Source organism: Hydrocarboniphaga effusa AP103, assembly GCF_000271305.1.
Classification (GTDB): domain Bacteria; phylum Pseudomonadota; class Gammaproteobacteria; order Nevskiales; family Nevskiaceae; genus Hydrocarboniphaga; species Hydrocarboniphaga effusa.
Window position 1 is genome coordinate 1,141,202 of sequence record NZ_AKGD01000002.1, and the last position, 40,664, is coordinate 1,181,865.

At 66.3% G+C, this 40,664-nt stretch carries 34 protein-coding genes (1 of these 34 cut by a window edge); 16 read left to right on the top strand and 18 right to left on the bottom strand.

Annotated elements, in window-relative coordinates; genetic code table 11:
- The 3 genes from WQQ_RS16370 to WQQ_RS16380 all read right to left on the bottom strand — a co-directional run.
- Nucleotides 1-483: the 5' portion of a phosphoadenylyl-sulfate reductase gene (locus WQQ_RS16370; RefSeq protein WP_007186346.1), read on the bottom strand. 240 nt of this gene lie to the left of the window's left edge; the window shows 483 of its 723 coding nt (coding positions 1-483); its start codon is at nucleotides 481-483; the stop codon falls past the left edge of the window.
- 352 nt (nucleotides 484-835) lie between these two features.
- On the bottom strand, nucleotides 836-1,264 hold the full coding sequence (locus WQQ_RS16375; RefSeq protein WP_007186347.1) for an RNA-binding S4 domain-containing protein: 429 nt from the start codon (nucleotides 1,262-1,264) through the stop codon (nucleotides 836-838).
- Between the two features lie 30 nt (nucleotides 1,265-1,294).
- On the bottom strand, nucleotides 1,295-2,566 hold the full coding sequence (locus tag WQQ_RS16380; protein ID WP_007186348.1) for a TCR/Tet family MFS transporter: 1,272 nt from the start codon (nucleotides 2,564-2,566) through the stop codon (nucleotides 1,295-1,297).
- 108 nt (nucleotides 2,567-2,674) lie between these two features.
- Here WQQ_RS16380 and WQQ_RS16385 point away from each other — a divergent pair, with 108 nt between their 5' ends.
- Nucleotides 2,675-3,115 (top strand): group II truncated hemoglobin, encoded by a 441-nt coding sequence (locus WQQ_RS16385; RefSeq protein ID WP_007186349.1) that lies wholly within the window; start codon nucleotides 2,675-2,677, stop codon nucleotides 3,113-3,115.
- Nucleotides 3,116-3,121: 6 nt separating this feature from the next.
- Here WQQ_RS16385 and dacB read toward each other — a convergent pair whose 3' ends face one another.
- Nucleotides 3,122-4,531, bottom strand: coding sequence for a D-alanyl-D-alanine carboxypeptidase/D-alanyl-D-alanine endopeptidase (dacB, locus tag WQQ_RS16390; RefSeq protein ID WP_007186351.1), 1,410 nt, complete (start codon nucleotides 4,529-4,531; stop codon nucleotides 3,122-3,124).
- 220 nt (nucleotides 4,532-4,751) lie between these two features.
- Between dacB and WQQ_RS23835 the strand changes: the two genes are divergently transcribed.
- From WQQ_RS23835 to WQQ_RS16425, 7 genes are all read left to right on the top strand, one after another.
- Entirely contained in the window at nucleotides 4,752-5,429 is a 678-nt protein-coding gene (locus WQQ_RS23835) for a phosphoglycolate phosphatase (protein ID WP_007186352.1), read from the top strand.
- Nucleotides 5,399-6,064 (top strand): paraquat-inducible protein A, encoded by a 666-nt coding sequence (locus WQQ_RS16400; RefSeq protein ID WP_007186353.1) that lies wholly within the window; start codon nucleotides 5,399-5,401, stop codon nucleotides 6,062-6,064. The genes WQQ_RS23835 and WQQ_RS16400 overlap by 31 nt, the downstream gene beginning before the upstream one ends.
- Nucleotides 6,061-6,702, top strand: coding sequence for a paraquat-inducible protein A (locus tag WQQ_RS16405; protein WP_007186354.1), 642 nt, complete (start codon nucleotides 6,061-6,063; stop codon nucleotides 6,700-6,702). Before WQQ_RS16400 ends, WQQ_RS16405 begins: the two co-directional genes overlap by 4 nt.
- A complete protein-coding gene (locus tag WQQ_RS16410) occupies nucleotides 6,699-8,399 on the top strand; it encodes a PqiB family protein (RefSeq protein ID WP_007186355.1) in 1,701 nt (566 codons plus the stop codon). The genes WQQ_RS16405 and WQQ_RS16410 overlap by 4 nt, the downstream gene beginning before the upstream one ends.
- Nucleotides 8,396-8,971, top strand: coding sequence for a PqiC family protein (locus WQQ_RS16415; RefSeq protein ID WP_007186356.1), 576 nt, complete (start codon nucleotides 8,396-8,398; stop codon nucleotides 8,969-8,971). The genes WQQ_RS16410 and WQQ_RS16415 overlap by 4 nt, the downstream gene beginning before the upstream one ends.
- Nucleotides 8,972-9,176: 205 nt before the next feature.
- Entirely contained in the window at nucleotides 9,177-11,357 is a 2,181-nt protein-coding gene (locus WQQ_RS16420) for a M3 family metallopeptidase (RefSeq protein ID WP_040454271.1), read from the top strand.
- Between the two features lie 193 nt (nucleotides 11,358-11,550).
- Nucleotides 11,551-16,275, top strand: a complete 4,725-nt coding sequence (locus tag WQQ_RS16425) for a M36 family metallopeptidase (RefSeq protein ID WP_007186358.1) — start codon at nucleotides 11,551-11,553, stop codon at nucleotides 16,273-16,275.
- Nucleotides 16,276-16,346: 71 nt separating this feature from the next.
- On the opposite strand, the gene WQQ_RS16430 is transcribed toward WQQ_RS16425, so the two are convergent.
- Complete coding sequence (locus WQQ_RS16430; RefSeq protein ID WP_007186359.1) at nucleotides 16,347-17,801, bottom strand: UdgX family uracil-DNA binding protein; 1,455 nt, start codon at nucleotides 17,799-17,801, stop codon at nucleotides 16,347-16,349.
- A 2-nt stretch (nucleotides 17,802-17,803) separates the two neighbouring features.
- Nucleotides 17,804-19,042 carry a putative DNA modification/repair radical SAM protein gene (locus tag WQQ_RS16435; RefSeq protein ID WP_007186360.1) on the bottom strand — a complete coding sequence of 413 codons (1,239 nt, stop codon included), beginning with the start codon at nucleotides 19,040-19,042 and terminating at the stop codon, nucleotides 17,804-17,806.
- Nucleotides 19,043-19,178: 136 nt separating this feature from the next.
- Here WQQ_RS16435 and WQQ_RS16440 point away from each other — a divergent pair, with 136 nt between their 5' ends.
- Nucleotides 19,179-19,403: a hypothetical protein gene (locus WQQ_RS16440; protein WP_007186361.1), complete on the top strand. Its 225-nt coding sequence runs from the start codon at nucleotides 19,179-19,181 to the stop codon at nucleotides 19,401-19,403.
- Here WQQ_RS16440 and WQQ_RS16445 read toward each other — a convergent pair whose 3' ends face one another.
- Nucleotides 19,404-21,005, bottom strand: coding sequence for a ShlB/FhaC/HecB family hemolysin secretion/activation protein (locus WQQ_RS16445; RefSeq protein ID WP_007186362.1), 1,602 nt, complete (start codon nucleotides 21,003-21,005; stop codon nucleotides 19,404-19,406). It abuts the gene before it with no gap.
- A 150-nt stretch (nucleotides 21,006-21,155) separates the two neighbouring features.
- Here WQQ_RS16445 and WQQ_RS16450 point away from each other — a divergent pair, with 150 nt between their 5' ends.
- Together WQQ_RS16450 and WQQ_RS16455 are read left to right on the top strand one after the other, a co-directional pair.
- Entirely contained in the window at nucleotides 21,156-21,638 is a 483-nt protein-coding gene (locus WQQ_RS16450; protein ID WP_007186363.1) for a YajQ family cyclic di-GMP-binding protein, read from the top strand.
- Between the two features lie 210 nt (nucleotides 21,639-21,848).
- Nucleotides 21,849-23,330, top strand: a complete 1,482-nt coding sequence (locus WQQ_RS16455; RefSeq protein WP_157534722.1) for a DUF6880 family protein — start codon at nucleotides 21,849-21,851, stop codon at nucleotides 23,328-23,330.
- Nucleotides 23,331-23,381: 51 nt separating this feature from the next.
- Here WQQ_RS16455 and WQQ_RS16460 read toward each other — a convergent pair whose 3' ends face one another.
- The 6 genes from WQQ_RS16460 to bufA2 form a co-directional block, all read right to left on the bottom strand.
- Complete coding sequence (locus WQQ_RS16460) at nucleotides 23,382-24,455, bottom strand: hypothetical protein (protein WP_007186365.1); 1,074 nt, start codon at nucleotides 24,453-24,455, stop codon at nucleotides 23,382-23,384.
- 7 nt (nucleotides 24,456-24,462) lie between these two features.
- Nucleotides 24,463-26,364 (bottom strand): phosphomethylpyrimidine synthase ThiC, encoded by a 1,902-nt coding sequence (thiC, locus tag WQQ_RS16465; RefSeq protein WP_007186366.1) that lies wholly within the window; start codon nucleotides 26,362-26,364, stop codon nucleotides 24,463-24,465.
- A gap of 193 nt (nucleotides 26,365-26,557) precedes the next feature.
- On the bottom strand, nucleotides 26,558-27,043 hold the full coding sequence (locus WQQ_RS16470) for a DoxX family protein (protein ID WP_007186368.1): 486 nt from the start codon (nucleotides 27,041-27,043) through the stop codon (nucleotides 26,558-26,560).
- A 33-nt stretch (nucleotides 27,044-27,076) separates the two neighbouring features.
- Nucleotides 27,077-27,874 carry an HvfC/BufC N-terminal domain-containing protein gene (locus WQQ_RS16475; RefSeq protein WP_040454273.1) on the bottom strand — a complete coding sequence of 266 codons (798 nt, stop codon included), beginning with the start codon at nucleotides 27,872-27,874 and terminating at the stop codon, nucleotides 27,077-27,079.
- Nucleotides 27,871-28,713, bottom strand: a complete 843-nt coding sequence (gene bufB, locus WQQ_RS16480; RefSeq protein WP_040454275.1) for an MNIO family bufferin maturase — start codon at nucleotides 28,711-28,713, stop codon at nucleotides 27,871-27,873. The genes WQQ_RS16475 and bufB overlap by 4 nt, the downstream gene beginning before the upstream one ends.
- 85 nt (nucleotides 28,714-28,798) lie before the next feature.
- Nucleotides 28,799-29,086: a BufA2 family periplasmic bufferin-type metallophore gene (bufA2, locus tag WQQ_RS16485; protein ID WP_007186371.1), complete on the bottom strand. Its 288-nt coding sequence runs from the start codon at nucleotides 29,084-29,086 to the stop codon at nucleotides 28,799-28,801.
- 208 nt (nucleotides 29,087-29,294) lie between these two features.
- Here bufA2 and WQQ_RS16490 point away from each other — a divergent pair, with 208 nt between their 5' ends.
- Complete coding sequence (locus WQQ_RS16490) at nucleotides 29,295-30,179, top strand: AraC family transcriptional regulator (RefSeq protein ID WP_007186372.1); 885 nt, start codon at nucleotides 29,295-29,297, stop codon at nucleotides 30,177-30,179.
- A 27-nt stretch (nucleotides 30,180-30,206) separates the two neighbouring features.
- Here the strand turns inward: WQQ_RS16490 and WQQ_RS16495 are convergent, their stop codons facing one another.
- The 4 genes from WQQ_RS16495 to WQQ_RS16510 all read right to left on the bottom strand — a co-directional run bounded on the left by WQQ_RS16495 (nucleotide 30,207) and on the right by WQQ_RS16510 (nucleotide 35,414).
- The gene (locus WQQ_RS16495; protein WP_007186373.1) at nucleotides 30,207-32,354 is read right to left on the bottom strand and encodes a DUF1302 domain-containing protein; all 2,148 of its coding nucleotides are present in this window, start codon (nucleotides 32,352-32,354) and stop codon (nucleotides 30,207-30,209) included.
- 75 nt (nucleotides 32,355-32,429) lie between these two features.
- Complete coding sequence (locus tag WQQ_RS16500; RefSeq protein ID WP_007186374.1) at nucleotides 32,430-33,875, bottom strand: DUF1329 domain-containing protein; 1,446 nt, start codon at nucleotides 33,873-33,875, stop codon at nucleotides 32,430-32,432.
- Between the two features lie 157 nt (nucleotides 33,876-34,032).
- A complete protein-coding gene (locus tag WQQ_RS16505; protein WP_007186375.1) occupies nucleotides 34,033-34,575 on the bottom strand; it encodes an NUDIX hydrolase in 543 nt (180 codons plus the stop codon).
- Nucleotides 34,560-35,414, bottom strand: coding sequence for a 23S rRNA (adenine(2030)-N(6))-methyltransferase RlmJ (locus WQQ_RS16510; protein ID WP_007186376.1), 855 nt, complete (start codon nucleotides 35,412-35,414; stop codon nucleotides 34,560-34,562). Before WQQ_RS16510 ends, WQQ_RS16505 begins: the two co-directional genes overlap by 16 nt.
- A gap of 170 nt (nucleotides 35,415-35,584) precedes the next feature.
- Between WQQ_RS16510 and WQQ_RS16515 the strand changes: the two genes are divergently transcribed.
- From WQQ_RS16515 to WQQ_RS16525, 3 genes are read left to right on the top strand one after another with little or no spacing between them, the layout of a single operon-like run.
- Nucleotides 35,585-36,433, top strand: coding sequence for a DUF2306 domain-containing protein (locus WQQ_RS16515; protein WP_007186377.1), 849 nt, complete (start codon nucleotides 35,585-35,587; stop codon nucleotides 36,431-36,433).
- Nucleotides 36,434-36,470: 37 nt separating this feature from the next.
- Nucleotides 36,471-37,553 (top strand): sensor histidine kinase, encoded by a 1,083-nt coding sequence (locus WQQ_RS16520; RefSeq protein ID WP_157534724.1) that lies wholly within the window; start codon nucleotides 36,471-36,473, stop codon nucleotides 37,551-37,553.
- On the top strand, nucleotides 37,550-38,335 hold the full coding sequence (locus WQQ_RS16525; RefSeq protein WP_007186381.1) for a LytR/AlgR family response regulator transcription factor: 786 nt from the start codon (nucleotides 37,550-37,552) through the stop codon (nucleotides 38,333-38,335). The genes WQQ_RS16520 and WQQ_RS16525 overlap by 4 nt, the downstream gene beginning before the upstream one ends.
- Before the next feature lie 18 nt (nucleotides 38,336-38,353).
- Here WQQ_RS16525 and WQQ_RS16530 read toward each other — a convergent pair whose 3' ends face one another.
- Entirely contained in the window at nucleotides 38,354-39,562 is a 1,209-nt protein-coding gene (locus WQQ_RS16530) for a DcaP family trimeric outer membrane transporter (RefSeq protein ID WP_007186383.1), read from the bottom strand.
- A 160-nt stretch (nucleotides 39,563-39,722) separates the two neighbouring features.
- On the opposite strand from WQQ_RS16530, the gene WQQ_RS16535 reads away from it, so the two are divergent.
- On the top strand, nucleotides 39,723-40,418 hold the full coding sequence (locus WQQ_RS16535) for a response regulator (RefSeq protein WP_007186384.1): 696 nt from the start codon (nucleotides 39,723-39,725) through the stop codon (nucleotides 40,416-40,418).
- The last annotated feature ends 246 nt before the right edge of the window (nucleotides 40,419-40,664 follow it).

Consider the following 40,664-nt stretch of genomic DNA (forward strand, 5'->3'; position numbering starts at 1 on the left):
GCTCTGCCAGCGCATCAGACTCGATACCCAGACCTGATACTGACCCTTGATGGTCTCGAGCGGCTCGACCTTGTTGACCGAGCAGCAGAAATCCGGATCACGCTTCCAGGTCTGTTCTTCGACCGTGAACTGGTGCTGCCAGTCTTCGGCGCGCACGTCGGACACCTGCAGGCCGAGGCGCTCGACGAGATGGTCGCGATACTTCAGCGTTTCCTCGAAGTGATAGCCGGTGTCGATGAAGTGCACGCGCTGTTCGGGGCGAATGCGCGAGACGATGTGCAGAAAATAGGCCGAGGTCGCGGCGAAGGAAGACGTCAGCAGGATCTTGTCGGCCGGAAAATCGCGGTACAGCCGACGCAGCCGCTCTTCGAAAGCGAGAGTCCGGTACTCCGCATTGAGCCGGACGATGGCCTGATCGTCGATGATCGGGTTCGGCGCGGCAGGGTGGCCGAGGACTGAAGCGGCGGAGATCGTGGCGTTCAAGGGCAAAGAGGCGGCGGAGACCGGCGCGGCGCGAGGCTCCGATGCCGAGACTGGTGCGTTTAGGGATGACATAAGTTTATAACTTTCAGCAATTGTCAGCATCCACTGATAATCGCGTAGGCGAATCGTTTGGGAGAATAAGATTCATACTCAATTCAGTTCGCTTCTCTAGTCTGGACTCACGATCAATCGCGCCAAGTTCTGCGCATGGATGCGCAGCGAGGAATCGGCAGAGCAGGCAGGGAAGGCCCGGCTCTCCCACTTCCAGGTTGGTATGGATGATCGTCGCAGAAGCCGTCGTCTCCCCCCAGACGACGGCTTCTGTCGTTATGGGGCCCAAATCCAGCGAAGCTCAGTGGTCGTGGCCGGTATCGATCAGGGTCCGTCGCAGTTTTTCGAGCAGACGGCGCTGGCGCTTGTCGGGCCTGACCGAATCGAACGAGGCGGCTTCTATGCGCTTCTGCTCGGCCATCGCCTCGCGCTTTCTGCGGCTGGCCTCGGTTTCCTCATAGAGCGTCCGCGCCAGCGTGGCGTTGCCGCGGTGCTCCGACAAGGCTTTCACCACCACTTCCAGATCGTCGTAACCCTGGCGCAGCTCGATGCGCGCTCCGACCTGCACGGTTTTCGAGGCCTTGGCGCGCTCGCCTTCGTAGCGCACCTTGCCGCCGTCGATGGCCTCCTGCGAGATCGTTCGCGTGCGGTAGAACCGCGCGGCCCACAGCCATTTGTCGAGGCGGACCGGCTCGTGTCCGGCTTGCCCTGAATTGCTTTTGTTGCCCATGCGAAAAGCTTGGGGGCTAATGGGTCCGACTCAAGCGACCGACTGCCGAGCCGGCGCGGCGCTGCGGCGGGTGACCTGCAGCGCTATGAGCAACCCGACCAGCACCAGGCAGCAAGACAGCCAGAACGGCGCGCCCGGCCAGACCGCGCGCAGCGGGTTCGGTGCAATGAAGTAGGCGAAAGTCAGGTTGAACAGGCTGGGTCCGACCACGCCGGTGATGCCCATGATGCTCGCGTTGGCCCCCTGCAGCCGGCCTTGCTCGCTGGCGCCGACATGGCGCGTCATGAGCCCCTGGGCCGATGGGCCGAACAGGCCCATCAGCGAGATCAGCGGCAGCCCGATCCAGAACAGCGTCGGGGTCGTGGCCGAAGCCCAGAGCGCGAGTCCGACGGTTCCGAACGAGAGCCCGAGCAGCAAGGTCGGACGTTCGCCGAGGCGCTTGACCGCCTGCCGCACCAGCCCGCCCTGGACGACGATTCCGCAGACGCCCACGGCGGTGAGCGCCCAGCCGACCTGGCGGATGTCCCAGCCGAAGCGGTAGCTCGCGTAGAGCACGAAGGTGTTCATGAACACCTGGTGGGCCAGGTGGAACAAGAAATACACGGCGGCGAGCCCGGTCAGTTCCGAATGCGAGCGCAGCAGCTTGAGTGCCCCGATCGGGTTCGCACGCGACCAGACCAGTTTCGCGGTGCGCTGCGCGCGCGGCAGCGATTCGGGCAATACCAGCAGGCCGTAGGCGAAGTTCGCGAGTGCGAGCGCGGCCGCGACCCAGAACGGCAGGCGCGGATCGACGGCGCCGAGCAGGCCGCCGACCGCCGGCCCGATGACGAAGCCGACGCCGAAGCCGGCGCCGATCACGCCATAGCCGGCCGCGCGTTTGGACGGCGGCGTGCTGTCGGCGATGTAGGCGCCGGCGGTCGCGAAATTGGCCGCGGTGATGCCCGAGATGAGCCGGCCGACGAACAGCCAGCTCAGGTTCGGCGCGAGTGCCATGAGCACGTAATCGAGCCCGAGGCCAAGGCAGGAAACGAGGATCACCGGCCGCCGGCCGAAGCGATCCGACAACATGCCGAGCAGCGGCGAGAACAGGAACTGCATGAGCGCCCAGGCGGTGCCGAACAGGGCCAGCATGCGCGCCGCCTGCGAGGTATCGCCGCCGCTGAAGGCTTCGACCAGCTTGGGCAGCACCGGAATGACCATGCCCAGACCGAGCACGTCGATGACCACGGTGATGAAGATGAAAATCAGAGCGTGGCGTTTGGGGCCTGTGCTCGTCGGTGCGGTCGAATCCATCGAATCCATGTCGCTCAGCTTACCATTCGGGTCCAGAGGCACCTGGGCTCAGGTGCGCTCATCATCAATCCATCGGCTCCGGCATGCCGGAGCCGATTCGCATGCAAGTTTTGCTCAATGACCGACTCGTCCGATACCCAATCCACTGCCCAAGCCGCTTCCGAAACGACGAATTCCGCGCCGCGGCTGTTCGACCTGCTCGGTGGCGAACCCGGTGTGCGCCGGCTCGTCGACGCCTTCTACGACCGCATGGACCACGAGCCGGCCTATGCCGGTATCCGTGCCCTGCATCCGCCGACGACGGAAGGCTCGCGCAACAAGTTCTTCTGGTTCCTGTGCGGCTGGTCGGGCGGGCCGGATCATTTCGTTGCGCGCTTCGGTCATCCGCGCCTGCGTGCCCGGCACCTGCCGTTCGCGATCGGCAGCGCCGAGCGCGATCAGTGGCTGCACTGCATGCAGCAGGCGCTCGTCGACATCGATTTCGATCCGGTGCTGGCGGATCGCCTGCTTGCCTCGTTTTTCCAGACCGCGGACTGGATGCGCAACAAGCCCGACTGAAGCTCCTCAGTATCTGGCGAGCACCGCCTCGATGTCGTTGCGCGCCGCCTCCATCGATTTGTAGAGCGGAATGCGCTTGACCTTCGGCCCGCCGTTGACGATCACCGCGAACGCCATCCAGCCGCCGTTCTTCTTGCGCAGGTAGCCGGCGATTCCGCAGACCGAGCGCGGGTCGTTCATGGTGCCGGTCTTGAGCGTGACGCGATCGAGCCAGTCCGCATTGCCCTGGCGCACGAACGCGAACGGCGCCTGCCTCGGCACCACGAACTGGCCGTAGAACACCGGGAAGGTCTGCGTGCGCCGGTACTGGTTGGCGAGCAGGCCGATCAGGTCGTCGGCCGACAGCTCGTTCTCGGGCGTCAGCCCGCTGCCGCTGAGCAGCCGTGGCTTGGCCTTGGCGCTCGCCCCGGCGAGGCTGTTGCTGGCGACGAAGCTGGCGAGCGCGTCGCCGGCCTCGGCGAGCTGCGACGGCGGCTTCGGCAAGCGCGCGGCACCGAGATTGAGCGTCAGCAGGTCGGCGATGTAGTTGTTCGAGTAGCGCATCATGCGGCCGAGCTGCTCGCGCAGGGCCAAGCCCTCGACCTCGGCGATGACGTGCGTGCTCGCGGCCGGCTGGCCGTATTGCAGGCGTACCGGGCCCGCGAAGTTCACGCCGAGTTCGCCGATCATCTCCTTGAGCAACAGGCCCACGCCGAGGGCCGGGCTCGACATGGCGCGGTAGACGCGCTGGTCTTCGCCCATCGGGATGTTGCCGCCGACGCGCAGGGTATCCATGCCGTCGCGGGTCACGCGCTCGACCCAGAAGGTGTTCTTCTGCTTGGCGGCGACGGTCTTGATGCTGCCTTCGACCGCGATCGGCAGCCGGGCGACGCCGCAGCCGCGCACGTTGGCCGGATCGCCGACCGCCGAGGCGCGCACGTTGACGCACCAGGTGCCGTAGTCGACGCCGATGGCGGCCAGCGGCACGTTGTAGGCGGTGTCGCTGCGCTCGGTGGCCTCGCAGCGATCCTGATTGTCGCAGGTCAGCGGGCCGTAAGCCGGGTTCACCATCATCCCGCCCGTTACGGTGTCGATGCCTTCGCCCTTGAGCTGAGCGGCCAGCAGCCAGAGCGATTCGTGATCGAGCGTGGCATCGCCTTCGCTTTGCAGGATCAGGTCGCCTTCGAGCACGTTCTGTCGCGGTGCGCCCAGGCCCAGCAGGCGGGTCTTGAACGATTTGTCGGCCGGCCAGGCGTCGAGCGAGGCGGCGGTGATCGCGATCTTGGTCACCGAAGCCGGCGCCAGGCGCTGGGCCGGGTTGAGCGTCTGGATGAGCTTGTTGTCGTCGAGGTCGTAGACCGCCGCGGTGATTTCGGCACCCTGCGATTGCAGCTTCCGCAGATGTTCGAACTCGGCGCGAGCCGGGCTCGCGGTCACAAGGGAGAACGCCGCCAGGACGAGCGCGCAGGCGCGGCGTCGCGAGGCTATGAAACAATGGGATGCCGAAAGCTGGTGTCGAGCCAACTCGATGGTCCTCCTGAGGAACGATGCGAAAAGGGATGCCGCAGACGCCATTGGCGATAAGACGCCGCGACGGCCGGCGAGTTTCAGACGAATCTCAAAACCGAGCGTGGCCGGGCACGGCATAGAATCTTCAATGGCACTGATTATCTTCGATCTCGATGGAACGCTGGTCGATTCGCGGCCCGACCTCGTGCGCACGGTCAACGCGGCGATGTCCGAGCATGGGTTCGCCAGCGTCGGCCCCGAACTCGTCACGCCCTGGGTCGGCCGCGGCTCGCGCGTGCTGCTCGCCGCGGCGCTGCGTCATCACGGTGTCGATCCGCAGGCTCCGGGCTTCGACTTCGAAGCGGCCTTCGAGCGCTTCCTGTATCACTACGGACAGAATCTCACGATCGACACCACGCTCTATCCCGACGTGAGCGAAACGCTCGCGCAGCTCGGCGAGCAGGGCTACGAGCTCGCGGTCTGCACCAACAAGCCCGAGCGCTTCGTTGCGCCGCTGCTGCAGCATTTCGGCATCCGCGATCGCTTCGGCGCGCTGCTCGGCGGCGATTCGCTGCCGCAGCGCAAGCCCGATCCGGAGCCGCTGCTGCATCTGGCGCGGCACTTCGGCGAGCGCCCCGAGCGCTGCGCGATGGTCGGCGATTCGCGTCACGACGTCGAAGCCGCGCGCGGAGCCGGCATGCCGGTGGCCGGACTGCGCGGCGGCTACGGCAGTGCCGAGGAATTCGAGCTGCACCCACCCGATGTTCTCATCGACACGCTGGCCGAACTGCCCGCATGGCTCTCACGCATCACCATAGCCGCCTGAGCGTCGCCCGCATCGGCGTCGTCGTCTGCGAGCATTGCGACGCCGCGTATCAGCGGCGCCGGCTGCTGCGCGGCGAGATCGCGTACTGCGAGCGCTGCGGCGGCGAGATCTATCGGCGTCGCAAGCTCGACGTCGATGCCATGCTCGCGCTCACGGTGACCGCGCTGCTCGTGCTGATCGTCGCCAATGTCTATCCGATCGTGACGATGCAGATTCAAGGGACGGTGCGCGATGCGACGCTGCTCGACGCGGTGCTCGTGACCTACGACACCGGCGTCGCGCTGGTGGCTTTGCTGGCGGCGCTGACCGTGTTCTTGTTTCCGCTGATTCAATTGCTGATGCTGCTGCACGTGCTGATCGCGGTGCGCATGAGCGAGCCGGTGGCCCTGTTCGTGCCGGTCATGCACACACTGCGTGCGATGCAGCCCTGGAGCATGGTCGAAGTGTTCATGCTCGGCGTGCTGGTCTCGGTGGTGAAACTCACGAGCCTGGCCGCGATCAAGCCCGGTGTCGGAATGTGGGGCTTCGCGCTGCTGACGGTCCTGCTGACCGTGCTCAACAACTTCGATCTCGATCAGCTGTGGGACTGGGGCGTCGGCGACAACGAAAGCGAGTTCGAGGAAGACAGCACTTGAGCGAGCCGACCGTCATCACCGCCGCGCAACTCGGCCTGATCCGCTGCTCGGCCTGCAGTCTCGTCGTGCAGGCGCCCGAGGCCGGCCGCCATGCGATCTGCCCGCGCTGCGAAGCACCGTTGCATCGGCGCCTGCCGCATTCGCTCGCGCGCACCTGGGCACTGCTGCTGTCGGCCGCGCTGCTCTACATCCCGGCCAACCTGTTGCCGATCATGCGCACCGCGAGCCTCGGCGAAGTGCCGCAGAGCGATACGATCCTGTCGGGCGTGGTCGAGCTCTGGGTGCGTGGATCGTGGGATCTGGCGATCATCGTGTTCGTCGCGAGCATCGTGGTTCCGCTGCTCAAGATCGCCATCCTGATGACGCTGCTGATCACCGCCGGCCGGCATTCGAGCTGGCGCCGCAAGGAGCGCGGCAAGCTTTATCGGTTCGTCGAGTTCATCGGACACTGGTCCATGCTCGACATTTTCGTCGTCGCGCTGATGGCGGCGCTGGTGCGTTTCCAGAGCCTGGCCGACGTCACGCCGGGGCCCGGAGCGGTGGCCTTCGGCGCCGTCGTCGTGCTCACCATGCTCGCCTCCAAGAGTTTCGACGAACGCCTGATTTGGGACCCGCCCGAAGGATCTGACGCCCCATGAGCGACAACGAAGAAAATCCATCATCCGGGCCGCAGGGCGAGTTGCCCACGCCGCGCTACGAGAGACCGCGCCGCTGGACGATCTCGGTGATCTGGGTCGTTCCGCTGATCGCCGCGCTCGCAGCCGCCGTGCTCGGCGTGCGCAGCTATCTCGGCTCGGGCCCGAACATCACCATCACCTTCAAGACCGCCGAAGGCATGGAAGCCGGCAAAACCGAGGTCCGCTACAAGGAAGTGCCGATCGGCAAGGTCGAGCGCGTGGAGCTCTCCGACGACAAGCAATCGGTGCGCGTGCGCATCGCGCTGATCCACGACGCCGAGCACGTCGCGGTCGAGGATTCGCGCTTCTGGGTCGTGCGTCCGCGCATCGGCCTGGGCGGCGTTTCCGGTCTCGGCACCTTGATCTCGGGCGCTTACATCGGCGTCGATGTCGGTGAGTCGAAAATCGAGCGCCTGCAGTTCGAGGGCCTCGAAAAGGCGCCGACGGTGACCAACGATCAGCAGGGCCGCCGCTTCGTTCTGCATGCGGCGGACGGCGGTTCGCTCGACCTTGGCTCGCCGATCTATTTCCGCCGCATTCCGGTCGGCCGCGTCGTCGGTCGCGAACTCGATGCGGAGGGCAAGCGCGTCAATTTCGAGCTGTTCGTCGACGCGCCGTACGACAAGCTCGTCACGCGCAACACGCGCTTCTGGAACGCGAGCGGCGTCGATGTCGAAGTCGGGGCCGCGGGCTTCAAGGTCGACACGCAGTCGGTGGCCAGCATCGTCGCCGGAGGCATGGCCTTCCAGGCGTTTCCCGAAGACGAGCCCGGCGAGATCGCACCCGAGAATACCGACTTCGAGCTGTTCGACGACCGGCTTGCCGCCGCTGCGCCGTCGGCGGAGGAGTCGATGCGCCTGCGGCTGCGCTTCTTCCAGAGCACGCGCGGACTCGGTGCCGGCGGACCGGTGGTGTTCCAGGGCATCGAGATCGGCCGCGTGAAATCGGTCGAGCTCGCCTACGATCGCGATCGCCGCGATTTCTGGTCCGACGTCGAGATCGACGTCTATCCACGCAACATGGGCCGTGCCTACAAGGGCTGGCAGCAGAACACCGAACGCGAGCCGAAGAATGCCGACACCTTCTTCCGCATGCTGATCGAACGCGGGCTGCGTGCGCAGATGCGCACCGGCAACCTGCTCACGGGCCAGCTCTACATCTCGCTCGACTTCGATCCCAAGGCGCACAAGTACGCACCGCCGGCCGGCCAGCAGCCGCTCGAGATTCCAACCTCGCGTGGCGAGTTCGACCAGATCCAGGAGCAGATCAGCAACATCGTCACCAAGATCGAGGCGATGCCGCTCGACGAGATCGGCCGCAACCTCAACAGCACGATCAAGTCCACCGACGAGCTGCTCAAGCGCTTCGACGGGCAGGTTGTCCCCGAACTGACCAAGGCCGTGCAGGAGGTGCAGCGCACGCTGCAATCGGTCAGCGAGCAGCTGTCAGACGACGGCCGCCTGCAGCGCGACGCGCGCGGCACGCTGGGCGAAGTGGAACGCGCGGCGCGCTCGCTGCGCTCGCTCGGCGACTACCTGCAACGGCATCCGGAATCGCTGCTGCGCGGCCGCCCCGAGATCAAGGGCGACCCAGAAACCACGCAACTTCCCGATCCCACCACCGCGGCGCCGCAACCGGCGGCACCGGAGACGCCATGAACGCCGCCAAGCTGCTGCTGTCCCTCGTGCTGCTCGCCGTGCTCGCCGCCTGCGCGAGCAACCCGAAGCTGCGCTACTACACGCTGGTCCCGCCGGTCGATGCGAACACGCCCAAGCCACGGCTGCCGTCCTCGGTCGACCTGCTGCCCGTCAAGGTGGCCGCGCAGGCCGATTATCCGCAGCTGGTGCTGCGCGAGGGCGCGGAGCGCTTCACCCTGGTCGAGAACCGGCTCTGGGTTGCGCCGCTGCCCGAAGAATTTCGCGCCGCCTTGCTCGCGCGCCTCGCGACCGCATTGCAGGCGCCGATCGGCGACGAGCGCGTGCGCATCGCCGTCGAGGTTTCGCGCATGGACGCGGTGTTCGGTCGCTATGCCCTGCTCGAAGCCAACTGGGAGCTCAAGAGCAAGAAGACGACGCTCGTCTGCTCCACGCGCTCGACGCAGACGGTCGGCGAGGGATTCGATGCGCTCGTCGCCGGGCATCAGCGCACCGCGCAGGCGCTGGCCGACGACATCGGTCGCGGATTGTTGAGCCTGAGCGGCCCGCAGCCGAGCTGTCCCGCGTCGCTCTGAGCAGCCGTAGGGCGGGTCGTGACCGCCATTGCGTTTTCGCAGGTACTAGGGGCGGATCATGGCCCGCCCAGCGGTCTTCGCGAACTGGTGGAAATCAGCGCGTCGCACTGAGGAATCTCCCCGCGAACCCTCGGTGCATGATGCGGTCTGCAAACGATCGCAGCTCGAACTGCGCCGATCAGAAAACCGAGAGTTCACCAAAACCATGAAAAAAGCCCTGATGGCCGTTGCCGTCGCCGGCTGCTTTGGCCTCGTCGCCTGCGCCGCGAAATCGCCTTCCGCCTCCACAGCCGAGAAGCCCATGCCCGCCAGCCCAGCCGAAACGGCGAACCCGCTGCTGCAGCTCAGCGAGCTGCCGTATCACTATCCGCAGTTCGACAAGATCAAGGACGAGCACTTCGCTCCGGCCTTCGAGATCGGCATGAAGCAGGGCAAGGCCGAAGTCGAGGCGATCGCCGACAGCAAGGAGGCGCCGAGCTTCGACAACACCATCGTCGCGCTCGAAAAGAGTGGCCTCGCGTTGAACCGCGTGAACTACATCTTCTTCAACCTCACCGCGACGAACACCAACGACACGCTGCAGAAGATCGAGGCCGACGTATCGCCGAAGCTGTCGGCCTACAGCGACTCGATCCTGCTCAACGAAAAGCTCTTCGCCCGCGTGAAGACGCTGCACGACAACGTCGCGCAGCTGGGCCTGGACGCCGAAAGCGCGCGCCTGCTCGACCGCTATTACACCAACTTCGTGCGCGCCGGCGCGCAGCTGTCGGATGCCGACAAGGACAAGCTGCGCGATTACAACGAGCAGCTCGCCAAGCTCAACACGCAGTTCCAGCAGAACGTGCTCAAGGACACCAACGAATCGGCCGTCGTCGTCGACAGCGAAGCCGAGCTCGACGGCCTGGATGCGAACGAGATCGCCGGCGCCCGCGATGCGGCCAATGCGCGTGGCCTGAGCGGAAAATTCCTCATCACGCTGCAGAACACCACCGGCCAGCCGCCGCTGACCAGCCTCAAGAACCGCGCGCTGCGCGAGCGCATCTACAAGGCCTCGCTCGCGCGCGGCAGCCACGGCGGCGATGCGGACAACACCCGAATCGTCGCGCAGATCGTCGAGCTGCGTGCCAAGCGCGCGGCGCTGCTCGGCTATCCGAATCACGCGGCGTATCAGCTCGAAGACGGCACGGCCAAGACCACCGACGCGGTCAACCAGCTGCTCGCCCAGATCGCACCGGCGGCCGTGGCCAACGCGAAGAAAGAAGCCGCCGACATGCAGAAGCTGCTCGACAAGCAGAAGGCCGGCTACAAGCTGCAGGCCTGGGATTGGGCCTACGTCGCCGAGCAGGTGCGCAAGCAGCGCTACGATTTCGACGAATCGCAGATGCGTCCGTATTTCGAGATGAACAACGTGCTCGAAAACGGCGTGTTCTTCATGGCCGAGAAGCTCTACGGGCTCACGTTCAAGGAGCGTAGCGACTTGCCCAAGTACCACCCGGACACACGCGTGTTCGAAGTGTTCAAGGACGGCGTGGCGTTCGGCATCTTCATCTTCGATCCGTTCAAGCGCGACTCCAAGCAGGGCGGCGCCTGGATGAACTCGTATGTCGATCAATCCGACCTGCTCGGCTACAAGCCGGTGGTGGCGAACCATCTCAACATTCCGAAGCCGCCCGCGGGCGAGCCGGTGCTGATGACGGCCGACGAGGTCAACACCGCTTTCCACGAGTTCGGCCACGCCATCCACGGCCTGCTGTCGAACGTGAAGTACCCGATGTTCTCGGGCACCAATGTTCCGCGTGATTTCGTCGAGTTTCCGTCGCAGGTGCACGAGATGTGGGCCACCTGGCCCGAAGTGCTCGCGCATTACGCCAAGCATTACAAGACCGGCGAGCCGATGCCGCAGGTACTCGTCGACAAGATGAAAGCCACCGAGAAGTTCAACCAGGGCTTCGCGACCACCGAGTATCTGGCCGCGACCCTGCTCGACCAGGCCTGGCATCAGTTGCCGGTCGACAAGGCCAAGGTCGACGACGTGCTCGCGTTCGAGGCGGCCGCGCTCAAGCAGGCCGGCGTCGATTACGTGCTGGTTCCGCCGCGCTATCGCACGACCTACTTCTCGCACGTGTTTTCGGGCGGTTACTCGGCCGGCTACTACGCCTACATCTGGAGCGAGGTGCTCGACGCCGACACCGTCGAATGGTTCAAGGAGAAGGGCGGCCTGTCGCGCGAGAACGGCCAGTGGTTCGCCGATCACCTGCTGTCGCGTGGCGGCGCGGTCGATGCGATGCAGCTGTATCGCGAGTTCCGCGGTCGCGACGCCAGGATCGAACCGCTGCTCGAACGCCGCGGCCTCGCGGCGCCGGCCAAGGGCAAGGCCGGCAAGTAAGAAAATCCAGCTGGTAACAGGGCCCCGGTAGCAATGCGCTACCGGGGCCCTTTCGTATGTAAGGGTTTTCTTTCAGCCGAAAGCTGGGCAGTTGTCAGGATTGCCTGAAATCTGACTGGTGAGTCATAAATAAAGGTAGGAAATGTCCTACGCCGCGCAGGGATGCGCATCACCAAACTGCTCAAGGCTCTCAATGAAGGCCCGTGTCTTTGCGTTGTCGCTCGTCCTCGCCGCCGCCAGTGCCAGTGCGGCGCAGTCGGCTTCCGCTCCCGCCAATTTCGACGCGCTCAGCGCGACCGGTGGCTTGCGCTCCAGCAGCTTCGCTTCGCTGCAAAAGCGCGCCGAGGCGCTGCGCAGCCCGCTCGGCTACACCTCGCACGTCGATGCGCTGCGCGGAGGCTCGGGCTTCCTGTGGGCGCCCGCCTCGATCCCGGTGCCGAGTGTCGGCGCGCGCAAGGCCGCGGCGATTCCGGCGGCACTGGGGCGTGCCTACCTGAGCGCGCAGTCTTCCTTGCTCGGGCTCGATCGCCAGGCGATCGAACAGGCCAAGGTCACCGATGCGCAGCAGACACGCTCGGGCAGTATGGTCGCGCGCTTTTCCCAGCGCGTGGACGGCATCGAAGTGTTCAATCGCAGCCTCAACGTGCTGACCGATCGCGAAGGCAGGCTCGTCGCGATCTCGGGTGGTTTCGAGCGCTCGCGTCAGATCGACGGCAGCTTCGCGCGCACCAAGGCCGATGCGATCAGCGCCGCCATCGGCAATCTCGGCGGCCATCTCGCGGCGGCCCTGTTCAGCAGCTTCAAGAGCAGCGGCGACTACGAGTGGTTCGTGTCGTCGAGCAATCGCAGCGACTATCGCCTGGGCCGCGCGGTGCGCGTGAAGCCGGTTTATTACCCGGGCGCCGACGGTCTGGTGCCGGCCTACTACGTCGAGCTGTTCGGGGCTCCGGCGAACGCGGACGGTCGTCGCGATGCCTACGCCTACGTGATCTCGGCGAGCAGCGGCGAGCTGCTGTTCCGCAAGAACCTGGTCGCCCACGAAGGCGGCAACACCGCGTTCTCGTATCGCGTGTTCGCCGACAACAGCGGCACGCATCAACCGATGGATTCTCCGCTCGGCAACGGCTATCTGCCGTTTCCGGGCAGCACGCCGGACGACGAGCTGCCGCGCACGAGCGCGGTGGCGAATCTGGTTTCGCTCGTCAGCGGCCCGATCAGCACCGGCGACGCCTGGCTGCCGGATGGCGCGACGACCACCACCGGCAACCACGTCGATGCCTTCCTCGACAGCAGCCTGCAATTGTCGCTGCCGATCAACCTGCCGGTCGGTGGTGAACTCACGGGCGACGGCTATCTGCCCGGAACCGGCGACGTGCGCGCCGCGCTGAGCGGGCCGAACAGCTTCGATTATCCGATTCACGGCGACGACGATCCGTCGACCGCGAACGCGCAGCAGGCTGCGGTCGTCAACCTGTTCTACATGAACAACTGGCTGCACGACTGGTGGTACGACCATGGCTTCAACGAAGCCGCGGGCAACGCGCAGACCCTCAACTACGGGCGTGGAGGCGAAGAGGGCGATGCGGTTTCGGCACAAGGCCAGGACGGCTCGGGCCGCAACAACGCCAACATGGCGACGCCGGCGGACGGCTCGTCGCCGACGATGCAGATGTACTTGTTCGATGGCGCGTTGCGCGGCGAAACCTGCCAGCGCTCGCCGGACGGCAACTGCGCCGATAGCGGTGGCAGCGGTTATCGCTTCGCGGGTGCGAGCTTCGGCCCGCAGACCTTCGACGTCACCGGCGATCTGGTCCTGGCCAACGACGGCAGCGCTCCGACCAGCAATGGCTGCAACGATGCCGTGCCGGCCGATCCGACCGGGCTGCTTCCGGAAGTGCCGGCGCTTCCCGATCCGCGCCTGATCGGCAAGATCGCACTGATCGATCGCGGCACTTGCAGCTTCACCACCAAGGAGAAGTTCGCGATGCTGTCGGGCGCCAAGGCGATGGTCGTCGTCAACAACGGCGAGGGCAATCCGGGCTCGATGGGCAACGCCGACATTCCGATCAACATCGGCATCACCACCGATGCGCTCTACACCGCGCCCGCGGTGATGATCCGCAAGGACGTCGGCGAAATGCTCAAGGCGCAGCTCGCCGCGGGCCAGACCGTGAGCCTGCACGTGAAGCGTGAAGCCTCGATCGACTACGACGGCACCTTCGACAATCTGGTGATCGCGCACGAATACTTTCACTACGTCAGCAACCGCCTGGTCGGCAACGGCTCGGGCCTGTCGAACAACCAGGGCGGCGGCATGGGCGAGGGCTGGGGCGACATCGATTCGATGATGCTCGCGGTGCGCGAGGAAGATCGCCTGGTGTCCGGCAACGAGCGGTATCAGGGCGCTTATGGCACCGGCTACTACGTGGTTCCGGCTTACTACTACGGCATTCGTCGCATGCCGTACTCCTACGACTTCGCCAAGAACTCGCTGACCTTCAAGCACATCCAGGACGGCGTCGCGCTGACCGACGTCGAAGCTTCGCAAGGCCAGGTCGCGGCTCCGGCTGCGTTCGGTGTCGACGGCGCCGGCAACTCCGAGGTGCACAACACCGGCGAAGTCTGGGCCAACATGCTGTTCAACGTGTACGTGGGCCTGCTCAACGTGCCGGGCCGCAGCTTCGCCGACGCCCAGGCGCGCATGAAGGACTACATCATCTGCGGCCTCAAGATGACGCCGTCTTCGCCGACTTTCGTCGATGCGCGCGACGGCATCCTGGCCTGCGCGGCCGCGAACGATCCGGTCGATTTCAACGTGGCGGCGCGCGCGTTCGCACGTCGCGGCATCGGCCTCGATGCGGTGGCTCCGCCGAGCAACAGCAGCGACAACGTCGGCGTGACCGAAAGCTACGTCGCGCTCGCCGCGTCGGCTCCGACGCTGGTCTCCGGCATCGGCAGCGGCGAGGGCATCGACGGCTGCGATCACGACGGCGTGCTCGATTCGGGCGAAACCGGCAGGCTCAATTTCGCGCTGCTCAACAACGGCGGCTACACGGCCGGCCAGACGCTCAGCGGCACCATCAGCAGCACCGCCGCGGGCCTGAGCTTCCCCGACGGCAATCGCCTGAGCTTCACCGCGGGCGAGGTCGCACAGACCGCGCAGGCGAGCGTCAAGGCGGCGCTCGCATCGGGCATCGGCGGCGTCGTCAGCCTGCCGGTCAAGCTCACGCTCGACGCACCGTCCGACGCCGATGCGGCCGTGCGTTATCCGACCAGCATCAGCGCCACGCTGATCGGCAATGCCGACATCGCGCGCACTGCGGCCAAGGACGGTTTCGATCATCCCGATCTGTCGACGCCGGATTGGTCGACGGCCAGCACCGGCACGACGCAGGTCTGGACCATCGGCGACCAGAACGCGACCACCGGCAGCGGCAACGCCTGGTTCGCGCCCGATCTCGGCAGCGCGACCACGCTCTCGCTGGTCACGCCGAGCTTCAGCGTTCCGGCCGGCGGCAGCTTCGCGCTCGCCTTCGATCACTACTACGACTTCGAGGCGGACCTGTTCGCCAAGTACGACGGCGGCGTGATCGAAGTGAGCGTCGACGGCGGCGCCTGGCAGGATGCGGCCGACTTCGGCGCGACTTTCGCGGGCGGCTACAACGCCAAGCTGCGGGCCAACGGCCGCCGCGGCTACGGTGGTGAATCCGGCGGCGTGCTGCACGAGAAGCTCGACTTCGGAACCACGCTCGCGGGCCACAGCGCACGCCTGCGCTTCGTCGTCGCCACCGACTCGGTTTCGGCCGGCTTCGGCTGGATCGTCGACAACGTCGAAGTCAGCGGCGCAGGCACGCCGTTCCATGCGGTTTCGGCCGAAGACGGAAAGTGCGACGGGCCCGGCGGCGGCGATCCCGAAGACCCCACCGAGCCGAACCACACGCCGGTCGCCAGACTGACGGCGACGCCGACCAGCGGCACCGTGCCGCTCGTGGTGAGCTTCGATGCCTCCGCTTCGAGCGATGCCGACGGCGATGCGCTGAGCTACACCTTCAACTTCGGCGACGGTGCAGTGGTGACGCAGACTTCGCCGATCGCGCAGCACACCTTCGAAGGCGTCGGCAGCTATTCGGCCAGCGTCACCGTGAGCGATCCGGATCGCGCGTCGGCATCGGCCTCGGTGACGATCCAGACTTCGGCTGCGCCGCCGGCCAGCAACAGCGCGCCTTCGGCCTCGCTGACCGCATCGAGCACCTACGGCCAGATTCCGCTCGCGGTGAGCTTCGATGCCGGCGGTTCGCACGATGTCGATGGCGACGCGATCGTCGAATACCGCTTCGACTTCGGCGACGGCAGCGCGGCGGTCACGCAATCGCAGCCGACGACGAGCCATACGTATCGCGCGGCCGGAACCTTCGTCGCCTCGGTGATCGCCCAGGATGCGCGCGGCGCGGCGTCGCCGGCCTCCAAGGTCACGATCAAGACCACCACCGCGGTCGTCGTCACGCCGCCGGGCTCCGGTCCGGTGGCCGCGCTCACGGTGTCTCCGCAGAGCGGCCGTGCGCCGCTGCTCGTCACCTTCGACGGCTCGCAGTCCTTCGATTCCGACGGCGGCAGCATCGAGCTCTACATCTTCGACTTCGGCGACGGCTCGCCGGTGGTGTCGCAGTCGACTGCCGTCGCCACGCACACCTACACCGCGGCCGGCAGCTACACGCCGTCGCTGCAGGTGAAGAACACCGCGGGAACCACTTCGGCCAAGACCTCCTCGGGCACGGTGAAGTCGACCGCGCCGGATGCTCCTGGCGATGGAGGCGGTGACGGCAGCGGTCGCCGCGGCGGCGGCGCGTTCGACGGCTTGCTGCTGTCGATGCTGGGCCTGGCGGGCCTCGTCGGCGCGATCCGCCGGCGCGCTCGCTGATTCGGATGCCGACGAGCCGGGACGCGATGTCGGCGTCCCGGCTGTTTCAATCGCCCGATTCGGTCACTCGATCACGGGCTTGCCGCGGTCAGCAGTCGCAGGTCGCGCACGAAGTCGCGATACGCCTGCGCACGCTCCTGCTCGCCCGGAACCCGCAGCAGGTAAGACGGATGCACGGTCGCGAAGGCGCGTCGCCCATCGCCGAGCTCGTGCCATTGGCCGCGTTGCTCGAGCAGCTTGAAGCTGCTGCCGAGGATCGCGCTGGCCGCCATGCTGCCGAGGCAGACGATGGTCTCGGGCTGCAGCTTTTCGAGTTCCGCATCGAGCCAGACGCGGCAGGCGTGCTGCTCGCGTGAATCCGCGCGCTTGTGCAGGCGGAACTTTCCACGCGGCTCGAACTTGAAGTGCTTGACCGTGTTGGTCACGTAAAGCTGCTTGCGATCGAGGCCGATCTCTACGAGCGCCTGGTCGAGCATGCGGCCTGCCGGACCGACGAAGGGCTTGCCGGCGAGGTCTTCCTGATCGCCCGGCTGTTCGCCGATCAGCATGATCCGCGCGTCGCTCGGACCTTCACCGAACACGGTCTGCGTCGCCGGCTTCCACAGCTCGCAGCGCCGGCAATCGTGGGCCTGCTTGCGCAGCTCGCGCAGGCTGCCATGCGGCAGCGCTTCGTCCGGCGTGTCGACGCGACGGCTCACGCGCTTGCGCGGTGTCGTCGGCGCGGCCGCGACCATCGCCTGCATGCGCGGCTGCGCTTCGCGGATGAGCTCGGGAATCAGCATCGCCTCGGGCAGGTTCTTCCAGTACTTCATCGGCATTTCGCTCTTCATCGCCGTCACCTTGAGCCGGGAGGGATTGAAGATACTGCGGTAATACTGGCGCCAGAGTTGCTCGAGCGCATCGCCGTCGGGCGCGTCGGAGCGCGAGGCTCCGCGATCGAAGCGCAGCGTCTCGCCATCCCAGTGCGCCGAGCGATCGGGCGTCAGGATCGACCAGTGCATGCCGGCAAAGCGGCGCATGAAGAACGGCGCCACGAGCTTGACGGTGTCGTGCTCGGGTTCGAACCAGGAGACGAAGACGGGCTCTTCGTTTTCGCGCTGGACTTCGCGAAAGCGCACGAAGGCTTTCATCTTGTGCAGATCGCGGCCCACCGACTTCGCCCAGGCGCGGGCGCGCACGACATCGTCGTCGGTGATGATGTCGAGCAGCCTCGGCTCGCCGTGCGCGAGTCGCCAGAGCAGCCGGTAGAGCAGGGCGTGGCGCTGCGGATCGCGATGCGCGAGCACGTTGTAGGCGAGCGACAGAAAATCCTTCGGCACATTCACGCTCGGCACGGCCGTCGCCTGCAGCGGTGCTTCGGGCGAACTTGGTTCGGTGAACAGATCGCCACCGTCGTTTCCGACCCGCCAGCTCACGCGCTCGGGCTCGATTCGCGCTTGCAGCAGCTCGCGGGCCTGTGCTCGCCATTGCACGAAATCGGCGCCGTCGTCCAGGCGCGCGACGACGAACGTCTGCGATGCGGACATGCTCAGGTGAACAGGTCGGCCTGCCGTGGCCGCGTCGCCGTGAGCGTGTTGCGGAGTTGCGCGCTGTCGGTGTCGGATTCCGCGCGCGGCCGATGATCGATCGTGATGACGAACGGCGCGACCTTGCGCGATGAAACCCGCAGGCGCGTGAGATCTTCGAAGCGCAGCCGCTTGTGCCGGCGCAGATCGACGAGCTTGTCGACCGTTTTCACGCCGAGCCCCGGAACGCGCAGCAGCTTTTCGCGCGGAGCCGTGTTGAGGTCAACCGGAAACTGCTCGCGGTTGCGCAACGCCCAGGCCGTTTTCGGGTCGACTTCGAGGTCGAGATTGGCCTGCACGTCCTGCGGCGTGATGTCGTCGATCGAAAAGCCGTAGAAGCGCAGCAGCCAGTCGGCCTGGTACAGGCGATGCTCGCGCACGAGCGGCGGCGCGACCAGCGGCAGCGCTTTCGACGCATCGGGAATCGGGCTGAAGGCGCTGTAGTAGACGCGGCGCAGCCGATAGTTGCTGTAGAGATTGACGCTGGTTTCGAGCACGTCGCGATCGCTCGCGGCGTCGGCGCCGACGATCATCTGCGTGCTCTGGCCGGCGGGCGCGAAGCGCGGCGCCTTGGCGGTCTTGCGGCTCTCTTCCTTGTTCTCGTCGATGGCCAGGCGCAGCGAGCCCATCGCGGCGCGGATGTCGCGCAGGTTCTTCTCGGGAGCCAGACGCTGCAGCCCGGTTTCGGTCGGCAGTTCGACGTTGATCGACAGGCGGTCCGCCCAGCGCCCGGCCTCGGCGATCAGCTCGGGCGCGGCGTCCGGAATGGTCTTCAGGTGGATGTAGCCGCGAAACGCATGCTGCGTGCGCAGCGTCTTGGCGACGAGCGCGAGCTGCTCCATGGTGTAGTCCGAGTTGCGGATGATGCCGGACGACAGGAACAGGCCTTCGATGTAGTTGCGCTTGTAGAAGTTGAGCGTCAGCTCGACGACTTCGCGCACCGAGAAGCGGGCACGCACGACGTTGCTGCTGCGCCGGTTGACGCAGTACACGCAGTCGTAAAGGCAGAAGTTGGTCAGCAGGATTTTGAGCAGCGAAATACAGCGCCCGTCGGGCGCGTAGGCGTGGCAGATGCCCATGCCTTCATTGCTGCCGATGCCGCCGGTGCCCAGCGAATCGCGCCGGGTTCCGCCGCTCGACGAGCACGAGGCGTCGTACTTGGCGGCGTCGGCCAGGATGGCGAGCTTTTCTTTGATCTCCATGTACTGAGTGTGCGGCGGGTCGGGCCTGGAACAATGGCGGTAGAAAGGCCTGGACGATGTTCGTCCAGCGCTTGTAGAGCTTGGGCGAACCCGGGTTCAGCGAGGCGTGGCGGCCGCGCCGCGCAAACTGCGGCGTATGGAGCGCTATCGCAATCTGAGCGGGGAATCCGGCGTCGTCGCCTACGAGGCCGGTGTCGATTTTATTCGCGTTCGCTTTGCGGGCGGGGACATTTATCGCTACGACCGGACGCGACCCGGCGCACGCCACGTGGAGCGGATGAAGCGGCTCGCGCAGTCGGGCCGCGGCTTGAGCACCTACATCTCGCAGCACGTGCATATGGCCTACGCGAGCAAGGAATGATCAGAACTTGAGCGCGGCCCGGAAGTAGATGTTGGCGTCGGCATCGTCGAGCGTCTGCTTGTCGATGTCCCGCTCGTGGAAGGACTCGGCATAGGCCAGGCTCGCGTCCAGCCAGCCCGAATACGAGAACGCGAGCTCGACGCCCGCATCGGCGATCGCCGGTGTTCCGCCAGGCAGGCCGGCCTGCGGGTTTTCGAAGCGCGCGTAGCCGTATTCGACGAAGGCACGCGGAACCAGCGCATGGCGCTCGCCCTTGCCGAACAGCCGGTAGTCGACCTGCAGGCGCGCGAGCCCACCCGAGTCGCCGACCGCCACGCCCGGCAGGTAGGAGGCGACGTTGCCGAGGCCTCCGAGCACCCACTGGCTTTGCTCGGGCACGCTGTCGCCCGTGAGCTGGGCGTAGAGCTCGAGCCGCGTGCTGAAATCGCCCCGGCTGAGCCGGGCGCTGAGCTGCGGGCGCCAGAGCAGGTAGCCGAGGTCGGCCAGCGAGGTGGCCTCGTCGGTTTCGTCGCTGCCGAGGCCCTTGCGCAGCGCGAGGCCGCCGTCGAGATCGAGCCGCCGCTCGCCGATGTCGATCGTGCGCCCGTACGCGGTGCCGGCCTCGATCGAACCGTATTCCTGGTGCTGGATGCGCGCGTCGGAATCGCGCAGCTCCAGTTCCTTGAGCGTGTAGTCGAGCTTGGCGTTGACGCTCCAGCGGCTGTGGAAATCCGCTGCGAGCGGATAGGCCCAGGCCGCTTCGATCTGCTGGATGTCGCCCTTGATGGGCTGCTCGCCGGTATTCGGGGGCAGGAACGGCAGCAGGTTGCGCAGCAGCCGGTACAGCGGCCTGTCGGATTCGGCCCGCAGGTCGATCCGGTAATCGACGTTGCGGCCGGACAGGCCGAAGATGCCGTAGCGCGTGACCCGGCTCCAGCTCAGCATTTCCTCGTCGTAGCGGTCGGCGGCCTCGTCGTCGTTGAGGCCCTTGAGGCCGGTGCGCCAGGTGGCGTTGAATTCGTCGCCGCTCGCCAGGCCGTGGCGCAGGTCGAGATCGAGAAAATGGCGGCCGACGAAGCGGTTGCCCGGGTTGCCGACTTCGACCTTGAAGCGAGTCGGATCGGGTGCTTCGGGTACCGGTTCGAGCGTCATCGTGTAGGCGTCGCCGGATGGGTCCGGGCGGAACACCGGCTCGACCTGCAGGCCCGCGCGATCGGCATGCGCGGTCGCCAGCACGCGGCGCTGCTCGAAGGCCGAGTCGGTCAACGGATCGAGGCCGGCGAGGTCTTCGAAGTAGGACTTGAGCGCTTGCGGGCCTTCGATGCGCGCGAGCTTGCCGAGCGTGGCGACGACGTAGAGATCGGAGCCCGCGAGGCCGTAGCGCAGCTGCGCGGCCGGATAGCCCGCTTCGTAGTAGCGCGCCGCGAGATTGCGCACCACGTCGGACAGCGTCGCCGCCTCCTGAGTCGCGCTCGCGAGCGTGTCGCGATCGAGCACCGCGGGGCCGAGCACGTGCACGCGCCAGGACTGGAAATCGAACGCGGCGGATTCGGCGCCCTGCCGCTGCAGCTGCGCGACCTCGGCCTGCTGCGGCGGAATCACCGGCGGAAGCGTGACGGCCATGTCTCCCCTTGCTGGCGTCTTGATGAATGATGAAGACGCACAGCCTGTGGGCGGCTGGATGATCGCCCGGTGAATGTCGCAAGCCACGTACCCGCGCGCGCCGCGCTCGGGTGACAATAGCGGCCTCGGCATTCATTCAAGCGACCCGTCATGCCCTCATTCGATATCGTCTCCGAAGTCGACAAGCACGAACTCACCAACGCCATCGACCAGGCCAAGCGCGATCTCGACAATCGCTACGACCTGCGCGGCACCGATGCGCGCTTCGAGCACGAGGGCTTCGTCGTCACGCAGTTCGCGCCCAGCGAATTCCAGCTCGACCAGATGCTCGAAATCCTGCACAAGCGACTCGCCGGCCGGCACATCGACTTGCGTGCGATCGAGCTCGGCGACGTCGAGACCAACCTCGCCGGCGCGCGCCGCAAGATCACCATCAAGCAGGGCATCGAGCAGGTTCAGGCGAAGAAGATCATCGCCAAGATCAAGGAAGCCAAGCTCAAGGTCGATACGCAGATCGCCGGCGAAAAAGTGCGCGTGATCGGCAAGAAGCGCGACGACCTGCAGACCGCGATCGCGCTGTTGCGCAAGGCCGATGTCGAGCTGCCCCTGCAGTTTGAGAATTTCAGGGATTGACGCGATGCCGAAGCTGCATCGAGGCCATGGCGACCGCCCGGTCTCGGGCGGCGAGCGATGAGCCAATTAAGCGATGGCCGGCTCACGGCGCTGGCCGGCGCTGCGGTATTCAAGCGAGGGCTCGATTATCGGCGCCAAGGGCGCGTGCGACTGCTCAAGCAGACCGACTCCGATCTCGAAGCCGAGGTCAGCGGAACCGAGCCGTATCGCTTGCAGTTGCAGCGGCAAGGGGATCGCCTGAGCGGCTGGTGCGCATGCCCGGCCGATGGCTTCTGCAAGCATTTGGTGGCCGCCGCGCTAACTTGGCGCGATGGTGACGCCGTGCCGCAAGCGGCAGGGCCTGGCGACGATTTGCTGAAGCTGCTGCGCGCGCAGCAGGCCGAAACGCTGGCGCGCTGGCTGCACGAGATCGCGCTGGAAGACCCGCAGGTGGGCAAGCGCCTGCGCCTGCTGGTGGCGAAGGACGATGTCGGGGAGTTCGGCAAGTCGCTCGCCGATATGCTCAAGGTCTCCGGATTTCTCGACTGGCGTCGTAGCAACGAGTACGCGAAGCGACTGGCCATGCCGTTGCAACTGCTGGCCGAGCGCCTCGACGATGATCCGCTGCAATGCTTCTCGCTCTGCGGCGCAACGCTGGAGCGACTGCTCAAGATCTATTCCCGTTCGGACGATTCGGGCGGGGCGCTGCGCGATCGCATCCACCAGTTCGCCGACCTGCACCGGCGAGCCGCCGCCGCGGCCTGCGCCGGACTGGACGCCAAGGCTTTCGCGCGGAATCTGCTGCGCTGGCAAAAAATGGACGAGTGGGGTTTTTTTGCCGCCGCTTCGTACTGGCAGGCACTCGGTGAAGACGGCAGGGACTGCTACGCAGCGCTGGTGGAGGCGGAGTTCGCCAAGCTGCCGGCGAGTCGCGGTGGAAGGGGAACGGAGGCCTGGTTGAAGGAGTTCGGGCCGGTGCATCGCATGGAGGAGCTGGCCCTGTTGCGCCGCGACTTCGATTCCCTGCTGCGGGTGCTGACGAGAGACCTGTCGTCGGGCCACGCCTACGTACGCCTCGTGGAGGTCAGCCGTGAGTTCGGGCGTGAGCGCGACGCGCTGCAATGGGCCGAGCGTGGCGTGAAGGCGCATCCCGATTGGCCGTCGCTGCGAAGCCTGCTCGCCGAGGAACTGCTGCGTGCCGGCTTGAATGAAGAAGCGGTCGCGGTGCTGTGGCGGGATTTCCAGCGCCACCCGATGATCGAGGCGTGGCAAAGGCTCAAGAATGCCACCGGAGCTGAATGGCCCGCATATCGGCAACGCGCGCTCGATCACGTGCAAAGCAAGGAGCGCGCGGTGACCGATGGGCTGAAAGATGCGAGCCCACGGTTGAACCTGCTGCTGGCCGATGGCGACATCGCCGGCGCGCGCGTCCTGGTGACGTCGACTGTCGCGCGTCCCGCCCTGCTGCATGACCTGGCTTCACGTTTGGAGCCGGACCACCCGGTCGAGGCGGCCTCCCTGTTGCGGCGCATCGTCGATGCGGAGCTGCCCGCGGCCAGCGAAGCCAGGAGCTACGCCAGACAGGTGGAACTCATCGCGGCCGTGGTCAGGCTCGTGCCGGGACCGGACGTGCGGGCCTGGGTCGGCGAACTCAAGCTGCGGTATCGCGCGCGCCGAAAACTGCTGGAGCTGCTCGCGGCGCGCGGGCTCTGAGCATCGGCGCGTGCAGCGGCCGCCTGCTGGCCGGGCCGGCCGCCGCGCGATTCACCGGTTCGCGGCGTAGCCCAAATAGTGTTTCAACAGCGCCGGGCGCAGCGCGTGCACGCGGCGCCTGGCATTCGACTCGCCACCGCTGGCGATCAGCGCAAGCACCGCGCGGTACAGCTCGCCGGCTGGTGTCTGCGGAGCCTGCTCAGCCGGCACGCTGAAACGCTGGCCCGGATCGACGATCAGCGTCCAGGCCGGAAACGTGTCGGTTTCGTATGCCGCCTCATCGGACTGGAAGTCGCTCCAGTGCTCGAGCAGCGAAGGATCGGCGCGCGATTCGTCGAAAGCCTGTTCCGCCGCGTGCGGATGCAGCCAGCACAGGCGCATCCAGGCCAGGCGCGCATCGCCGCTGCGACCGCAGCCGGCGCTGGCTTGCGCCATGCGCGCGAGCAGTGGCGCGTCCTCGTGCCACCCCGGTTCCATCGCGATCACATCGACTGCGCGGGCGGCTTCGCCGGCCTGCAGCCAGGCGTGGCTCGCGTGGTCCTGCGGACGCTGCGGATCGAAGCGCAATCCGGCCCGTCGCTCGGCCAGCGCGCTCCAGAGTCCACGCAGATACGCCGCCGCGTTGTCGCCGAGTCGACGGCGAGCCAGCGGCGCGAGCCGGTTTGCGATGCGCTCGGCATCGTTGTCTTCGCAGCGTGCCGTCGCGGCGTCGATGAGTTGCGTGAACTCGCCACGCGCATTCGCATCGTCGACGCGAGCGAGCAGCTCGCGCGCGGCATCGAAGCGCCGATCGAGCAGCGCGTCGCGCAGCTGCGTTTCGGCGTAGAGGCCCTGGTTGTCGCGCAGCAGATCGAATTGAGATCGCGGCGATTTGCTCATGACGACGCGACAGCGCGCCGGCAGCGGCAGGAACATTGCTCCGCTCGCGGCGCGCAGGCCTTGCTGCGAGGCGTAGGCGTGCGCGGCATCGAGCGTGTCGGCGGCGGCGTCCGGCGCAGCGAGCCAGCCGCCGCTCGCGTCGATGAGCTTCAAGCGCAGCAGCAGCTCGAAGAAATCGAGCTCTCCACGTTCGAGCAACAGTCGATCGACTGCCGCCGCGAGGTCGGCGGCGGTCGCCACGCTCATGCTCGCCTCATTCGGGGCGATAGACTTCCGCGCCCTGCTTGAGGAATTCCTGCGACTTCTCGGCCATGCCTTTCTCGAGGGCTTCGGCTTCGCTGGCGCCGACCTTGGCCGCGTAGTCACGCACGTCCTGCGTGATCTTCATCGAGCAGAAATGCGGACCGCACATGGAGCAGAAGTGCGCGAGCTTGGCGCCTTCCTGCGGCAGCGTTTCGTCGTGGAATTCCTGCGCTTTTTCGGGATCGAGGCCGAGGTTGAACTGGTCTTCCCAGCGGAACTCGAAGCGCGCCTTGGACAGCGCGTTGTCACGCACCTGCGTGCCCGGGAAACCCTTGGCCAGATCGGCCGCGTGCGCCGCGAGCTTGTAGGTGATGATGCCTTCGCGCACGTCGTCCTTGTCGGGCAGGCCGAGGTGCTCCTTGGGCGTGACGTAGCAGAGCATCGCGCAGCCGTACCAGCCGATGTTGGCCGCGCCGATGCCGGAGGTGATGTGGTCGTAGCCCGGCGCGATGTCGGTGGTCAGCGGGCCGAGCGTGTAGAAGGGCGCCTCGTAGCAGTGCTTGAGCTGCTCTTCCATGTTCTCCTTGATCAAGTGCATCGGCACGTGGCCGGGGCCTTCGATCATCACCTGCACGTCGTGCTTCCAGGCGATGTCGGTGAGTTCGCCGAGCGTGTGCAGCTCGCCGAACTGCGCCTCGTCGTTCGCATCGGCAATGCTGCCCGGACGCAGGCCGTCGCCGAGCGAGAAGCTCACGTCGTAGGCCTTCATGATTTCGCAGATCTCTTCGAAATGCGTGTAGAGGAAGTTTTCCTTGTGATGCGCGAGGCACCACTTGGCGAGAATGCTGCCGCCGCGCGAAACGATGCCGGTGACGCGGTTCGCGGTCCACGGGATGTAGCGCAGCAGCACGCCGGCGTGGATCGTGAAGTAATCGACGCCTTGCTCGGCCTGCTCGATCAGGGTGTCGCGATAGATTTCCCAGGTCAGTTCCTCGGCCTTGCCGTTGACCTTTTCGAGCGCCTGATAGATCGGCACGGTGCCGATCGGAACCGGCGAATTGCGCAAAATCCATTCGCGCGTTTCGTGAATGTTCTTGCCGGTCGACAAGTCCATCACGGTGTCGCCGCCCCAGCGCGTGCTCCACACCATCTTCTCGACTTCTTCGGCGATCGAGGACGTCACCGCGCTGTTGCCGATGTTGGCGTTGATCTTCACGCGGAAGTTGCGGCCGATGATCATCGGCTCGAGCTCCGGGTGGTTGATGTTGGCTGGAATGATCGCGCGGCCGCGTGCCACTTCGCTGCGCACGAACTCGGGCGTGATCTGCTTCTGCAGCTGCGCGCCGAACGAATTGCCCGCGTGCATGCGGCGCAGGTAGCCGGCCTTCTCATATGTCTCGCGCAGCTCTTCGAGCCGGGCGTTTTCGCGGATCGCGATGTATTCCATCTCGGGCGTGATGATGCCGCGGCGCGCGTAGTGCATCTGCGAGACGTTGGCGCCGGCCTTGGCCTTGCGCGGGGCGCGGATGTGCTCGAAGCGCAGGTTCGCGGTCTTGTCGTCGGCCGCGCGGATGCGGCCGAACAATGAACTCGGACCCTTGAGCTGCTCGGTGTCGCCGCGCGCCTCGATCCAGGCGTCGCGCACGTTCGGCAGGCCCTGGCGCAGGTCGATCGTCACGCTCGGGTCGGAATAGGGGCCCGAGGTGTCGTAGACGGTGATCGGCGGATTGGCGATCGCGCCCTTCTCGGTGCGCGTGTCGGTCTGGCTGATCTCGCGCATCGGCACGCGGACGCCGGCCGAGCCTTCGACGTAGATCTTGCGGCTGTTCGGGAACGGGCGGCGCACATCGGCCGACAGTTCGTCGGCGAGGCGGAACAGCTCGGAGGCTTTGGGATCGAGCGGCAGGTTCATGTGCATCCTCATGCAAGGAGGGGATGCGCTGCCGGCGCCGCGGACGGGCGAGTGCGAGAGCCATCCCTACGCCGGTTTCCCGGCCAGGTTCCTAGGGTGTGATCTCAGCCAGCGCCGCTGTTGATTCAGCGGCACGGGCACCCCCGGCTAGGCGGCCACCTTACGCGATCGGCGTGCGTGCGGGCAATGCCGCTCAGCTGCCTGCAGCGAGTGGGCGCGCAGTAAAGCGATGCGCCAGCCAATGATCCAGGCTCACGCGGCCGGGACCGGCGATCAGCAGCCACAAAAACACCAGCACGTAGAGCACCTCGTCGAGTTCCACGAATTCGTCGAGTGTGGAGACGCCGGGCAGCACCACCACCAGCAGGGCGACGAGCATGTTGACGATCATCGGCAGCATGGTCAGGCGGGTGGCGAGGCCCAGCATCATCAGTGCGCCGCCGCCGAACTCGACGATCGCGCAAGCCAGCGCGCTGAGTTCCGGAAACGGAATGCCCCATTGCGCGAAACGCCCGGCGAAGCCGTCGAGGTTGTGCAGCTTGGCCCATCCGGTTTCGAGCCAGAAGTAGCCGAAGACCAGTCGTACCGCGAGCGGCGCGAGCCAGTCGAGCGCGGCCGCGAGTTCGCGTGAGCGTTCCAGCCAGAGCGTGAGCCGGCTGGCCGGCGAGATGTTTTGCATGGGATGTCCTTGTGAGCGGGAGAGTGGAAGCGATCAGCGCATTGCGGGGTGATGAAGGCTTGCGACCAGGCCATCGACGATCCAGCGCTTGAGCAGACCGGCCGCGCGCTGGGCGACGTGCTCGGGCGGATGCCATCGGCAAAGCTGCTCGCAGAGCGCTTCGAAACTGGCGCCGGCCCTCGCGCTGCGCAGGCACGCGGCTTCGTCTTCGGACAGCACGCGCCAGCGCGTCTGGCGCCGATGCCGCCAGACCAGCCAGTCCGCGGCGTCGGGCCGGCGTTCGATCGGGCCGTGATGCTGTGGTGATTCCGCCGCCAGTAAGGCGGCGAGCTCGGTCTTGAGGCTCAGCAGCCGCAGGCTCGGATCGAATGCGAAACCGAGCCCGGCCCAAGCATCGGCCGGTAGTCCGGCCAGATCCTCGATCACGACGGCATCGGCGTCCGCCGCATCGAAGGCTTCGCCGAGTGCCCATTCGAGGCAGGCGAGATCGCCGTGCGCCGAATCGCCGAGCATCGCGGGCAGGTGGCGGCCGTACCAGCGCGCCGACGGATGCCGCGAGGGATGCGCGCGCCGATAGCGCTCGGCGATGTCGGCGAAGGTTTCGCCGGCGACGGCGGCCAGCACCGGATAATCGTTGGCCAGCACCTCGTCGAGGCGCAGCCGATAGGCCGTGTGATAGATGCCTGCACGCTGCGCTGCCTGCTTCGGTTCGTCCGCGATGAGCTTGAGCAGCGCGCGCGGTGGCATGGCGGTCCGATGCGGCGAATCGCTCAGAATCCAGCGCTGCAGTTGGCGCTGCGTCTGCGCCAGCGTCGGCATGGAGCTGCTCATGCGGCCAGCGCCAGGCTGCCGACGATGCGGCGTGCTCGGTCGAGTTCGTCCAGCAGCTCGGCCAGCGGCGGAATGCGGTCGTCGCGCTCGATCATCACCGGCACCGGGCCGAAGCGCCGCACCGCGTATTCGTAGAGCGACCAGACGGCTTCGGCCACCGGCTGGTCGTGGGTGTCGATCAGCAGCGCGCCGTCGGCCGAGCGGCTGTGCCCGGCCAGGTGAATCTGCTTCACGCGCCGCGGCGGCAGCGCATCGAGATAGCGATGCGCGTCGAAGCCGTGGTTGACGCTGTTGACGTAGACGTTGTTGACGTCGAGCAGCAGGCCGCAATCGGCCTGCTCGGCGACGGCGACCATGAAATCCCATTCGCTGAGCGTGGAATGCGCGAACCGCAGGTAGCTCGAAACGTTTTCGAGCAGCAGCGGACGGGCGAGCGCATCCTGTACCTGCCGCAGGCGTGCAGCGACGTGATTCACTGCCTCCTCGGTTTGCGGCAAGGGCAGCAGATCGTGCAATTGCGCGCCGTCGATGCCGGTCCAGCACAGGTGGTCCGAGACCAGGCGCGGCTGGATGCGATCGGCGAGCTTGCGCAACTCGCGCAGGTAGTCGCGATCGAGTTCGTCGCTGCCGCCGATCGACAGCGAAACCCCGTGCATCGCCACCGGATAGCGCTCGGCGATGCGGTCGAGAAAATGCAGCGGCGCTCCGCCGGCCACGAGATAGTTCTCGCTGAGCACCTCGAACCAGTCCACCGACGGATTTCCGCTCAGGATGGCCTCGTAATGAGGTGGCCGCAGACCCAGGCCGAAGCCTCGCAATGGTGGCGTGCGTGATGTCATGACGATTCCCCGGAGACCTTGGCCTGGCGTGTGCCGTCCGACGGTGCAGGCGAGCAGCCCACGCCGTCGGCGGCAGGTGGTTCGCTTACTTCTTGGACGGCTTTTCGAACTTGCCGCCGCTGGCCGTGCAGTCCTTCTCGCTGGCTTCGGTGAAGCCCTGGCCCTTGCAACCGTTCTGCCCCTTGCAGGCATTGGCGGCGGTCTTGCACGCGCCCTGTCCCTTGCAGGCGTTGGCGCCCATGCAGTGGCCGGCGGCGGTGCCGCTGCCGGCGCTCTCGGCCTGCGCCATCGGCGCGGTCAGGAACAGGGAAGCGGCGGCTGCGGCGAGCGCGAAGCCCGAAGTCTTGGCGGTACGGCTGGCGATGTTCGACATGTGGAATCCTCTGTTGGGTTCGGACGAGCCCGGCGGCGCCGCGCTTGCGTCTGTGGCCATGTTCGATTCCTCGCGCCTGCGCCGATATTCCCGGCCGTTCCACCTTCATGCCCGATCGTCCGTCCGGCGATGCGGGTGGACGCTTGCGCATGAAATGGCGGACGGACGAGCATGGGAGCCTGTTTCGCGGGTCACTAGGCTTGCCGCCATGAACTCCAATCCCATCGATACCGTGCTCGAGTCGGTGCTCGGCTCGTACCAGCTGCGGGTCGAAATCACCGCCAACGTGCGCTACTGCGGCAGCTGGTTCGAGCAGGAGCCGGCGACCCGCTACGGCCAGTTCCATCTGCTGACCGAAGGCGAATGCTGGGTTCAGGGCGATGCGGACGGTTTGCCGCAGCGCCTGCAGAGCGGTGACCTGATCGTGTTCCCGGCCGGCATGCGGCATTCGCTCGTCGCGGTCGCCGAATCCGGTGCCGCGCAGCCGCAGGCCGAATGCGAGACGGCGATGCTCTGCGGCGAGCTCGAATTCATCATGGGCAGCCGCCATCCGATCTTCAACGCGCTGCCGGCTTACTTCGTCGTGCGCAGCCAGGACAGCAGCGACGGCTTCCGGGCGCTGGCTTCGATGCTCGCGCAGACCTCCACCGATCGCCGCTGGGGCCGGCAGATGGTGCAGAACAAGCTCGCCGATTCGCTGTTCACGATGGCGGTTTGCGAATACGTGCGCGCGGCGCCCGACCCGCGCGGGCTGCTGGCGGCGCTGGCCGATCCGCGCCTGTGCCGGGCCTTGTCGGCCGTGCACGCCAGGCCCGGCGACGACTGGACGATCCAGTCGATGGCCCAGCAGGCGGGCATGTCGCGCACTGCCTACGCCGAGCTGTTTTCCGAAGTCCTCGGCGTGCCGCCGATCCAGTACCTGGCGAACTGGCGCGCGATCGAGGCCAAGCGGCTGCTGCGCAATCGCCGCCTGTCGGTGGCGTCGATCGCCGAATTGCTCGGCTACAAGAGCGAGGCCGCGTTCCGGCGCTTCTTCAAGCGCCTCGAAGGCGTGGGCCCCGGCAAGGTGCGGTCCGAAGGCGCGGACGACTGAGCTTCCGCGTCTTCGGAAATTGCGTCCTCAGAACTGGTAGCCGAAGAACATCAGCAGGTTGTCGCGGTCGCGCAGCGAGTCGAGCTTGGTGTCGGCGTACCAGGTGTAGCGAATGTCGAAGTTGTAGGTGTTGAGATAGTCGAAGCGCACGCCGCCGATGGCGGTGACGCGGCCTTCGACGAAGTTCTGGCCCAGGCCCGGCGCCACGCCGTAGACGTCGTGGAAGATCGCGGTCAGGAACTCGACGTTGATGCCCAGGAACAGGTTGTCGTAGCGCGTCTGCGCCACCGCGCGATAGCCGGCCGAATCGGCGGTGCCGAAGCCGTAGCGTCGCTGGCGCGTCGGGTTCTGCCGCGTGCCGCTGTCGCTGACGTTGGTGGACGGATCGTTCGGATCGCTGCGCACGTCGACCGGATTGATGCCCAGCGAGCCGTCCGCGCCCGAGCTGATGTGCGTGTTGACCTCGGCGCCCTGGAACTGCAGCTCGTCTAGGCCCGGCATGTTGAACACATGGGTCCAGCCGGTTTCGAACAGCAGCAGGATCTGCGTCGCCCCGAGCCAGTTGCCGCCGCCGATGGTGTTGATCGCGGTGAGCCCGAGCTGGCCGACCTTCATGCGCTCGTAGCCGCGAATGTACTGGTTGGCCGTCACCGGCTCGCCGCGGTAGGTGGTCTGCACGAAATCGGGCACCGCCGAACGGCGCCCCGGAATCGTCGCGATGCCGAGGTTCACGTCGGCGGTCGGAAACGCCGGCTGCAGCGCGGCGAAGGTCAGGTCGGTGGTGTGGATCTGGATCGGCAGGTTGCTGCGGAACGCGTATTCGCCCGATAGCGCCCAGTTGCCGACGTTGGTATTGAACGAAGTCCCGAACATGTGGATGTCTTCGGGATATTCGGCGAACAGTTTTGCGCTGCCGACCGGCAGCGGCTCGCCGCCGGTGGCGCGGCAGGTCAAAAAGTTCGCGAGCGCGTTGCCGGTGGGCCCCGACAGGCAGGTTTCGTCGGCCGCGATGAAGCTCACGCTCGGAATGCGCGAGTGGTAGTTCGCGTAATAGAACGCCAGCTCGGTGCCACCGTTGAAGTTCTCAAGAAAGGTCTTCAGCGAGACGCCGTACTGGCCGCCGTCGTCGGGCCGACGGCGACGCTCCTCGTCGTAATCGCGGATCACCGTGCGGTCGCTAGCGGAGCCGAGCAGGCCGGTGGTGTCCTGCGGATTGCGGTTCGGGGCGTAGTACTCGTAGGGATCTTCGGGCGCCTTGCTGAACGACAGCATCGCGTAGGTGCCGCCGGCGCCGAGCGTGTCCGAGGTCGAGAAGAAGCTGCCGACCGGGTCGATCAGGATCGGCTTCCAGTCGTACTGATAGAACAGCTCGAAGCCGGTGTTCTCGGTGATCTGGCCGTTGAGCGAGACCATGCCGAGCGGCTGCGACAGCTCCTTGATGTCGAAGCCCGGAATGCGCAGGCGCGACTGATCGGGTGGGTTGATCGAGTTCAGCGAGTTGAGCACGAGGAACGAGCTCTCGCCCCAGTTCAGAACGTGGTTGCCGACCTTGATGCTGAAGTCGCGATCGAAGGCTTCGAACGGCTTGGAGACGAAGTAGTCGAGGAAGCGGAAATCCTGGCCGAGCGCCTTCTTGCCGCCCTTGGAGAATTCCTCGCGCGCGGGCTGCAGGGTGGTGTCGGGGTGGCGGATCTCGTGATCGTCGTAGAGCGGGTCGTAGAACAGCAGCGTGCGCGCGAACAGGTTGTAGCCGCCGATGTTGGTGTTGAAGTCGGTGGTCAGCTTGGTGGCCGCGTGCACGACGTCGCCCTTGTCGAACGACAGGTTGCCGTTGTCGCCGTTGGGGTTGTACGAGCCCGGCGCGTCGACGAAGCGCTGGTTGGCCTCGGCGTTGTTGGAGGCGCAGGCGTCGCCGGTGAACAGCGTGGGTTCGCCGGCAGCGTTGCGTGCCGCGGTCGAGACGCAGAGCCCCGGCTGCAGGCTGCTCTTGCCGACCAGCGAATCATCGCGACCCTGCGTGCGCATCAGCGCGCCGACGGTGACGAGGCTGTCGATGCGGACCGACTTGCCGCCGACTTCGAACTCGAAGGCTTCGGCCGGCATCGCCAATACGCCGAAAGCGATGCCCGCGGCAGCGCGCCCCGTGCGCGCGACGGGTTTGTCGTGGTTGTTCATATTCTCCCTTTCGGCACTGCGATGCGTGCCGATCTGTTATCTGCGACTGCGATCTTGCCTGGCCCGCTGCTGCGATCAGCGCTCCGCCATGCGCTGTACGGAGCCCGTCGAGAAGTGATCAATGTTGAACTCGACGTCCTTGAACAGCGGCGCTTCGTTGCTCATTTCCTGCAGCAGGTAGCGGTTGGATTGCAGGTCGTAGACCGAGCCGCAGACCGGGCCGACGCGATCGAGCCAGGCGAGCTGCACCTGATGCGTCTCCTGCACGCGCCAGAGCGTGCCGCGCTGGTCGTAGTTGTCGACCGCGAGGATGGTCCAGGTGTCCTCGTCGACATAGAAGCTGCGGCGCTTGTAGACGTGCGAAGTGCCCGGCTTGAGCTCGGCCTCCACCACCCAGACGCGGTGCAGCTCGTAGCGCGGCAGCTCCACGTTCATGTGGCCGGCCTTGGCGATCTGCGCATACTTGAGCTTGTTGTCGAGCAGCTTCACCGAGTTGTACGGCACGATCATTTCCCTCTTGCCGAGCAGCTTCCAGGTGTAGCGGTCGGTGGCGCCGTTGAAGGCGTCGAGCTGATCGTTGGTGCGCAGGCCGTCGGAGCCGGTGCCCGGGTTGTCATAGGCCACGTTCGGCGCGCGCCGGATGCGGCGCTGTCCCGGGTTGTAGAGCCAGGCGCGGCGCGGCTCCTTCACCTGATCGAGCGTCTCGTGTACCAGCACCACGTTGCCGACCTGGCGCTCGGGCGCGGTGGTGAACTGCAAAAAGTACAGCGCCACGTTGTTGAGCGACTCGGGCGTGATGCCCGGCTTGTTGTACTGGAACAGCACGTCCTCGCGCAGCACGTAGGGCTGGAAGGCGCCGTTGGCCTGCACCGCGAGCTGCGCGTTCCAGCGCTGCAGCGAGGTGCCGCGATAGCGCAGCTTGTGGTTCCAGATCACCTCGATGCCGGACTTCGGGATCGGAAACGGAATGCCGGTGACCGCACCGACCAGGCTCTCGCCCTGGTTGCCGAGTTCGGCATCGACCGCGTTCTTGGCGGTGGCGGCGTTGATGAAATTCGGCGTCCTGGCGGTGCGGCGCGTCGGATACACGTTCATCTTGTACGAGGACGGGAAGCGCGCGAACAGCGCCTGCGCGCCGGCCGTGAGCTTGCCCTTGTACTGCGCGAGGTTGGCGCTGCTGATCGTGTACAGCGGCTTGTCGTCGGACAGCAGCTTGTAGCTGGCCGGATCGCGTTCCTTGCCGGCCGCGGGCTGCGGCATCGAATAGCCGCCGTCCCAGGCCGGAATCGAGCCGTCGGCGTTGCCCTTCTTCTCGCCGCCGAGCGGCGTCAGATCGGTACCGAGGCGGCGCGCTTCTTCCGGGCTGACCTTGGCTTCGGCCATGCCGGGCATCAGCAGGGCGCAGCTCAGCGCGGTGGTTCGCAGCAGGCGCGAGGTACGGCTACGCGCAGCAAGAGCGCGCCGCGAAACGAACCGTGAGCCATGATCGGACGGCAGCGCGTGCGCCGGTCTGGTTTGCATCGAACTTCTCCTCGTCGTTTTTATCGAGACGGACAGACCTGAACGGCCCGTCTGCTTGAACGGAGGAAGCTACCGTCATGGCCGCGTCGGCGGCTAGGGAGAAATCGAGCCCAACCAGCGGGCTTGCCGGGCTTGCCGGAAAGCCCTCGGCAGGCCCTCAGCGGCGTTCGCGGCTCAGCAAGTGCAGGGCGGCGAAGATGCGCGCATCCACCTGCAGGCCGCGGGCCTGCTGGGCCGCGACGAAGTCGTCGACCTCGGACACTTTCACGCAGTGCACGGTGATGGCCTCGTCGTCGACGCCGCCGCCTGCGCTCACGCGCGTCAGACCGGTGACGCGCACGAAGTAGCTCTGCTCGGCCGTGAGCCCGCCCGCGGTCGGGGCGGTGAAGATCAGCCTGGCGTCGCGGCCGCGAAAACCGGTTTCTTCTTCGAGCTCGCGCAGGGCGCTGGTGGCCGCGTCCTCGTCGGCGAAGGCTTCGCTGTCGCCGATGATGCCGGCCGGCAGCTCGATGGTGTTCACGCGCAGCGGCCAGCGGTATTGCTCGACCAGCACGAGCTCGTCCGCATCGGTGACCGCGATCACGAAGCAGGCCCCGCTCGAGTTCGGGCGAATCACGTACTCCCAGTGCTCGCGGCGCAGCAGCAGCAGGAACTCGCCTTGGTGCAATACGCGAACGTCGGGGTCTAGCTTTTTAGGCATTGGTCTTCGGTCTTGAGCCATTGGGAGGTCACGGCGGCGCCGGGACCGAGCGCGAGATGGCGGCGCATTTCATCGAAGGCGGCCTGCAGGCTTTCGAGCAGGCGGAACGGCGGATTCACCACCAGCATGCCGCAGACGTGCATCTGGCCTTCGGCCGGCTCGCCGTTGTCGAAGCGGATATCGAGCACCGGACGCGCCGAATCACGCCCCACGCGGCGCACGAAACGGTCGGCCTCGAAGCGGTTCTTGACCGGATACCAGGCCACGTACTGGCCTTGCGCGAAACGCGACTGCGCGCTCGCGATCAGCTCGGCGATGGCGTCGTACTCGTCGCTGCGCTCGAACGGCGGGTCGATCAGCATCAGGCCGCGCTTCTCCTTCGGCGGCAGCAGCGAGGCGGCCTCGTAGCCATCGCGATGGTGGACGGCCCAGTCCGCGAGTTTGTTTTCCCCGCGTGGCAGCGCGCGCAGCGTGCGTTCGAGCGTCTCCGCCACCTCGACCACTTTCTCGCAGAGCGCGAGCCGATCGCCCGGCCGTGCGAGCGCGGCCGCGATCAGCGGCGATCCCGGATAGCGCGCCGGATCGGCCGCGAGCGTCAGATACTCGGCGAGCACCGGGTCGCTGCTGCCGAGTCCCGTGAGCCGGCCGATGCCGTCACGCCATTCGGCGGTCTTGGCGGCGATGTCGTGGCGCAGGTCGTAGCTGCCCGCGCCGGCGTGGGTGTCGAGGAAGAACCAGGGCTTGTCCTTGCGGTTGAGCGCCTGGATCAGGCCGATCAGCAGCAGATGCTTGAAGACGTCCGCGAAATTGCCGGCGTGGTAATGGTGTCGGTAGTGCATGAGCGTAGTGTGCCATTGCGCGCAGCAAGTCGGTCCCGATGCGTCACGGCGCCGATCGTGCACTGGTTTCCGCAGTCCGATCTTCCCGGTCCGTCATTCGTCCCGAAGCTGCTTCCACAAGATCGGCACGCGGCAGACGCTGGCCTCGAACTTCATCGATCGAGCCGGACATGAACAGCACTTCTTCCTTCGGCGACACCGGCATCGCGGCGGCGTCGCGTCCGCAACGGCGCATCAGCGCGCGCTCAGCGCTGCGTGCCAGCGGAACCCTCTGGCTGCTGGTCGCGGTGCTGGGCCAGCTGCTGCTCGCGATCTACGTGGTCGGCTTCTACGGCCTGTCCGCAGCGCAGGGACGGCTGGAAGACTGGGCCAAGGTGTTGCCGCAGGGCGTGGTGCCGGGCCAGCGGTTTCTGAATACCGTGCTGTCCCTGCATCTGCTGTTCGTGGTGGTCATCATCGTCGGCGGCGCGCTGCAACTGCTGCCCTGGTTGCGGCGCACACGCCCCGGGTTTCATCGCTGGAGCGGACGCCTGTATTTGCTGGCCGCCGGCATCCTGAGCGTCGGTGGCCTGATCCTGGTGTGGGGACGCGGCACCGTCGGCGATCTGTCGCAGCATCTGGCGATCAGCCTCAATGCGCTGCTGATCCTGGGTTTCTCGGCGATCGCCTGGCAGCAGGCGCGGGTGCGGTGCGTGGAGGCGCATCGGCGCTGGGCGCTGCGCCTGTTCCTGGCGGTGAGCGGAGTCTGGTTCTTTCGCATCGGCCTGATGCTGTGGATCGTGGTGAACCAGGGGCCGGCGGGTTTCGATCCCAAGAGCTTCACCGGACCTTTCCTGACGTTTCTGTCGTTCGCCCAGTACCTGCTGCCGCTGGCGGTGCTGGAACTGTATTTCAGGACACTGGAACGCGGCCATGCGCCTGCCCAGGCGCTGATGGCCGGCGCCATGCTGGTGATGAGTCTGGCGACCGTCGGCGGCATCGGCGCGGCGACGGCGATCATGTGGCTGCCGAGGTTCTGACGCCGGCCAACTGGGTCGACTGGATTATTCTGCTGCCATGCCCGCTTTTCCCGTTTCCGACAAGCCTCGCGGCCTGGCACTCCTGCTGGGATGGCCGCGGCTGCGCTTCAGCCTGATGCTGTCGGGCACTTTGGGCCTGATGATCGGCCTGGGCTGGGATTCGGGTTTTTTCGCCGGCCTGATTCGTAGCGTGATCATCGGGCTGGTGGCGATGCTGGCCTTCGGTCTGTTCGAGCAATGGCCCAGGCGGCTGCCGTCCTGGCTGGCGCGCTGGGCGCTGCAGGTCTTGTGCGTCGCCATCGCCATCCCGGTCGCCGCATACGGGATCTACGTCGCCTCCACGGCAGACGGTGCGCCGCCGTTCTGGAAAGACAGCGATCGCATGGGCGGGTTTGCGATGTTCACGATCATGGGTTTGCTGATCGCGCCGTGGGCCGCATTAGCCGCGCTGGTTCGGCAGAAAGAGGCGCTGGCGCGCGAGCAGGCCTTGCGCTTCGATCTGGATCGCAGCGAGCTGGAACGCCAGGCACTCGATGCACGCCTGCATCTGCTGCAGGCGCAAGTCGCTCCGCACTTTCTGTTCAACACCCTGGCCAACGTGCAGGCACTGGTCGATGCCGGCTCCCCACGAGCGGCCGCCGTGCTGCGCAGCCTGGTCGCCTATCTGCGCGCCGCGGTTCCGCGCCTGCACGAACAGGCGATGACGCTGGGGCAGGAGCTGCAGCTGGTGCAGGCCTATCTGGAACTCATGCACATGCGGATTCCGGATCGCCTGCAGTTCAGCGTGCAGGCCGAGCCATCCACGCTGGGCCTGCATTGCCCGCCGATGAGCTTGCTGACGCTGGTGGAGAACGCGGTGCGTCACGGCATCGACCCCAGCGAGGAGGGCGGTCGTATCGACATCACCGTGCATCGTGACGAGGGACGCTGCCGGATTCGCGTGAGCGACACCGGCGTCGGTTTGCGCGAGTCCGCCGACGGTCTGGGCACCGGCTTGTGGACCCTGCGCGAACGCCTGCGCCTGAGTTTCGATGGTGCGGCGCAGCTGCGGGTGATGGCGCAGATGCCGCGCGGCGTCTGCGCAGAGCTGGATATTCCCGCCCGCGAGGCGCAGCGATGAGCCGGCATCCGACTGCCTTGATCGCCGACGACGAGCCACTGCTGCGCGAGGCCCTCGCCAGCCAGCTGGCCGTGGCCTGGCCGGAGCTGGACGTGGTGGCGCAGGCGCGCAACGGCCGCGAGGCGGTCGAGAAGTTCGATGCGCTGGAGCCGGATGTCTGCTTTCTCGACGTGCACATGCCGGGCATGTCGGGCGTCGAAGCCGCACGCCATATCGGCAGCCGCGCGCATCTGGTGTTCGTCACGGCCTACGATCATTACGCCGTGCAGGCGTTCGCCGAAGGCGTGCTCGACTATCTGGTCAAGCCGGTCGAAGCGGCGCGGCTCACCGCGACGGTCGCACGCCTGCAGGAGCGCATGCGCCTGGCGCAACCCGCACTCGATACGCAGGCCTTGCTGCACAAGCTGGCGATGCAGCTGCAGCAGGGCGGTTCCACCACGCCATCGCTGCGCTGGATACGCGCGCAGGTCGGGCAAACGCTGCGCTTGATCGCGGTCGACGAGATCGACTACCTGCGCTCCGATAGCCGGTACACGCGAGTGGCTTGGCAGGGCGACGCCAGCAAGGCAGGTGAAGCACTGGTGCGCACTGCGCTCAAGGATCTCGTCGCCCAGCTCGATCCGCAGCAGTTCGTGCAGGTGCATCGCTCGGTGGTGGTGAACCTGCGCGCCGTCAGCCATGTCACGCGTGGCGATAACGAAACCGCCAGCGTGCATCTCAAGCAGCGTAGCGAAGTGCTGCCGGTGAGCCGCCAGTACCTGCATCTGTTCCGGCAGATGTGAGGGCCAGGCTCGCTTTTTTCAGAACGTGTATTTCGCCGAGAACTGCAGGCGCCACAGGTCGCCCTTGAGCCCGGCCAGCGTTTCGCGCTCGGCGTAGCGCAGCTCGGCGCCGACCCAGAACGGCTTCACGGGCGCGTAGATCAGGTTGACGAAGGCGTTGCTGACTTTCTTCGTCGTCGCCCCGCCGAGGTTGCCGCCGCCGACGTCGGCATCGAAGTGCGAGATGCCTTCGTTGCTGCGGATCTTCGGCGTCCAGACGTGGTGGTGAACGAGATAGCCGTTGACGATGCGCAGGGTTTCGAGATCGCCCTCGTCGTCGATCACCGCGTCGCCGACCGTGTTGAGCGCCAGGTAGCGGCCCACGCCGTCGCCGCCGTTGAGCATGAAGCGAAGATCGTCGCGCTCGCCGAGCTGCACTTTGCCCGCGAACGAGGCGCCATAACCCCAGGCCTGGTCGTCGCCACCCTCGAGCGCGCCCTTGTCGACGATCTGCCTCGCGAGGCCGGCGATCGACAGGTCCGCTCCTCCGATTTTGAAGTTGTAGCGCGCGATCAGATCGGGGATCGAATTGTTTTCGTCGGTGTTGGTGAACGCCGGGCCGCCGCCGTTGGGCGCGATCGTGCTCTCCGGGTTCTCGACCGAGAACATGAAGCCGCCGTAGGTGTAGCGCAGCATCGGCTGGCGAATGAACACCGTGCCTTCGGTCGGAAAGTTCACGAGGTCGAGCACGTCGGGCAGGGCCGTCATGTTCATGAACGTGGTCCATTCCTGGCCGAGCAACCAGTTGTCGAAGGTGATGAAGGCGCGGCGCAGGCCGGCGTTGTAGGCGTTGCTCGTGATCTCGTTCGCCGCGCCCTGGTTGACGATGAAATCGAACTCCACGTGGCCGCCGAGCTTGTGCCCTTCGACGAGCGTCTCGGCCTTCAGGTACAGCCGCGTTTCCTTGGCGTGGAAGTCGACGTAGCTGCGCGGCTCGCCGTCCGCACTCACCGGAATCTGGTTCGGAATGTAGGCGTCGCGGCCGAGGTTCTGCGCGGCCGGTCCATCGGAATAGCGGCTGTAGAGCGTGTCGAGCTTGATGTAGCCGCCCCAGGTGAACCTGACGTCGCCGAGATCGGTGCCGCCGGCTCGGGCATCGCTTGCGAAAGTGAGACTCGAAAGCAGAACAGCCGTGCCGATCAGGCAGGCGGGGACGCGCATGGCGCGTGGGCGCAGCGAAGCGTGCATCGTGTTTCTCCTCGTCGTTGGGCCGTTCTATTTGCAGCGGTCGGCCTTGTTGGACTCAGCATGGTCACGAGGCGCAGCGGCGCCCATTCACCCTTGGTCGAATCGCGACCAAAGTCGAAGCGGCTGGCGAGTGCCGAGAACATCGAATAGCCTGCAACGCATGAATCCTTCTCTCGTCATCATTGCCGACGATCACCCGCTGTTTCGCGCAGCGTTGCGTGAGGCGCTCGGCAAGCTGCTGCCCGGCGTGCGTGTGATCGAAGCGGCCGGCGTTCCCGAACTGCAAGGCGTGGTCGAAGCGCATTCCGATGCCGATCTGTTGCTGCTCGATCTGCGCATGCCCGGAGCGCAGGGCTTTTCGACCCTGATCGAACTGCGCGCGCAGTACCCGGCGCTACCGGTGGCGATCGTGTCGGCCGAAGAAGATGCCGGCGTGATTCGCCGTGCGCTCGACTTCGGTGCGAGCGCGTTCATCCCGAAGTCGTCGAGCATGGAGGCGATCGCGCAAGGCTTGCGCGTGGTGCTCGACGGTGGCACCTGGGTACCCGAGGGCCTCGATTCCGTCGAGTCGACGGTCGATGCGGACGCGGATCTCGCGGCGCGCATCGCGAGTCTGACGCCGCAGCAGTTCCGGGTGCTGACGCTGTTGGCGGATGGTCGGCTCAACAAGCAGATCGGGGCGGAGCTCGATGTGTCGGAGGCGACGATCAAGGCGCATGTGACGGCGATACTGCGCAAGCTCGGCTTGTATCGGCGCACGCAGGCGGCGGTGCTCGCGCAGCGCTTGCTCAGTGCGGAAAGTGGGCGTCTGGCGCCGCCGGATCTCGGTGCTGGAGAGGATGTGGAAGCGGAGTAAGCCTTCTGGGTCCTCTCTCCCGCGTGCGGAGAGAGTCCCTCGCGATAGCGAGGGGAGAGAGGGGCTTGTTCGAGTTGGCGCTCAGCTCGGAGTGTATTGGGTGATCTGAGGATTTTGACCTCGCCGGTCGGGCCTTACTTCCTTTTTTGCTCGTGCAAAAGATAAGCAAGAAAAGCACGCCCCGAAGTCCGCGCCCGTTCGACGGCTGCGCCGACGAACGGGTCCCCGTCTGGAGCGACGTGCTCA

What these genes read in the sequence shown, in the direction of transcription:
- WQQ_RS23835 (WP_007186352.1), top strand. Translation starts at nt 4,752, where the DNA reads ATGGCACTGATTATCTTCGATCTCGATGGAACGCTGGTCGATTCGCGG.
- WQQ_RS16530 (WP_007186383.1), bottom strand. Translation starts at nt 39,562, where the DNA reads ATGCACGCTTCGCTGCGCCCACGCGCCATGCGCGTCCCCGCCTGCCTG.
- WQQ_RS16490 (WP_007186372.1), top strand. Translation starts at nt 29,295, where the DNA reads ATGAACTCCAATCCCATCGATACCGTGCTCGAGTCGGTGCTCGGCTCG.
- WQQ_RS16460 (WP_007186365.1), bottom strand. Translation starts at nt 24,455, where the DNA reads ATGAGCGTGGCGACCGCCGCCGACCTCGCGGCGGCAGTCGATCGACTG.
- WQQ_RS16400 (WP_007186353.1), top strand. Translation starts at nt 5,399, where the DNA reads ATGGCTCTCACGCATCACCATAGCCGCCTGAGCGTCGCCCGCATCGGC.
- WQQ_RS16475 (WP_040454273.1), bottom strand. Translation starts at nt 27,874, where the DNA reads ATGAGCAGCTCCATGCCGACGCTGGCGCAGACGCAGCGCCAACTGCAG.
- WQQ_RS16535 (WP_007186384.1), top strand. Translation starts at nt 39,723, where the DNA reads ATGAATCCTTCTCTCGTCATCATTGCCGACGATCACCCGCTGTTTCGC.
- WQQ_RS16440 (WP_007186361.1), top strand. Translation starts at nt 19,179, where the DNA reads ATGGAGCGCTATCGCAATCTGAGCGGGGAATCCGGCGTCGTCGCCTAC.
- WQQ_RS16515 (WP_007186377.1), top strand. Translation starts at nt 35,585, where the DNA reads ATGAACAGCACTTCTTCCTTCGGCGACACCGGCATCGCGGCGGCGTCG.
- WQQ_RS16520 (WP_157534724.1), top strand. Translation starts at nt 36,471, where the DNA reads ATGCCCGCTTTTCCCGTTTCCGACAAGCCTCGCGGCCTGGCACTCCTG.
- bufB (WP_040454275.1), bottom strand. Translation starts at nt 28,713, where the DNA reads ATGACATCACGCACGCCACCATTGCGAGGCTTCGGCCTGGGTCTGCGG.
- WQQ_RS16435 (WP_007186360.1), bottom strand. Translation starts at nt 19,042, where the DNA reads ATGGAGATCAAAGAAAAGCTCGCCATCCTGGCCGACGCCGCCAAGTAC.
- WQQ_RS16510 (WP_007186376.1), bottom strand. Translation starts at nt 35,414, where the DNA reads ATGCACTACCGACACCATTACCACGCCGGCAATTTCGCGGACGTCTTC.
- WQQ_RS16450 (WP_007186363.1), top strand. Translation starts at nt 21,156, where the DNA reads ATGCCCTCATTCGATATCGTCTCCGAAGTCGACAAGCACGAACTCACC.
- WQQ_RS16505 (WP_007186375.1), bottom strand. Translation starts at nt 34,575, where the DNA reads ATGCCTAAAAAGCTAGACCCCGACGTTCGCGTATTGCACCAAGGCGAG.
- WQQ_RS16425 (WP_007186358.1), top strand. Translation starts at nt 11,551, where the DNA reads ATGAAGGCCCGTGTCTTTGCGTTGTCGCTCGTCCTCGCCGCCGCCAGT.
- WQQ_RS16420 (WP_040454271.1), top strand. Translation starts at nt 9,177, where the DNA reads ATGAAAAAAGCCCTGATGGCCGTTGCCGTCGCCGGCTGCTTTGGCCTC.
- WQQ_RS16410 (WP_007186355.1), top strand. Translation starts at nt 6,699, where the DNA reads ATGAGCGACAACGAAGAAAATCCATCATCCGGGCCGCAGGGCGAGTTG.
- WQQ_RS16470 (WP_007186368.1), bottom strand. Translation starts at nt 27,043, where the DNA reads ATGCAAAACATCTCGCCGGCCAGCCGGCTCACGCTCTGGCTGGAACGC.
- WQQ_RS16415 (WP_007186356.1), top strand. Translation starts at nt 8,396, where the DNA reads ATGAACGCCGCCAAGCTGCTGCTGTCCCTCGTGCTGCTCGCCGTGCTC.
- WQQ_RS16430 (WP_007186359.1), bottom strand. Translation starts at nt 17,801, where the DNA reads ATGTCCGCATCGCAGACGTTCGTCGTCGCGCGCCTGGACGACGGCGCC.
- WQQ_RS16500 (WP_007186374.1), bottom strand. Translation starts at nt 33,875, where the DNA reads ATGCAAACCAGACCGGCGCACGCGCTGCCGTCCGATCATGGCTCACGG.
- WQQ_RS16375 (WP_007186347.1), bottom strand. Translation starts at nt 1,264, where the DNA reads ATGGGCAACAAAAGCAATTCAGGGCAAGCCGGACACGAGCCGGTCCGC.
- WQQ_RS16445 (WP_007186362.1), bottom strand. Translation starts at nt 21,005, where the DNA reads ATGGCCGTCACGCTTCCGCCGGTGATTCCGCCGCAGCAGGCCGAGGTC.
- WQQ_RS16385 (WP_007186349.1), top strand. Translation starts at nt 2,675, where the DNA reads ATGACCGACTCGTCCGATACCCAATCCACTGCCCAAGCCGCTTCCGAA.
- bufA2 (WP_007186371.1), bottom strand. Translation starts at nt 29,086, where the DNA reads ATGTCGAACATCGCCAGCCGTACCGCCAAGACTTCGGGCTTCGCGCTC.
- WQQ_RS16525 (WP_007186381.1), top strand. Translation starts at nt 37,550, where the DNA reads ATGAGCCGGCATCCGACTGCCTTGATCGCCGACGACGAGCCACTGCTG.
- WQQ_RS16380 (WP_007186348.1), bottom strand. Translation starts at nt 2,566, where the DNA reads ATGGATTCGATGGATTCGACCGCACCGACGAGCACAGGCCCCAAACGC.
- WQQ_RS16495 (WP_007186373.1), bottom strand. Translation starts at nt 32,354, where the DNA reads ATGAACAACCACGACAAACCCGTCGCGCGCACGGGGCGCGCTGCCGCG.
- thiC (WP_007186366.1), bottom strand. Translation starts at nt 26,364, where the DNA reads ATGAACCTGCCGCTCGATCCCAAAGCCTCCGAGCTGTTCCGCCTCGCC.